50 protein-coding genes and 3 pseudogenes (1 of these 53 cut by a window edge) are annotated in these 56218 nt (G+C 63.5%); 20 read left to right on the top strand and 33 right to left on the bottom strand.

Annotation, left to right across the window (positions count from 1 at the left end; genetic code table 11):
- The 4 genes from AB3X89_RS12215 to AB3X89_RS12200 all read right to left on the bottom strand — a co-directional run.
- Nucleotides 1–149, bottom strand: the 5' end (the start) of a protein-coding gene (locus AB3X89_RS12215) for a serine hydrolase domain-containing protein (RefSeq protein ID WP_368583497.1). The gene continues 1051 nt to the left of window position 1, outside the view; the window shows 149 of its 1200 coding nt (coding positions 1–149); its start codon is at nt 147–149; its stop codon lies off the left edge, out of view.
- 143 nt (nt 150–292) lie between these two features.
- Nucleotides 293–496: a hypothetical protein gene (locus AB3X89_RS12210; RefSeq protein WP_368583496.1), complete on the bottom strand. Its 204-nt coding sequence runs from the start codon at nt 494–496 to the stop codon at nt 293–295.
- A 516-nt stretch (nt 497–1012) separates the two neighbouring features.
- Entirely contained in the window at nt 1013–1276 is a 264-nt protein-coding gene (locus tag AB3X89_RS12205; RefSeq protein WP_368583495.1) for a hypothetical protein, read from the bottom strand.
- 99 nt (nt 1277–1375) lie between these two features.
- Nucleotides 1376–2842 carry a sigma-54 interaction domain-containing protein gene (locus AB3X89_RS12200; RefSeq protein ID WP_368583494.1) on the bottom strand — a complete coding sequence of 489 codons (1467 nt, stop codon included), beginning with the start codon at nt 2840–2842 and terminating at the stop codon, nt 1376–1378.
- A 329-nt stretch (nt 2843–3171) separates the two neighbouring features.
- Between AB3X89_RS12200 and AB3X89_RS12195 the strand changes: the two genes are divergently transcribed.
- From AB3X89_RS12195 to AB3X89_RS12180, 4 genes are all read left to right on the top strand, one after another.
- Entirely contained in the window at nt 3172–4572 is a 1401-nt protein-coding gene (locus tag AB3X89_RS12195; protein WP_368583493.1) for a GntP family permease, read from the top strand.
- Between the two features lie 501 nt (nt 4573–5073).
- Nucleotides 5074–5325, top strand: coding sequence for a hypothetical protein (locus AB3X89_RS12190; protein ID WP_008921056.1), 252 nt, complete (start codon nt 5074–5076; stop codon nt 5323–5325).
- Nucleotides 5326–5732: 407 nt separating this feature from the next.
- A complete protein-coding gene (locus AB3X89_RS12185; RefSeq protein ID WP_368583492.1) occupies nt 5733–6725 on the top strand; it encodes a DedA family protein/thiosulfate sulfurtransferase GlpE in 993 nt (330 codons plus the stop codon).
- A 117-nt stretch (nt 6726–6842) separates the two neighbouring features.
- Nucleotides 6843–8573 (top strand): FAD-dependent oxidoreductase, encoded by a 1731-nt coding sequence (locus AB3X89_RS12180; protein ID WP_368583491.1) that lies wholly within the window; start codon nt 6843–6845, stop codon nt 8571–8573.
- 44 nt (nt 8574–8617) lie between these two features.
- Here AB3X89_RS12180 and AB3X89_RS12175 read toward each other — a convergent pair whose 3' ends face one another.
- The 4 genes and pseudogenes from AB3X89_RS12175 to AB3X89_RS12160 all read right to left on the bottom strand — a co-directional run bounded on the left by AB3X89_RS12175 (nt 8618) and on the right by AB3X89_RS12160 (nt 13047).
- Nucleotides 8618–9217, bottom strand: a complete 600-nt coding sequence (locus AB3X89_RS12175; RefSeq protein ID WP_368583490.1) for a LysE family translocator — start codon at nt 9215–9217, stop codon at nt 8618–8620.
- 104 nt (nt 9218–9321) lie between these two features.
- Complete coding sequence (locus AB3X89_RS12170) at nt 9322–9579, bottom strand: hypothetical protein (RefSeq protein WP_176107130.1); 258 nt, start codon at nt 9577–9579, stop codon at nt 9322–9324.
- A 94-nt stretch (nt 9580–9673) separates the two neighbouring features.
- Nucleotides 9674–11810, bottom strand: a pseudogene (locus tag AB3X89_RS12165) (hypothetical protein).
- Nucleotides 11811–12144: 334 nt separating this feature from the next.
- The gene (locus AB3X89_RS12160) at nt 12145–13047 is read right to left on the bottom strand and encodes a DMT family transporter (RefSeq protein WP_368583489.1); all 903 of its coding nucleotides are present in this window, start codon (nt 13045–13047) and stop codon (nt 12145–12147) included.
- Between the two features lie 234 nt (nt 13048–13281).
- Here AB3X89_RS12160 and AB3X89_RS12155 point away from each other — a divergent pair, with 234 nt between their 5' ends.
- Complete coding sequence (locus tag AB3X89_RS12155) at nt 13282–14157, top strand: helix-turn-helix domain-containing protein (RefSeq protein WP_368583488.1); 876 nt, start codon at nt 13282–13284, stop codon at nt 14155–14157.
- Between the two features lie 38 nt (nt 14158–14195).
- Here the strand turns inward: AB3X89_RS12155 and AB3X89_RS12150 are convergent, their stop codons facing one another.
- The 4 genes from AB3X89_RS12150 to AB3X89_RS12135 all read right to left on the bottom strand — a co-directional run bounded on the left by AB3X89_RS12150 (nt 14196) and on the right by AB3X89_RS12135 (nt 20710).
- A complete protein-coding gene (locus AB3X89_RS12150; RefSeq protein WP_368583487.1) occupies nt 14196–17228 on the bottom strand; it encodes an FAD-binding and (Fe-S)-binding domain-containing protein in 3033 nt (1010 codons plus the stop codon).
- A gap of 47 nt (nt 17229–17275) precedes the next feature.
- The gene (locus AB3X89_RS12145) at nt 17276–18025 is read right to left on the bottom strand and encodes a 2-keto-4-pentenoate hydratase (protein ID WP_368583486.1); all 750 of its coding nucleotides are present in this window, start codon (nt 18023–18025) and stop codon (nt 17276–17278) included.
- 3 nt (nt 18026–18028) lie between these two features.
- The gene (locus AB3X89_RS12140; protein ID WP_368583485.1) at nt 18029–19315 is read right to left on the bottom strand and encodes an MFS transporter; all 1287 of its coding nucleotides are present in this window, start codon (nt 19313–19315) and stop codon (nt 18029–18031) included.
- Between the two features lie 174 nt (nt 19316–19489).
- Complete coding sequence (locus AB3X89_RS12135; protein ID WP_368583484.1) at nt 19490–20710, bottom strand: alanine--glyoxylate aminotransferase family protein; 1221 nt, start codon at nt 20708–20710, stop codon at nt 19490–19492.
- 170 nt (nt 20711–20880) lie between these two features.
- Here AB3X89_RS12135 and AB3X89_RS12130 point away from each other — a divergent pair, with 170 nt between their 5' ends.
- A complete protein-coding gene (locus tag AB3X89_RS12130) occupies nt 20881–21612 on the top strand; it encodes a GntR family transcriptional regulator (RefSeq protein WP_368583483.1) in 732 nt (243 codons plus the stop codon).
- A 392-nt stretch (nt 21613–22004) separates the two neighbouring features.
- Here AB3X89_RS12130 and AB3X89_RS12125 read toward each other — a convergent pair whose 3' ends face one another.
- The 6 genes from AB3X89_RS12125 to AB3X89_RS12100 form a co-directional block, all read right to left on the bottom strand.
- Nucleotides 22005–23342 (bottom strand): MFS transporter, encoded by a 1338-nt coding sequence (locus tag AB3X89_RS12125; protein WP_368583482.1) that lies wholly within the window; start codon nt 23340–23342, stop codon nt 22005–22007.
- Between the two features lie 76 nt (nt 23343–23418).
- Entirely contained in the window at nt 23419–24384 is a 966-nt protein-coding gene (locus AB3X89_RS12120; protein WP_368583481.1) for a hydroxymethylglutaryl-CoA lyase, read from the bottom strand.
- Nucleotides 24381–25574, bottom strand: a complete 1194-nt coding sequence (locus AB3X89_RS12115) for a CaiB/BaiF CoA transferase family protein (RefSeq protein ID WP_368583480.1) — start codon at nt 25572–25574, stop codon at nt 24381–24383. Before AB3X89_RS12115 ends, AB3X89_RS12120 begins: the two co-directional genes overlap by 4 nt.
- A gap of 104 nt (nt 25575–25678) precedes the next feature.
- Nucleotides 25679–26668: a LysR family transcriptional regulator gene (locus AB3X89_RS12110; protein ID WP_368583479.1), complete on the bottom strand. Its 990-nt coding sequence runs from the start codon at nt 26666–26668 to the stop codon at nt 25679–25681.
- A 21-nt stretch (nt 26669–26689) separates the two neighbouring features.
- Nucleotides 26690–26953, bottom strand: a complete 264-nt coding sequence (locus AB3X89_RS12105) for a YlcI/YnfO family protein (protein ID WP_368583478.1) — start codon at nt 26951–26953, stop codon at nt 26690–26692.
- 67 nt (nt 26954–27020) lie between these two features.
- Complete coding sequence (locus AB3X89_RS12100) at nt 27021–27662, bottom strand: HD domain-containing protein (protein ID WP_368583477.1); 642 nt, start codon at nt 27660–27662, stop codon at nt 27021–27023.
- A 257-nt stretch (nt 27663–27919) separates the two neighbouring features.
- On the opposite strand from AB3X89_RS12100, the gene AB3X89_RS12095 reads away from it, so the two are divergent.
- The 4 genes from AB3X89_RS12095 to AB3X89_RS12080 all read left to right on the top strand — a co-directional run bounded on the left by AB3X89_RS12095 (nt 27920) and on the right by AB3X89_RS12080 (nt 33513).
- Entirely contained in the window at nt 27920–28882 is a 963-nt protein-coding gene (locus tag AB3X89_RS12095; protein ID WP_368583476.1) for a GlxA family transcriptional regulator, read from the top strand.
- Nucleotides 28883–28935: 53 nt separating this feature from the next.
- Complete coding sequence (locus tag AB3X89_RS12090) at nt 28936–29694, top strand: SDR family oxidoreductase (protein WP_368583475.1); 759 nt, start codon at nt 28936–28938, stop codon at nt 29692–29694.
- Nucleotides 29695–30604: 910 nt separating this feature from the next.
- Nucleotides 30605–30985, top strand: a complete 381-nt coding sequence (locus AB3X89_RS12085) for a BON domain-containing protein (RefSeq protein ID WP_368583474.1) — start codon at nt 30605–30607, stop codon at nt 30983–30985.
- 878 nt (nt 30986–31863) lie between these two features.
- Nucleotides 31864–33513: an NRAMP family divalent metal transporter gene (locus AB3X89_RS12080; protein WP_368583473.1), complete on the top strand. Its 1650-nt coding sequence runs from the start codon at nt 31864–31866 to the stop codon at nt 33511–33513.
- A gap of 119 nt (nt 33514–33632) precedes the next feature.
- Here the strand turns inward: AB3X89_RS12080 and hpaC are convergent, their stop codons facing one another.
- Nucleotides 33633–34169: a 4-hydroxyphenylacetate 3-monooxygenase, reductase component gene (hpaC, locus tag AB3X89_RS12075; protein WP_368583472.1), complete on the bottom strand. Its 537-nt coding sequence runs from the start codon at nt 34167–34169 to the stop codon at nt 33633–33635.
- A 221-nt stretch (nt 34170–34390) separates the two neighbouring features.
- Between hpaC and AB3X89_RS12070 the strand changes: the two are divergent.
- Nucleotides 34391–34555 (top strand): annotated as a pseudogene (locus tag AB3X89_RS12070) (DNA-binding response regulator); the annotation flags it as partial.
- Here the strand turns inward: AB3X89_RS12070 and AB3X89_RS12065 are convergent.
- The 4 genes and pseudogenes from AB3X89_RS12065 to AB3X89_RS12050 all read right to left on the bottom strand — a co-directional run.
- A pseudogene (locus AB3X89_RS12065) lies at nt 34555–35072 on the bottom strand (MFS transporter); the annotation flags it as partial. The pseudogenes AB3X89_RS12070 and AB3X89_RS12065 overlap by 1 nt on opposite strands.
- A gap of 658 nt (nt 35073–35730) precedes the next feature.
- Nucleotides 35731–36246, bottom strand: a complete 516-nt coding sequence (locus AB3X89_RS12060; RefSeq protein ID WP_152852699.1) for a hypothetical protein — start codon at nt 36244–36246, stop codon at nt 35731–35733.
- A 247-nt stretch (nt 36247–36493) separates the two neighbouring features.
- A complete protein-coding gene (locus AB3X89_RS12055) occupies nt 36494–36973 on the bottom strand; it encodes a DUF1348 family protein (RefSeq protein WP_368583471.1) in 480 nt (159 codons plus the stop codon).
- Between the two features lie 9 nt (nt 36974–36982).
- Nucleotides 36983–37654, bottom strand: a complete 672-nt coding sequence (locus AB3X89_RS12050) for a TetR/AcrR family transcriptional regulator (protein ID WP_368583470.1) — start codon at nt 37652–37654, stop codon at nt 36983–36985.
- A 122-nt stretch (nt 37655–37776) separates the two neighbouring features.
- On the opposite strand from AB3X89_RS12050, the gene AB3X89_RS12045 reads away from it, so the two are divergent.
- Complete coding sequence (locus AB3X89_RS12045) at nt 37777–38427, top strand: YceI family protein (protein WP_368583469.1); 651 nt, start codon at nt 37777–37779, stop codon at nt 38425–38427.
- Between the two features lie 41 nt (nt 38428–38468).
- Here the strand turns inward: AB3X89_RS12045 and tdh are convergent, their stop codons facing one another.
- Together tdh and AB3X89_RS12035 are read right to left on the bottom strand one after the other, a co-directional pair.
- A complete protein-coding gene (gene tdh, locus AB3X89_RS12040; RefSeq protein ID WP_176378814.1) occupies nt 38469–39500 on the bottom strand; it encodes an L-threonine 3-dehydrogenase in 1032 nt (343 codons plus the stop codon).
- 28 nt (nt 39501–39528) lie between these two features.
- Nucleotides 39529–40734: a glycine C-acetyltransferase gene (locus AB3X89_RS12035; protein WP_368583468.1), complete on the bottom strand. Its 1206-nt coding sequence runs from the start codon at nt 40732–40734 to the stop codon at nt 39529–39531.
- Nucleotides 40735–40883: 149 nt separating this feature from the next.
- Between AB3X89_RS12035 and AB3X89_RS12030 the strand changes: the two genes are divergently transcribed.
- From AB3X89_RS12030 to AB3X89_RS12020, 3 genes are all read left to right on the top strand, one after another.
- Nucleotides 40884–41519 carry a helix-turn-helix domain-containing protein gene (locus tag AB3X89_RS12030; protein WP_368583467.1) on the top strand — a complete coding sequence of 212 codons (636 nt, stop codon included), beginning with the start codon at nt 40884–40886 and terminating at the stop codon, nt 41517–41519.
- Between the two features lie 67 nt (nt 41520–41586).
- Nucleotides 41587–41985 carry a DUF2471 family protein gene (locus tag AB3X89_RS12025; RefSeq protein WP_368583466.1) on the top strand — a complete coding sequence of 133 codons (399 nt, stop codon included), beginning with the start codon at nt 41587–41589 and terminating at the stop codon, nt 41983–41985.
- A gap of 115 nt (nt 41986–42100) precedes the next feature.
- On the top strand, nt 42101–43183 hold the full coding sequence (locus AB3X89_RS12020; protein ID WP_368583465.1) for a tyrosine-type recombinase/integrase: 1083 nt from the start codon (nt 42101–42103) through the stop codon (nt 43181–43183).
- A 70-nt stretch (nt 43184–43253) separates the two neighbouring features.
- On the opposite strand, the gene AB3X89_RS12015 is transcribed toward AB3X89_RS12020, so the two are convergent.
- Nucleotides 43254–44483 (bottom strand): DNA-binding protein, encoded by a 1230-nt coding sequence (locus AB3X89_RS12015; RefSeq protein WP_368583464.1) that lies wholly within the window; start codon nt 44481–44483, stop codon nt 43254–43256.
- 2023 nt (nt 44484–46506) lie between these two features.
- Between AB3X89_RS12015 and AB3X89_RS12010 the strand changes: the two genes are divergently transcribed.
- Nucleotides 46507–47856, top strand: a complete 1350-nt coding sequence (locus AB3X89_RS12010; protein WP_368583463.1) for a replication initiation protein — start codon at nt 46507–46509, stop codon at nt 47854–47856.
- Nucleotides 47857–47914: 58 nt separating this feature from the next.
- Here AB3X89_RS12010 and AB3X89_RS12005 read toward each other — a convergent pair whose 3' ends face one another.
- Together AB3X89_RS12005 and parA are read right to left on the bottom strand one after the other, a co-directional pair.
- Nucleotides 47915–48970, bottom strand: a complete 1056-nt coding sequence (locus AB3X89_RS12005; RefSeq protein ID WP_368583462.1) for a ParB/RepB/Spo0J family partition protein — start codon at nt 48968–48970, stop codon at nt 47915–47917.
- Between the two features lie 24 nt (nt 48971–48994).
- Nucleotides 48995–49657 (bottom strand): ParA family partition ATPase, encoded by a 663-nt coding sequence (gene parA, locus AB3X89_RS12000; RefSeq protein WP_013092840.1) that lies wholly within the window; start codon nt 49655–49657, stop codon nt 48995–48997.
- A gap of 721 nt (nt 49658–50378) precedes the next feature.
- On the opposite strand from parA, the gene arsC reads away from it, so the two are divergent.
- Nucleotides 50379–50738, top strand: a complete 360-nt coding sequence (gene arsC, locus AB3X89_RS11995; protein ID WP_368583461.1) for an arsenate reductase (glutaredoxin) — start codon at nt 50379–50381, stop codon at nt 50736–50738.
- Nucleotides 50739–50792: 54 nt separating this feature from the next.
- On the opposite strand, the gene AB3X89_RS11990 is transcribed toward arsC, so the two are convergent.
- A complete protein-coding gene (locus AB3X89_RS11990; RefSeq protein ID WP_368583460.1) occupies nt 50793–51776 on the bottom strand; it encodes a sulfonate ABC transporter substrate-binding protein in 984 nt (327 codons plus the stop codon).
- Between the two features lie 282 nt (nt 51777–52058).
- On the opposite strand from AB3X89_RS11990, the gene AB3X89_RS11985 reads away from it, so the two are divergent.
- Nucleotides 52059–52349 (top strand): DUF1272 domain-containing protein, encoded by a 291-nt coding sequence (locus tag AB3X89_RS11985; RefSeq protein ID WP_368583459.1) that lies wholly within the window; start codon nt 52059–52061, stop codon nt 52347–52349.
- Between the two features lie 22 nt (nt 52350–52371).
- On the opposite strand, the gene AB3X89_RS11980 is transcribed toward AB3X89_RS11985, so the two are convergent.
- Both AB3X89_RS11980 and AB3X89_RS11975 read right to left on the bottom strand, forming a co-directional pair.
- Nucleotides 52372–52578, bottom strand: coding sequence for a zf-HC2 domain-containing protein (locus tag AB3X89_RS11980; RefSeq protein ID WP_368583458.1), 207 nt, complete (start codon nt 52576–52578; stop codon nt 52372–52374).
- On the bottom strand, nt 52565–53173 hold the full coding sequence (locus AB3X89_RS11975; protein WP_368583457.1) for an RNA polymerase factor sigma-70: 609 nt from the start codon (nt 53171–53173) through the stop codon (nt 52565–52567). The genes AB3X89_RS11980 and AB3X89_RS11975 overlap by 14 nt, the downstream gene beginning before the upstream one ends.
- Before the next feature lie 452 nt (nt 53174–53625).
- On the opposite strand from AB3X89_RS11975, the gene AB3X89_RS11970 reads away from it, so the two are divergent.
- Complete coding sequence (locus AB3X89_RS11970) at nt 53626–53760, top strand: hypothetical protein (RefSeq protein WP_368583456.1); 135 nt, start codon at nt 53626–53628, stop codon at nt 53758–53760.
- Between the two features lie 81 nt (nt 53761–53841).
- Here the strand turns inward: AB3X89_RS11970 and AB3X89_RS11965 are convergent, their stop codons facing one another.
- Complete coding sequence (locus tag AB3X89_RS11965) at nt 53842–53964, bottom strand: hypothetical protein (protein ID WP_368583455.1); 123 nt, start codon at nt 53962–53964, stop codon at nt 53842–53844.
- A gap of 404 nt (nt 53965–54368) precedes the next feature.
- Here AB3X89_RS11965 and AB3X89_RS11960 point away from each other — a divergent pair, with 404 nt between their 5' ends.
- Nucleotides 54369–54926 carry an NADPH-dependent FMN reductase gene (locus AB3X89_RS11960; RefSeq protein ID WP_368583518.1) on the top strand — a complete coding sequence of 186 codons (558 nt, stop codon included), beginning with the start codon at nt 54369–54371 and terminating at the stop codon, nt 54924–54926.
- A 104-nt stretch (nt 54927–55030) separates the two neighbouring features.
- Here AB3X89_RS11960 and AB3X89_RS11955 read toward each other — a convergent pair whose 3' ends face one another.
- Complete coding sequence (locus AB3X89_RS11955) at nt 55031–56203, bottom strand: hypothetical protein (RefSeq protein WP_368583454.1); 1173 nt, start codon at nt 56201–56203, stop codon at nt 55031–55033.
- Nucleotides 56204–56218 lie beyond the last annotated feature (15 nt).

Below are 56218 nucleotides of genomic sequence, written 5' to 3'. Positions count from 1 at the left end.
TCGCGTAGGCCTATCGGTTCCAAGTAGCCAATTTCGCCGCGCCGCCATACGAGCGACACCACCCCCGCCACTTCGCCGCGCTCCACGTAGCCCTGCAGCGTGGTGGTCAACTTCGCGAGCCGGGTCGCGGCAAGCCCTGCTATCTGCATGTTCGTCCTGTGTCGGTAATAAGAAAGCGTGCATGCGCCCATATCACTTTGGCGATCAACCGAAAGATATAGCTGGTCCGGTGAAAGCGCACACGACGGCTTTCCTGATTGCCGATTCCGATTGGCGGACTCAGTGACGACACTCAGGCTTTCTGCCGTTTTTCCAATGCGCAAAGCGCGGCATCGAGGCGTTTGACGCGGGTTGCCTGTGCCGGCACGATAACCGCGCCGGAAACGTGCTGGAGGCGGCTTCGCCAATAAGACAACGGAATGCGGTCTTCTGCGGAAATATGGGAAATGATCTGTTCGAGATGCTCGATATCTTTTTCGAGTTGCTGATGATTCATTGCTTTCCCCGGATTCTATTGAATTAGTGTTGAAGCAAAAAAATCGAAAGCATAAGTCGCGTTGGCCCGCGCGACCCGAACTAATGCCCGCCAGTAGCGGGAAAATCTTCCTTTTCGTTTTCTGCGCCGGAAAAAAAACGGCAGTTTCTTCTCGCCGGGGTTAAATTCCCAACGGTTTAAAAAGAATACTGCTGTCAAATTTCACGTTCCGTTGCCTGCCGCACTGAACTTAGTTGGACACCCCGAAGCTAAAGATAAATGGTGATCGGCCGCAAAGGATAATCGGTGTGCGGCGACTCGACGTTGTAAAAATGCCGCGCGCGGCTTACTTAACCCAATTCGCATCCAATCGTGGATCGGACGCACATTAGGCGCATCAATTTATGACAACCATGTGGTAACCGCGAGCGTATCGGGACTTGGCAGGAAATTACCGGCAACGGGTGAACAAACCAATGCCGCCTCCGAATCGAACTGCCGCGCTCGCCGGTGTTGTACCGGCACGGCTTCCGGTGCTTACTTCGCGGACGCGCGGCACGCGTAGATCAGGCTCAACGTGCCGCTCTGGCTCGACTGCCGCACGACGTCGAACGCGCCATTGCAACTGGCGGCCGCCTGTTGCGAGCACGAGTCGGAACCCACCGGGCATTGCACCAGCGTGGTTGAGCGGCCGTCCGGGAGGAACAGCGGCGCGCTGCTGCTACACCCGCCAAGCGCGACGATCGCGCCCACGGCCAGCATGACGCTCGAGCGGCGCGCGAAGAAGAAAAGGCGTTTCATGGAGACCCCGGTCACGTCTTGTTTTTCGATCTCGCGATTGTGCCACGCTGCCTTCGTGCTGCGTCAGTTCGTGCCGCGCGGCCGGGCAGGTGCGGCGCGTCAAACGTCGATGCCGTGCGCGGCGATCTTTTTGTACAGCGTCGCGCGGCCCATGCCGATCTGTTTCGCAGTGTCGATGACGCGGCCGCCGTTCGCGCGCAACGCGTCGCACAGAAAGCGCTTTTCGAACGCGGCCATCGCGTCGCTCCACGAAGTGGGTTCGGCGGTGGCCGCAACTTCCACGCCGGCGGCCGCGACAGACGGGGTCCGCGCCGGCGCCGCTGCGCCGCCCTGCCCCGAGCCGATGAACGGCGCAAGCACGCGCGCATCGATGCGTTCGCTGTCGGACAGCATCACCGCGCGCTCCAACGTGTTGCGCAGCTCGCGCACGTTGCCGGGCCAGTCGTACGCGCACAGCAGACGCAATGCGTCGTCGTGCAATTCGAAGTGGCTGCCGCCGCCCGCCTGCGCGGCCAGATCCTCGAGCATCGCGTAGGCGAGCGCCTCGATGTCGGACGGACGCTCGCGCAGCGCGGGCGCAAGGATCGTCAGCACGTTGAGCCGGTAGTAAAGGTCCGCGCGAAAACGTCCGGCCGCGACGAGCGCGGGCAGATCGGCCGAGGTCGCCGCGATGATCCGCACATCCGCGCTCACGACGCGGTTCGAGCCGAGCGGCTCGAACTCCTTGTCCTGCAGCACGCGCAGCAGCTTGCCCTGCAATGGCAGCGGCATGTCGCCGATTTCGTCGAGAAACAGCGTGCCGCCGTTGGCGAGCTCGAACTTGCCGACCCGCCCCTTGCGATCCGCACCGGTATATGCGCCGGGCGCGGCGCCGAAGAATTCGACTTCGAGCAGCGTGTCGGGAATCGCGGCGACGTTGACGCTGACGAGCGGCTTATGCGCGCGCGCCGAGCCGCCGTGAATCGCATGCGCGAGCAGTTCCTTGCCGGTGCCGGTTTCGCCGAGCAGCAGCACCGGCGCTTCGAGTTGCGCCGCGCGCCGCGCCTGGCGCTTCACTTCGAGCGACGCCGGGCTCGTGCCGACGAAGCTGCCGAACGTATAGCGCGCGCGGCGCGCCTGCACGAGCGACTCGCGGGTCGCGATCAGCTCCTGCTGCAGCCGCGAGTACTGTGAAAACAGCGGCGACAGCGCTTTCAGCTCATCGAACAGCGCGAAGCCGACCGCGCCGATCGTCGCGCCGGCATCGTCCTTCAGCGGCAGACGCGTGACGACCAGCGGCTCGCGATCCGTCTCCATGATGTCGAGCAGGATCGGCTTGCCGGTGTTGACGACCTCGCGCATCAGACTGTTCGGGATCACCGCTTCGCAATCGCGGCCGATCGCCTGTTGCGGGTCCGAAAAGCCGAAGCGCGCCGCATACCGTTTATTGATCCAGACAACGCGCGCTTGCCCGTCTACGATGAAGGTGCCTTCACTGAAGTTTTCGAACGTGCGAAACAGCGATTCCATCGCCCGACGAAGCACGTCGTCGTAGGTGGCGGGCAGGCCCGTCCAGTCGGTCATCATGCTGTCGTTGTCTCCGCTTATCGTTTTGCTTGCAATCGATCTCAATTGCTAGACAAATTTATCTCCAAATAGAGACAGGCGACAGGCCTTATGCATCATGACTTACCCTGGTTTCCGGTGATCTTGATCGGATTGGAGTCCCGTTTCGGAGACACCCGAGTACAATCCGCCCACGATGCCTTGGGCCACCGCTGCACGCCCGCGCCAGGCGCCACAGCGCTTCAGCGGACAAACGCCGGGCATGGCATGGAATCTGCATTTCGACCGCGCCGCGCCGTCGCTCGATCAGGACGGCAAAAAAGGTAGAACAACCAGGCTATGGAGACTCAATGACCTTTCTCATCGTTATCGCCGCGCTGGCGTTTCTGATGTTGGCCGCGTATCGCGGCTACAGCGTAATCCTGTTCGCGCCGATCGCGGCGCTCGCCGCCGTCCTGCTCACCGAGCCCGCCGCCGTCGCGCCGGTCTTCACAAGCATCTTCATGGACAAGATGGTCGGCTTCGTGAAGCTGTATTTCCCGGTGTTTCTGCTCGGCGCCGTGTTCGGCAAGGTGATCGAGCTGTCGGGCTTCTCCGAGTCGATCGTCGCGGCCGCAATCCGCTATATCGGCCGCTCGCGCGCGAACGCGGTGATCGTCGCGGTGTGTGCGCTGCTCACCTACGGCGGCGTATCGCTGTTCGTCGTCGTGTTCGCGGTCTATCCGTTCGCGGCCGAGCTGTATCGCCAGAGCAATATTCCGAAGCGACTGATGCCCGGTGCGATCGCGCTCGGCGCGTTCTCATTCACGATGGACTCGCTTCCGGGTACGCCGCAGATCCAGAACATCATCCCGACGACGTTCTTCAAGACCACCTCGTGGGCCGCGCCGACGCTCGGCGTGATCGGCTCGCTGTTCATCATCGTGGTCGGTCTGACGTATCTGGAATGGCGCCGCCGCAGCGCGATGGCGACCGGCGAGGGTTACGGCACCGAACTCGTCAACGAGCCGGAGCGCGTCGAATCGAAAGAGCTGCCGCATCCGCTGCTGGCGATCGCGCCGCTCATCGTGGTCGGCGTCGCGAACTTCTTCCTGACGCGCTGGATTCCGACCTGGTACGGCCCGTCCTTCACGGTCACGCCGGAGATCCTGCCGGGCCTGCATGCACCGGTCGAAACGAGCGTCAAGGCTCTGGTGGGGATTTGGGCCGTGCTGGGCGCGCTGCTGCTCGGCATCATCATGGTCATCGTGACGGCGTTCGGCCGGGTGAGCCACCGCTTTGCGGTCGGCACCAAGGCAGCGGTGGCGGGCGCGCTGCTGGCGTCGCTCAATACCGCGTCGGAATACGGCTTCGGCGGTGTGATCGCGGCGCTGCCGGGCTTTCTCGTCGTCAGCAATGCGCTGAAAAGCATTCCGAATCCGCTCGTCAACGCGGCGGTGTCGGTCAGCACGCTGGCGGGTATCACGGGTTCGGCATCGGGCGGTATGAGCATTGCGCTCGCCGCGATGTCCGATACGTTCATCAAGGGCGCGCAGGCCGCGAATATTCCGCTCGAAGTGCTGCACCGGGTGGTCGCGATGGCGAGCGGCGGCATGGATACGCTGCCGCACAACGGCGCGGTGATTACGCTGCTCGCGGTGACGGGTCTCACGCACCGGCAGTCATATCGCGACATCTTCGCGGTCACGGTGATCAAGACTCTCGCGGTGTTCTTCGTAATCCTGGTGTATTACACGACCGGCCTCGTGTGAACGTCGAATCGGAAACCAGCACTTTGATCTGATAGATCCGCATTAGTCCCACCTCGACAGCCCGCCGACGAAGCACGAGGATGGAGTCGTCAGCGCCCAATGTTGCAAGGGCAGGCTGACCCGAGTAACAACGGCGTTTAACGGCCCGTCCCTATCCGGACGGGCTATTTTTTTCAGCGCGCGATTCGTGCGCGAAAGGTGAGGAAATCCGGGAGCGACGCCAACCACAGCGAGAGTCCCACCGGACGCCGCCTAGCCCGCGCCCGCGTCACCCGCATGACAAAAGCCGAACCCAAGCCGCGCCGCCGCGGGGCATGAAAAATGCAGCCGTCGCAACGAGGAGTCGCGTTAAACTGGTTGCTCGCTCCGCAATCGCGAATGCGCTAAAACCGGGGCGAGATAGAGACAAAGGCAGACGCAACACGGCACGACGAGGCGGCAGACGGCACGCCATCCGCCCCGTACAATGGTTCCATCACCAACGCAACAAGGACAACTTCGATGCGCATTACCGGGTCCTCCGGGTCAATGGCCCTGCTCACCGAATACGACGACGCAACGGCGCGCGAACTCCGCTCGCTGCGCCTCGAATCGACCGAAGACGGCAAAGGCATCCTGCTGATCGAGGTCGATGAGCGCAAGCCGGGCATACATCGTGAAGTGCGCTACGAAATCACGCCCGCGGAGCTGATCGCCGCGATCCGCGCGCATGGCGCCGAGTTGCCGGGCGAACAGCACAACCATCGTCAGTGAAGCAGGCGCGCGGCGTATTACCGTCGCGTGACTCGTCAGTCTCCCTGCGCCGATGGCGTCGCGCTTCGACGCGTCAGCGCGGAATTGTTCGCATTGGGTGTGCCCGCGCGCGCCGCCGTGCTTCCGTTTGTTCCGCTCGAACCGCCAATCCCCGCTTTCCTACGGGTTTTTGCAAGCGCTTTCGCGCGTCTCGTTGAGCATGCTTACCCGGCCTTCAATCACTTGTTAGAAGCGGTCGCCCCGCTTGTGTAGCGGGACATGCGGCCATATATGCAGGCCTGATCGCAGCCAGAACACGGGCCGATTTCCAGGTCGGTTGCACGTCTTGAAAATACGTCCATAATCCTTGCATTCCCCTTTGCGTTCCTTACCGCGCTGCGCCCGCAAGGGCCGCGGATGTTAAACCGATGCTACATGACCTCGTCGCGCAATATGGACCTGCGCTCGTCTTCGCAAATGTGCTGGCCGCCGCGCTCGGGCTGCCGGTGCCCGCCATGCCGTCGCTCGTGCTGTTCGGCGCGATGGCCGCGATGCACCCCGGCTCCGTCGGCTCGCAGTTGCTGCCGGTCCTCGTGCTGTCGATCTTCGCGACGCTGATCGGCGACAGCGTGTGGTACGTCGCGGGCCGCATCTACGGCGGCAATACGCTGAAGACGATCTGCCGGCTGTCGCTGTCGCGCGACACCTGCGTGAAAAAGACCGAGCGCTTCTTCGGCCGCTGGGGCGTGCGCGTGCTCGCGGTCGCGAAATTCGTGCCGGGGCTGTCGATCGTATCGATCCCGATGGCCGGCGCGATGGGCACGCGCTACCGCACCTTCCTCACCTACGACGGCGTCGGCGCCGCGCTGTGGTCCGGCACCGGGCTGATCCTCGGTGCGTTGTTCGCGCGGCAGATCGATATGCTGTTCGCGATCGCCGGGCGGCTTGGGCGCACGGCGGCGGTGGTCGTCGTCGCGTTGCTGGCGCTGTACGCGGCGTACCGGTGGATCCGCCGCCGTCAGTTGATCGCGAAGCTCGCGTCCGCGCGCATCGAGGTCGACGAACTCGCGAAGCTGTACAAGGCTAATCAGGCGCCGGTCGTGTTCGACATCCGTTCGCAGGAGAAGCGCAAGCTCGATCCGTTCGTGATTCCAGGCGCGCAATTCGCCGACGAACGGCAACTCGACGGCATCGTCGCCAGCTATCCCCGCGATCAGAAGCTCGTGATCTACTGCTCCTGCCCGAACGAGATTTCCGCGGCATGGATGGCCAAGCAGCTCACCGAAGCCGGTTTCTCCGACGTGCTGCCGCTGCGCGGCGGCATGGAAGCCTGGCGCGACTCGGGCAAGCCGGTGGACTCGCTGCCCGAAATGCCGCCGCCCGAAGTCACGGTCGACGATATCGCGCCCAAAGCCGTCTAGCTGGAATTCGCGACGGCATCGTCCGTCTGCGCGCGCGGCACGGCTCGTCCGGCCATGCGAGCGCGCATTGCGTTGCCTTGCGTTCAATCGTGCGATGAACATCGAAGGAGCGGTTCAATGCTTTCGACTCAGGACGTTTCGACTCAAGAGGTGGAAGGACAGCAGGGAGTCGTCGCCGACGCGCCGTTTTCGTCGCTGTCGACGCGTTTGCATCAGATGTTTCCGGAGCTCACTTGCGCCGAGATCGACAGGCTGCGCCGCTTCGGCGAGATCGGTCGCTGGAAGTCCGGCGAGTTGCTGTTCGAGACCGGCCGCACCGGCCCCGGCATGTTCGTGGTGCTCGAAGGACGCGTGAAGGTCTATCAGCGTGACGGCATCGGCCGCGAGCACGTGATCAGCGAGCGCGGCGCCGGGCATTTCCTGGCCGAGGTCGGGCAGCTGTCGGGCAAGCCCTCGCTGGTGAACGGCCTCGCGACCAGCGCCGTCGAAGCGCTGCTGATTCCGCCCGACCGGCTGCGCGCGCTGATCGTCGCCGAAGCGGAACTCGGCGAGCGCATCATGCGCGCGCTGATTCTGCGGCGCGTGTCGCTGATCGAAAAGGGCGCGGGCGGGCCGATCCTCGTCGGCAACAGCAATGACCCGCGGCTCGTGATGTTGCAAGGCTTTCTGTCGCGCAACGGCCATCCGCATTCGGTGATCGACGAACGCGACGAAGACGCGCTGCGGCTGATCGAGCAGTTCGCCGCGCAGCGCGAGGACCTGCCGCTCGTGATCTGCCCGGACGGCACGGTGCTGCGTCATCCGAGCATGCCGGAGCTTGCCACGCGCTTAGGTCTGCTGCCCGATCTCGACGACACCTACGTGTACGACGTCGCGATCGTCGGCGCGGGACCGGCGGGACTTGCCGCAGCGGTGTACGCAGCCTCCGAAGGGCTGTCGGTGATCGTGCTCGACAGCCGCGCGCCGGGCGGCCAGGCGGGCGCGAGCTCGCGCATCGAAAACTACCTCGGCTTTCCGACCGGCATCTCGGGCCAGGCGCTTGCCGGCCGCGCGTTCGTGCAGGCGCAGAAGTTCGGCGCGCACGTTGCAATTCCGGTCAGCGTGCAGGCGCTGCATTGCGGGCAGTCGCCTTATCGGCTCGAAACGAAATGCGGCGGCCACATCAGCGCGCGGACGATCGTGATCGCGAGCGGCGCCGTGTACCGGCACCCGGCGCTCGACGGGCTCGAGCGCTTCGACGGACGCGGCGTCTACTACTGGGCGTCGCCGGTCGAGGCGAAGCTGTGCAAGCGCCAGGAGGTCGTGCTGGTGGGCGGCGGCAATTCGGCCGGCCAGGCGATCGTCTATCTGGCGACGCACGCAGCCAAGGTTCACGTGCTGATCCGCCGCAGCGGTTTCGAGGCGACGATGTCACGCTATCTGATCGACCGGATCCGCTCGCTGCCGAACGTGTTCGTGCATCCGGGTTCGGAAGTCGGCCGGCTCGAAGGCGATGAGGACGGGCTCGTGTCGGTCACGCTGAAGCGGCCGCTGCCCGACGGCGTCGATCACTTCGACACGCGGCATCTGTTCCTCTTCACCGGCGCGGACCCGAACACCGAATGGCTGCGCACCTGCGGCGTGCAGCTCGACGCGAAAGGCTTCGTGCTGACGGGCATCAGCGCGGACGGCTCGGCCACCGCGTGCGATCTCGGGACTACGGTCGAAGGGGTCTATGCGATCGGCGATGCGCGCGCCGGGTCGACGAAACGCGTGGCCGCGGCGGTCGGCGAAGGCGCGGCCGTTGTCGCGCAGATTCACCAGCTGCTGGCGCAGATGAGCGGGGAAGAGATGGCGCTCGGTGCGTGAGTCTCGATGCGGTCTTTAGCGCATCGTCTTTGCCGCATCCGTCTTCAGTGCAACGCGGCACACGCGAGCGACACTGAAAACACGCCGAGCACGATCGACGCGCCGCGCTGCACCTTCGCCGGTTCGAGCCAGCGGAGCCGGCCGCTACCGAGTGCGGCGCCGAACGCGATCCACGCGAGCGCGATCGGCGCGGCAAGGCACGCGAACATCCCCATCGCGAGCAGATAAGCGGGCAGATGCATGAACGCGGCGGCCGGAAAGATCGTGCCGCCGAACAGCAGCCCTTTCGGATTGAGCAAGGTCGCGACGAACAGCGCGCGCACGTTGCCAGCGCGTTGCGTCGAGCCCGGCAGTGCCACCGCCGCGCGCCACATATCGAGCGCAAGCCACGCGATATACACGCTCGCGGCCACGCGCAGCAGCGACGGCAGCCACGGCCACGCTTGCGCCGCGTGCGCGAAGAAGCGCCCCCACGCGGAGATCGACACCAGATAGCCCGCCAGTTCGGCGGCGATCAGCGGCAGCGCGCGGCGCAAACCGGCGCGCAAACCGGCCGCCGCCAGTAGCGTGTTGGTGGGGCCGGGCGTCACCAGTACCACGATGATGCCGGTGGCCAGCAACGCGATCTCGGTTGCAGAGAGCATAAAAAAGCGCACGGTGAGTTACACAGTGCGCTGTTGTAGCACAGACAGCACGATGGCTGCGCCGAAGCGAACCCGCCGGTTCAGCGGTCCACTCGGCTCATCGCTCAGCGCTCCAGCTTCGCGCGCAACTCGCGCGCGGCCTCCAGCAGCCCTTCATACCCCGAACGCGCGTGCTCCGGCAAATCGGGATCGCCGACCAGCGCGCCGAGCGTTTCGATCAGACTGTACACAATGCCTTTCGCCGCGCCCGACGCAATGCCACCTGACGACATCTGCTGATCGACGTGACTGAGCGCCGCGTCGAGCTGCTCGATCTCCGGACGATCGTCGGAGGGCGGCTTGGGAGGAACGTCTTGCGTCATGATCGAACACCACTCCTTTGAGTGCATCGGTAAAGTTGTTATATACCGATCATGCGCCGCCGTCTATTCGTGTTCGGCGCGACGGCGACCCACGTCAAGGCGTCCAGCGATACATCAGCAGCTTCGCGCGCGCGTCGTCTTCGACCAGCACCACGTACTCGCCGTTATCGCGCTGCACCGCGCTGATGCCGAGATACACGTCGACCCAGCCGCTCTTACCGCCGACGTTCGCGCCCGGCGTCATATAACCGACGGCCGTGCCGTTGCGCGCGTCGTAGACGTCGATGCGATCGGTGTACAACTCCGCGACGAAGACATAGTTGCCCGCCACCGCGACGCCGACCGTGGTGGTCTGCGGATCGCTTTGCGTGTTCCACGGCAGCGAGACCGTGTAAGTCAGGGCCGGCGTGCCGCTGCTCCAGTTGTCGTAGCGCGCAAGCACCGGGCCCGCTTCCTTCCAGTGCGTCGGGTCCCACGGAATCGCGCTCGTGAAGCCGGACAGATACATCGTGTCGGTCGCTGCGACATAGACGAGCCGCGCGAGCCGCGTGAACGGCGCGGGCATCGCGAACAGCTTCGCACTTGCGTACGTGTAGATCGGATTGCCTGCGGAGTCGAGACCTTGCAGCGGCATCTCGCGCACGCCGCTCAATGGCGTGGCGAGCCACACGTTGCCGGAATCGTCGACCCACCAGAAGCCGTTGCCGACCGTGCTGCCGGTCGACGGATTGCCGCTGATCTCGCTCGCATCGACGGTGCCATTGCCATTGCTATCGCGCCACAACCATTCGCCGTAAGTTGGTTGCGCGGCGGGCCAGCTGCCCGGCAGCGGATTCTGCGCGAGCATCCCTGACGGAATCGCAATCTCGCCATGCGCGGCATCGAAGCGATAGACGTTCAGATAGTGCGCGCCGGGATCGAGCGTATAGAGAAAACGCTGGCCATTGAATCTGCGCACCATCGGTTCGCCGCGCACGCCGCGCGGCTGGTGAAACGCGGGGTCGTCGGGGTAATCGAAGCGATCGAGCGTGAACGCCGCGTATGACCATTCGTGGCCGGCCGGCTGCCGGTAATCGAGCGTGAAGCGCTTCGAGCCCGTGTAGATCGAAGCGGGCGTGGCCGGATCGAACGCGCCGCTATCGACGAAAGTCAGGCCGTAGAGCCGCCAGTTGAGCACGCGCGTGCCGTACACGTAGCTCTCCAGCACCGCGCCTTGCCCTACCGATGCCGAGCCCAGCGCGCGCGGTCCTTCGCCGTTTTGCGCGACGTACAGATTGCCGGCCGCGTCGACGCCGATGCCGGTGATGCCGTTGAAACGCGTATCACCCGGCACGCCGCGCGCCGGATGGAAGATGCCGTTGCGCGTGCCAATCGACGCGCCGGCCTGCATCTGGCCGCCCGCGCCTTTGTTGAATACGAGAATCTGCTGCGAAGCGCCGTTGTCGGCGACCAGCAGCTGGCCGGATGGCGTGACCGTGAGGTCGGTTGGCACGCTGCCAGCGGGCAGCGCCAATGGACCGGCGAGCGCGGTGCCGTCGGCGCGGTAGTGCAGGACGCTCAGGCTGCCGGTGCCGAAGCCGCTGATGATCCACAGCGTCGAGTCGGTGTCGATCGCGATGCGCGCGGGCGATGCGACGCTCCACGAACGCAGCGGCTGCATCGATTGCGCGTCGTACACGACGATCCGGTTGCCGTACGTGTCGGCCACATAGAGTTCGCTGTCGTTCGCGGCGAGGCCGCGAATGCCCGCGTCGATGCCGGTCTGCACCGTTTGTACCGGAAAACGGCGCGCCGGCCGCGAGATTCGCGAGCGTGCGCCGCGTGATGCCGTACCAGGTCTGATTGGCCGGCGGATAGTCGGCGCCGACCAGCGCATTGTTCTCGTTGCCGATCGACATCGCCGCGTACAGGTACGTGTGATTCACCGCCACCGCGTCGCCGCCGGCCGCGCCCCAGCCGTGCGTCGAACCGGCGACCGCGAGCTTGTCCCCCGCGCGATAGGCGGCAATTTCGCTGCCGCTTTCGTCCCACGGCGCATTCGTATAAACGCTGCCATTGGCATCGACGCTAATGGCCTGAATATCCTGCTGTATCCATTTGCCGTCGCCAAATCCGAAACTATTACCGACCCATGATGTCGTGTAATTCAATTTGGATTGCGCGGAGACATTCGGCGAGATCAGGCTATGGATTAGAACCACGGCCAGGCCAAGGCGGGGGAAAATCTTCACGGCGGTCGATCCTTGCTAGGCGCGAAGCACGCACGGCAGGCAGGCTGACCGGCGTGCTTCGCCTGTACGCGCATCATTGCTGGTAGCGTTACGATGTGCGCACATCAGAGTTGGCGTTTTATCCTCTCATATAAAAATAGCAAACTTATTAATAAAAAAAAGATAATTGAATGTCACCCAATCCAATTCATTCCATTTGCATCGATTTACGATTCAAACCAAATCTTTCGTTCACGAAGCCGGTAAAAACCGGTTCCCGTAAATCCTCACCGGTCAGAGATTCAGGCGCTTGTTCTGCTCCTGTAAATCCTCACCTTGAGCGCGATGCACATCATCATGTTCGCGCCGCCCGGCGACGCACGAAGATCCGCCGCGTCAGATCGAACGCGACCAGGTTGCCGGCCAGGACGAGCAGCAGACCGACCACCGCGAGCACTGACCAGCGGTAACCCTCGAACAGCGTCGACGCCGCAAGCGCGACGATCGGAAACAGCACCGTGCAGTAGGCGGCGCGCTCCGGGCCCATGCGGCCCACCAGCATCAGGTACGCCGTAAAGCCGATCACCGAGCCGAACACCGCGAGATAGGCGAGCGCGCCGAGATAGCGCGCCGACGGTTCCACCGCGAACGAATAGCCGGCGAACAGACTACCGAGCGTCAGGACGGCCGCGCCGATCAGCATCGCCCAGCTATTGGTCGCGAACGGATGCAGGCCCATCGACTGCATGCGGCTCGACAGCAGGTTGCCGGCCGAGAAGCACAGCGTGCCGAGAAACGCGACGCCGAGCCCGAGCCACGCGGTGTGATCGCCGAGATGCCCGGCCATCTGCTGCACGAACAAACAGACGATGCCGACGAGTCCGAGCAATGCGCCCGCAATCGCGCTCGGCTGCAGCGGCCGGCCCATGAACAGCCGCCCGTTGATCGAGTTCAGCAGCGGCGCGGTCGAGAACACCACCGCGACGAGCCCGCTCGGCACGATCTGTTCGGCGTAGTAGAAGCACAGGAAATTGAGGCAGAACAACGCGAGGCCCTGTGCGGCGAGGTAGCGCCAGGCGTCGCGCGGCGGCCAGATCGGCCGGCGCATGATGCGCAGCAGCGCGAACAGCAGCAGCGCGGCGATCCAGAAACGCCAGGCAATCGATACCGGCGGCGGCACCGCGCCGAGTTGCCATTTGATCGCGATCCAGGTGGTGCCCCAGATCAGCACGGTGACGGCATAAAGCAAAAGATTCATGGTCGGGCCTCGGACTGCAATGACAAGCTGCCATAACGCGCAGCATTGACGATAGCCCGACTATGCAGCCGCGCCGCCGCCCGCAATTGTCCAAAATTGCGCACTTTTTCGTGGCAATGAGCGGCCAGACTGGCCGCGCCGTATACTGGCCGCTCAACCCGACGCATCACCGGAAATCCTCCGCTCGCCGCCGTGACCGCCAGCCCGTCCGCTCCCGTGATATCCACCGCCGGCATGCCTTTTGGCCTGCAGTCGGTCTGTCACACGCTCGCCAGTGCGAACGCGCATCTGGATCGCTTCGCGTGGCTCGGCGACGGACTCGCGATCGCACTCTGGACCCGCGACACGAAGGAAGCCGAGACCATCTATGAGCGGCCCGGCCATCACACGCTGTCGTGCTATCTGGACGGCGGCTATCGCACCGAGCGCCAGAAAATGCCGGGCCACTACGGCGCGCCGTCGCGGCTGTGCGCACTGCCCGGCGATCACGAATCGCGCTGGTGGGTGCGCGGCCATATGCACTTCATGCACCTGTACTTCCTGCCCGAGCACTTCACGCGACGCGCGGTACAGGAGCTCGACCGCGAGCCGCGCGAATTGACGCTCGCCGATCGGACCTATTTCGAGGACCCGCGCATTGCGAGTCTGTGCCAGTCGCTCGTCAACGAGGAGTGGGAAAGTCCCGACGGTCTGCTGCGCACTAACGAAACCGCGCACGAAGTGCTGAGCCTGCTGTTGCGCGGACAAGGCGTGCGGCGCGCGAACATGGCGCTGAAGGGCGGGCTGTCGGCCGCGACGCGGCGCCGCCTGCGCGACTATATCGACAGTCGTCTCGCGCAGCCGTTGACGCTCGGTGAGCTGTCGGGTGTCGCGGCGCTATCGGAGTTTCATCTTGCGCGGATGTTTCGGGAGTCGTTCGGGTTGCCGCCGGCCGCGTGGATCGCGCGGCAACGGCTCGATCGCGCGCGCACGCTGCTGCGCACGACGACGTTGCCGCTCGCGCAAATCGCCGAGCAATGCGGCTATGCGAACGCGAGTCACTTTAGCCACCGGTTTCGCGAGGGTGTCGGGGTGACGCCGAGCGGATTTCGGCAGGCTATCGGCGTTTGAGTCTCGCGTTCGGGTTTCGCTTTCCAGTTAGCTCCGCGTCATTGCAGCGCCATCGCCAGCACGCGCGCGACGTGAATCGCGTCCACGCCCGCTCCATCGTGAATCTGATGCCGGCAGCTGGTGCCATCGGCGACCATCACCGTGGCGGCGTCGAGCTTGCGGACCGCGGGCAGCAGCGACAGCTCCGCCATCGCCTGCGAAGTCGCGTAGTGCTCGGCTTCATAGCCGAAGCTGCCGGCCATACCGCAGCACGACGATTCGACCGTCGATACCTTCAATTCGGGAATCCACTTCAGCACGGTCTGCACCGGCGTGAATGCGTCGAACGCCTTCTGATGGCAGTGGCCGTGCACGAGCGCCTGCTGCATCGGCAGCGGTTTCAATTTGAGCTGCAAACGCCCAGCGTTTTCTTCGCGCACGAGGAATTCCTCGAATAGAAACGCGTGCTGCGCGAGGCGCCGCGCTTCGTCGCCGAAACCGTACTGCAGAAATTCATCGCGCAACGACAGCAGACACGATGGCTCCAGCCCTACCACCGGCACGCCGCGTTCGATGTACGGCCGGAACAGATCGAGCATGCGCCGCGCTTCCTGTTTCGCTTCATCGACGAGACCCGCCGCGAGAAACGTGCGGCCGCAACACACAGGACGCTCGCCCGGGCGTGCATTGAAGTGAACCGTGTAGCCCGCCGCTTGGAGCACCTGTTGCGCAGCACGTGCGTTGTCGGGCTCAATGTGGTTGTTGAAGGTATCGACGAACAGCAGCACTTCTTTCAGCGTGGACGGCTGCGCGGCCTCGCGTGCAGGCCTCGCGGACACCGCATCGGCCAGAAACGCCTTCTTGAACCGCGGCAAACTCCGCTCGGCGGCGAACCCGACCGCGCGCTTGAACCACGCCGACAGCACCGGCACGTTGTCCGCGAGCGCCACCAGTCCCGGCATGCGGCTCGCAGCGCCCGCATAGCGGGGCATGAACGCGACCAGCCTATCGCGCAGCCGCACGCCATGCGTCCTCGCCCGCGCCGCCCGCGCCTCGAGCTTGAACTTCGCCATATCGACGCCGGTCGGGCAATCGCGCTTGCAGCCCTTGCACGATACGCACAGGTCGAGCGTTTCCTTGACGTCATCGCTCGCGAGTCCGCTTTCGCCGAGCTGGCCCGAAATCGCGAGCCGCAACGTGTTGGCTCGCCCGCGCGTCAGATGCTGCTCGTCCTTCGTCACGCGATAACTCGGGCACATCGTGCCCGCGTCGAACTTGCGACAGTGGCCGTTGTTGTTGCACATCTCGACCGCTTTCGCGAGACCGCCGCTCAGGTCGTCACCGCTGCCCGGCGCGCTTTCTTCTCCCGTCAGCCGATCGCGCTTCACGTTCCACATCGACCAGTCGAGCACTGTTTCGATACGCTGTTCGCGATAGCCCGGCGCAAAGCGGAAATTGCGCGCGTCGTCCATCTTCGGCGGACGCACGATCTTGTCTGGATTGAAGCGATTGTCGGGATCGAACAGCGCCTTGATCTCGCTGAACGCCTCGTTAAGCCGCGGCCCGTATTGCCACGCGACCCATTCGCCGCGGCACAGACCGTCGCCATGCTCGCCGGAATACGCGCCCTTGTACTCGCGCACCAGCGCGGCCGCTTCCTCGGCGATCGCCCGCATCTTCGTTGCGCCGTCGCGGCGCATGTCGAGAATCGGCCGCACGTGCAGCGTGCCGACGCTCGCATGCGCGTACCAGGTGCCCTCGGTGCCGTGGCGATGAAACACATCGGTGAGGCGGCTCGTATAGTCGGCCAGATGTTCGAGCGGCACCGCGCAGTCCTCGATGAAGGACACCGGCTTGCCATCGCCCTTCATGCTCATCATGATGTTGAGACCGGCCTTGCGCACTTCCCACAGCGCTTTTTGCGCATTCGCGTCCGGCATCTCGACGACCGCATCGGGCAAGCCCAGCTCGCCCATCAACTCGGTCAACTGCTTCAGCGACGCGAGCTGCGCGTCGCGATCCTCGCCCGCGAACTCGACGAGCAAAATCGCCTGCGGCTCACCGACCAGCGCCTTCTCGATCACCGGACGAAACGCGGGATTGCTCAACGCGAGATCGATCATCGTGCGATCGACCAGTTCGACCGCGACCGGCTTAAGTTTGACGATGTGCTGCGTGAGCGCCATCGACTGCCGGAAGGTCGGAAAGTTGACCACGCCGAGCGCCTTGTGCGCGGGCAGCGGCGCGAGCTTCAGCGTGATCTGCCGGCTGAATGCGAGCGTGCCCTCGGAGCCGACCAGCAGATGTGCGAGGTTCGCGCTGCCGTCATCGGTATAGGCGCGCGGACTCTGGCAGTCGAACAGATCGATGTTGTAGCCCGCCACTCGGCGCAGCACCTTCGGCACGCGCGCGACGATTTCATCACGCTCGCGCTGCGCGATCCGCGCGACGCCCGCGACGATCTGCTGCAAGCGCTCGCCTTGCGGCGCCTCGCGCAGCGACGCGAAGCGCGCTTCGCTGCCGTCGGCGAGAATCGCGTCGATCGCGTCGACGTTGTGCACCATATTGCCGTACTCGATCGAGCGCGAGCCGCACGAGTTGTTGCCGGCCATGCCGCCGATCGTGCATTGCGCAGAAGTCGATACATCGACCGGGAACCACAGTCCATGCGGCTTTAGCCACGCGTTGAGATGATCGAGCACGACGCCGGGCTCGACCGTCACGGTGCGCGCGTCGGCATCGAACGCGACGATGTTGTTGAGCCACTTGCTCGTATCGACCACCAGCGCTTCGCCGACCGTCTGCCCGCACTGGCTCGTGCCCGCGCCGCGCGCGAGCAGCGGTACTTTCTCGCTGCGCGCAATCTCGAGCGCGATGCGCAGATCGTCCTGATCGCGCGGCACTACGACGCCGACCGGGGTGATCTGATAGATCGATGCATCGGTCGCGTAGCGGCCGCGGCTCGCGAGATCGAACAGCACATCGCCGCGCAGCGCTTTGCGCAGATGCTGCGCGAGCGGACTCGTGGCACGCGCGGCGGAGGGGACCAGATGGATCGGCTTGACGAGCAAGCCCGCAGTGGGATTCGTCATTTCGTCGGCCTGTGAGGAGCGCGCGTGAGCCGCGCGGCTCGAATTACCTAGTACAGCGTCAGATGCACCGGCGCGAGCCCTTCGATATGCCCGCTCACGTTGCCCGCCTCGCGCGGAAAGAACATGCCGGTGTACGAACCGGCGGTGATCACCATCTCCGGAGTCACCGCGATACCGCGCGCACTCGCGTGATTGACGAGCCACGTCAACAGCCGCCGCGGATCGCCGGCTGGATTCGCGGGCGTCGTTGCGACGACATTGCGTCCGTTGAACTCAAATTGCAGCGACGGCGCCAAGTACGGGAAATCGTCGCGATACCGCGTGAATTCGCCGACGATCAGCGCACCGTGATTCTGCAGGTCCGCGAGCTGCGCTAGTTTGTCGATGGCGGGCCACGCGGCATAGCGGCTCGCGACGATCTCGATGGTCGCGCCGATCGAGCCGATACCCGCGAGCACTTCGTCTTCGCCGTACGGCGTCGCGGAAGGCTCGAAACGCCGGCCGAAACGGAACGCGACTTCGAGTTCGAGCCCGAGCGGAGCGAAACCTTCGCGCGACAGACGCACACCGTCGGCGTGCAGATCGATGTCGGGCAATGGCGCTCCTTGAATCGGCGCGCTCGCCGACTTCGCGCCGATCTTCCAGCCGCCGATTCGCGCGCCGCACGCGCTCAGGATTTCGTGCTGGATTGCGTAGGCCGCGTCGGCATCGGACGGCAACTGTTCCGGCGGCAACGTGTCGAGCACCGTACGACTGCGACGCGCATCGGCAAGAAGCTGGCTGAGTGATGAAGTCATGTTTTACGCGCCCATCCGGCTGGAAACCTGCGCCTTCTCCGACGCGCTGAGTTCGAAGCGGCTCTCCGGCTGCATGCGGAACGCGAGCACGACGCCGATGGCCATCAGCAACATGCTGCCGACGAACGGCAGATCCCAGTTGCCGAAGTGGTCGATCAGAAAGCCGCCCATCACCGGCGAGATGATCGCGGCCAGCGCCGAGCCCGTGTTCATCATGCCGCTGGCGGTGCCGGAGAATTCCGGCGCGATATCCATCGGAATCGCCCACATCGGGCCGATCGTCATCTCGGCGAAGAAGAAGCCCGACGCGAGACAGGCGATCGACAGCGTCAGGTCATGCGTGAACATCAACGGAATCAGCGACAGCAGACAGAACAGCATGCACCCCGACACCATCCAGCTGCGCGCGCGCTTGAGGCTGCCGGTGCGCTTGAAGATCGCATCGGTGACGAGGCCGCCGAGCGTATCGCCGATCACGCCGGCAAAGAACACGACCGACGCGAAGATCGCCGACTTCTGCAATTGCAGATGATGGTTGTGTAGGAAGTACAGCGGAATCCAGCTCAGGAACAGCCACAGCGTCCAGCCGTAGCAGAAGTAGACGATCGTGACCGGCGCCATGCGGCGAAACAGCTTGCCCCACGGCAGGCCTGCGACTTTCGGCTTCACTGCGGGCAGCACCGCGAGTTCCTCGGGCGTGATGCGCGGATGATCTTTCGGATGCTCGGTGAACGTGATCGCCCACAGGGCGACCCACACCAGGCTCAGCGCGCCGCAGATATAGAACGATTCGCGCCAGCCCCAGGTGGTCATTACCAGCACGATGAGGGCCGGCGCGACCGCATTGCCGACTCGCGACGCCGCGTGCGTGATGCCCTGCGCGAAGCCGCGTTTTTCTTTCGCGACCCAGCGCGACATCGCCGATGTTGCCGCCGGGAACGTCGCGCCTTCACCGAAACCGAGCACGAGCCGCGCGGCAAGCAACGAAGCGAGGCCGCCCGCGAGGCCCGTGAACACCGTCGCGAGACCCCAGATTGCACCGCAAAACAGCAGCGTGCGCCGCGCGCCGAAGCGATCGCTGACCCAGCCGCCGATCACCTGAAACAGCAGATACGGATACGCGAAAGCCGAGAACACGAGGCCGACCTGCGTATGCGTGAGATTGAATTCCTTGCCGAAACCCGCGGCCGCGGTGCTGACGTTCACGCGATCGAGGTACGTGATGAAGTACATGATGCAGAGCATCACTAGAACGATACTGGTCGCACTGGTCAAACGAAACCGTTTCATCCTCTCTCTCCGTGGCATGTGTCGACGGCGCGCTTGAAGTGGCGCGCTGCGTCGTCGCCCGTCGGCCGCGACAGCCGTTATGGACGCATTGCATGTTGTGATGGCAGCGTTCTGCGCGCGGCCCGATGAGAAATGCGCTCCCTGGTGTTGCGGGTTGTTTCCTGCTGGTGGCGCTTATGCCGCGGCCTTCAACCCCGGCGTCTTCGGTGCGTGGCTCAACCACTCCATAGCGGCAGGCATGCCGCTTTCCTTAAGGGATACGCCAGCAAGCCGCAGACCCATTTCGCAGCCGGCCAGGGTCGCGAGCAGCGTCAGATCGTTGCAATCGCCCAGATGGCCGATACGGAACATGCGGCCCTTCATCTTGCCGAGGCCCGTGCCGAGCGACATATCGAAGCGCTCGTAGATCAGCTTGCGCACAGCGTCGGCATCGACGCCGTCGGGCATCATCACGCCCGTGAGCACCGGGCTATACACGGCGGGATCGGCGCACTGGATTTCGAGCCCCCACGCACGCACCGCGCGGCGCGTCGCTTCGGCGAGCCGCTCGTGACGCGCGAACACGTTGTCGAGCCCTTCGCCGAGAATCATCTCGATCGCTTCGTGCAGGCCATACAGCAGGTTCGTGTTCGGTGTGTAGGGCCAGTAGCCGGTCTTGTTCATTTCGACGATTTCCGACCAGTCCCAGAAGCTGCGCGGCAGCTTCGCGTGCTGGTTGGCGGCCATCGCCTTCGGCGAGATCGCGTTGAAGCTGATGCCCGGCGGCAGCATCAAGCCCTTTTGCGAGCCCGACACGGTCACGTCGACACCCCATTCGTCGTGGCGGTAGTCAGCGCACGCGAGACCGGAGATCGTATCGACGAGCAGCAGCGCCGGATGGCCCGCGGCGTCGATCGCTCGGCGCACGGCGGCGATGTCGGACGTGACGCCGGTCGAAGTTTCGTTGTGCACGACGCAGACCGCCTTGATCGCATGCTGCGGGTCGGCGCGCAGACGCTCTTCGATCATTTGCGGCTGCACGCCGCGCCGCCAGCCTTCGATGCCTGGCAGACCCAGGAACTCGGGCTTCAGGCCGAGCTTCTCGGCCATCTTTTTCCATAGCGTCGCGAAGTGGCCGGTCTCGAACATCAGCACGTGATCGCCGGGGCTCAGCGTATTCGACAGCGCCGCTTCCCATGCGCCCGTGCCGGACGCCGGATAGATGACGACCGGCTGCTGCGTCTTGAAGATCTTCTTGATGCCGTCGAGCACCTTCAGACCCAGTTCGCCGAACTCGGGGCCGCGGTGGTCGATGGTCGGATAGCTCATCGCGCGGAGGATGCGATCGGGCACCGGACTCGGCCCCGGAATCTGCAGGAAGTGACGGCCAGCGGGATGAAAATCTAGCTTCAGCATCGGGTTCCTCCAATTTGAATTTTGCATTCAAAAAACTGTATCAGAAGAATCGTGACGCTCCCAAGGCGAAATATGCTCGTTGAGGCCCGTGTTTACCCGCGTTTGCGCTCGATTAACTAATCGATATGGTTCCGATAAAATCCCACATCATGTGAGCTGAGGGTTTTTGTATGCAAAATTCGGATGTCGACGCGGGAGTGACCGCAGCCCCGCTGATGCCGAAGGTCGAGCGTCAGCGCCTGCATGACACGGTGGTAGAGCACATCCGCCGCTTTATCGTCGAGGGCGTGCTGGCGCCCGGCAAGAAACTGAACGAGCGCGAGTTGTGCGAAACGCTCGGCATTTCCCGCACGCCGCTGCGCGAAGCGCTGAAGGTGCTGGCCGCCGAGGGCTTGATCGAAATTTCGCCGAACCGGGGCGCGTCGGTGTCGAAAATGTCGGAGGCGGAAGTGCGCGAAACCTTCGAATTGATGAGCGGCCTCGAAGCGTTCTCGGGCGAACTCGCAGCGGAGCGCATCACGGCGGCCGAACTCGCCGAGATCAAGGCACTGCATTACGCGATGCTCGCGTGCCGCGCGCAGAACGATCTGCCGGGCTACTACAGCCGCAACCAGGCGATTCACGACAAGATCAACGAAGCGGCGAGAAATTCAGCGCTGCGGCAGACGTATGTGTCGATCAACCGGCGGCTGCAGGCGCTGCGCTTTCGCTCGAACTATCAGACGCCGAAGTGGGACCGCGCGATTCACGACCACGATGAAATGCTGAAGGCGCTCGAGGCTCGCGACGGCAAGAAGCTCAGCGCGATTTTGCGGCAGCATCTGCTCGATAAGCGGGATGCGGTTTTGCAGGTGCCGGTGCAGGATGAAGTGGTCGCTTCGGCCTCCGTGTTGAAGGCGTGATGCGGACGACTGATGCCGAGTCACGCTTCACGGCACCCTGTCGGCAAACAAAACTTGTCCACCTAAATTGTTGGCAAGCCTGTGGACAACCTTCGCACAGCGAGCCTAAGTGCTTGAAGCGTGAGAACTATCCGCGCGCGGTGCACGCGTAGGCAGCGAGCGTCGCTACGGAGTCCGTGATAGCGGCGAGCGCGCTTGGCAAGGATGCCGTATCAGTCGGACCAACCTCGAAGACCAGTTGTCCACATAATTTGGGAACAAGCTTGTGGACAACCTGCGCACAGGCCTGCCAAGTGATTGATGCGGCAGGCCTATCGTTCGCGGATGCGGGAGCGGGCAGCGGCGCGGCAGGTCGCCTGATGCAAGCGAACGACCGCGCCCTGCACATAGATTTACTGCGTCGTTTCACGGCTGCGCAGCGACTCCGGCAGCCCATACAGCACGATCAACGCGCACACCACGCTCATCGCACCGATCACATACAGCGCCGGCGTCGTGCTGCCGGTCAGATCCTTCACACGGCCCACCATCACCGGGCTCACGATCCCGCCGAGTTGTCCGAGCGTGTTGATCAACGCGATACCGCCCGCGGCGCCCGCGCCCGCGCCCGTCAGCAGCTTGGGCGGCAGCGCCCAGAATGCCGGAATCGATGCGACCACGCCCGCGCCCATCACCGCAAGCGCGACCACCAGCAAGGCGGTCTGTTTGTCGAAGTAGCCCGCGGCGAAGAAGCCGAGCGCCGACATCAACAGCAGCCCGAACACGAACTTGCGCCGCTCGCCGGTCGCGTCCGACAGGCGCCCGACCACCACCATGCAGATCGCGCCGCACACATAAGGCACCGCCGTCAGCAGGCCGACCACGGTGGGATTCTTCGTACCCGCCACGTGAATCAGATGCGGAGCCCAGAAATTCAGACCGTACGACGCGATCTGAATCAGGAAGTACACGAGCCCGAGGGTCAGGAAGCCCGGCGTTTTCAGCGCGCCCAGCAGCGAATGGCCGGTCGGCGCCGGGCGGCTTTGCTGCGCGATCTGCCCGGCGAGCAAGCTCTTCTCCGCCGACGACAGCCAGCCCGCATCGTCGATGCGATCCTTCAGCAGCTTCAGCACCAGCAGGCCGAGCGCCACACACGGCAAGCCGCCGAGCAGGAACAGCCAGTGCCAGCCTGGCATGCCGAGCACGCCGTCCATATGGCCGATCACGAGCCCCGCGAGCGGCGCACCGACCAGCCCCGAGAACGCCGACGCGAGAAACAGCATCGACGTGATGCGGCCGCGATATTCGGTCGGAAACCACAGCGTCAGGTAGTACAGCACGCCGGGCGCGAAGCCCGCCTCCATCGCGCCGATCACGAAGCGCAGCCCGTAGAACTGCCATTCGTTGTTGACGAACACCATCGCCGCGGTCGCGAGTCCCCACGAAATCATGATCCGCGCGATCCAGCGTCGCGCGCCGACCTTGTACAGGAACAGATTGCTGGGCACCTCGAACAGCACGTAGCCGATCACGAACAGACTCGCGCCGAGACCGTACGCGGTATCGGACAAGCCCAGATCGCTTTGCAACTGGAACTTCGCGAAGCTGATATTGATGCGGTCGAAGAACGCGAACAGATAGCAGATCATGATGAGCGGCATCAGCCGCCACGCGACTTTGCGGACGATCGCCGCGAGATCGTCCGCGCCATGTTCGCGGGTAGTGCCCGCCACTGCGCCCAGGTCACTCATGCTTGTCTCCAATGCCGGATTCGGCGGTGCCGTCCGGTCGTTTGATCGGTTGAGGGGTTGTTTGTCGGGGTTCGGTTCAGATCTGCCGAACGTAGTCGGGCGCCGGATGCAAATCGCAATTGCGGCCTGCCTTGGCGACTTGCCCCGGCACGTCGTGGCCGAGCAATGCAGGCAAGCCGCGCGACAGCGCGAGCAGCTTCGGCAGATCGATCCCGGTCGGAATGCCCATTTCGTCGCACAGGTTCACGAGGTCTTCGGTGCAGATGTTGCCTGAGGCGCCCGGCGCGAACGGGCAGCCGCCGAGGCCGCCGAGCGCCGCATCGAAGCGGCGCGCGCCGGATTCATACGCGGCAAGCACGTTGGCGAGACCGAGACCGCGCGTGTTATGGAAGTGCAGCGTGAGCGCCGTGGCCGGCAGGGTTTCGAGCACTCGCGCGACGAGCCGCGCGACTTGACGCGGGTTCGCCATGCCGGTCGTATCGGCGAGCGTGATGCCTTCGATGCCCATCTCGCGATATGCGTCGACGATGCCGATCACGCGGTCTTCGTCGATGCGGCCTTCGAACGGACAGCCGAACGCGGTCGCCACTGTCGCATTGAGCCGCACGCCCGCGGCCAGCGCGCGACGCACGATATCGTCGAACGCCGCGAGCGACGACTCGCAGCTCATGCGCATGTTCGCGCGGTTATGCGTCTGGCTCGCCGACATCACGAGGTTCAGTTCGTCGGCGCGCGCGGACAACGCGCGCTCGGCGCCCCTCAGGTTCGGCACCAGCGCGACGTAGATCACGCCGGGTTGCCGCTCGATCTGCTGGAACACCGCCTCGCCGTCGCGCAACGCCGGAATCGCCTTCGGCGACACGAACGAGCCCGCTTCGATACGCGTGAATCCGCATGTGGATAGCCCGTTGATCAGCGCGATCTTGTCGGCGGTTTCGACCCAGGTGGGTTCGATCTGCAGGCCATCGCGCGGGGCGACTTCCTGCACGATCAGTCGGTCGAATGACGCGCCCTCGCGCGTGGAAAAGATCATGGAATTCATTGCACCGCTCCCTCGCGACGAAGCCGCTCGATGTCTTCGCTCGCGAATCCAAGCTCGCTGAGCACGCTGCTGGTGTGTTCACCGAGCGTCGGTCCTTGCCAGCGCACTTCGCCCGGCGTGTCCGACAGCTTCGGCACGATGCCCGGCATCTTCACCGACGCGCCGCCCGGCAATTGCGCCTGCAGCAACATGTCGCGCGCCTGGTAATGCGGATCGGCGACGATGTCGGCCACCGAATAGATGCGGCCCGCCGGCACTGCGGCGCGTTCGAGCGCGGCCAGCACGTCTTCGGTCGCGTGATGCGAGGTCCACTCGGTGATCGCCTGATCGAGCATCGCGACCTGCTTCACGCGGCCGTCGTTGTGCGCGAGCGCGGGATCGTCCGCGAGATCGGCGCGGCCGATCAGATGCATCAGCCGCTTGAAGATCGGATCGCTGTTGCCCGCGATCACGACATAGCCGTCGTCCTCGGTGCGATAGGTGTTCGAAGGGGCGATGCCCGGCAGCGCGCCGCCGCTGCGCTCGCGCACATGGCCGAGCAGGTCGTATTCGGGCACGAGGCTTTCCATCAGATTGAACACGCTCTCGACCAGCGACACGTCGACCACCTGGCCTTCGCCCTGCCCCGTCTTCACGCGCAGCAGCGACATCAGCGCGCCGATCACGCCGTGCAGCGACGCGAGTGAATCGCCGAGACTCACGCCGACGCGCGCCGGTGCGCCGTCCACTTCACCGGTCGTGTAACGGATGCCGCCCATCGCTTCGCCGATCGCACCGAAGCCTGGCCGGTCACGATACGGGCCGGACTGGCCGTAGCCGGAAATGCGCACCATCGTCAGTTTCGGGTTCAGCGCGTGCAGCACGTCCCAGCCGAGGCCGAGCTTTTCGAGCGCACCGGGACGCAGATTTTCGATGACGACGTCGGCATCGGCGGCAAGGCGCTTGACGATCTCGACGCCATCGGCCGATTTCAGATTCACGCAGACGGACTTCTTGTTGCGCGACTGCAGATACCACCACAGCGACGTGCCTTCATGCAGCTTGCGCCATTTCCGAAGGGGGTCGCCGGTTTCGGGCGCTTCGATCTTGATCACATCGGCGCCGAACTCGGCCATCAGTCGCGCTGCGAACGGCGCGGCAATGAGCGTGCCGATCTCGACGACGCGAATACCCTGCAGTGGTCCACCCATGTTGCTGTCTCCGAACTCGTTTCGTATTGGGAGACAGCTTAGAAGCGGCGTGGTGGCGGCGTCCAACCGCAATTCGCCAACGATCGTTCGCGAACGGCGAACGCTCAGCGGCGGCTGCGGGAGCGGCGCGGTGGTTCGGTGGTGATCGGAGCGGGTTCGGGTTGAGCGTCCGCTGCCGTTTCGCGCGCTTCGACCGTGCGCAGATGATCGAACAGCAGCCGGCTCACCGGCGACAACGCATCGACGTCACGCACGACGAGCACGAGGCTGCGCTCGGCCCAATCGTCGTCGAGCGCCGTGCCGACGAGGCCGAGCGGGCGGCCCATCAGCTGATACACCTTCTGCGGCAGCACACCGACGCCCATGCCGGCTTGCACCATCCGACAGACCGCATCGAAACCCGGCACGTGGATGCGCAGCCGTAGCGGCTTGCCGGCCTGACGCGCGGCGAGGTGCGTACGCGCGTTGATCGAGCTCGCCGAATGCAGGCCGACGTGATCGCCATCGAGCGTTTCGGCGAACGCGATGCTCGCGCGTGCCGCGAGCGGATGATCGTCGCGCATCACGATCACGAGCGAATCGCGCCGGTAGTGTTCGACGTGCAGCTCGCGCGTATCGGCGTCGCCGGAACAGATGCCGAGATCGGCGAGGCTTTCGTCGACGGCCTTGACGACGCCGCCGCTCGGCCGCTCCTCGAGATCGACCTTCACGCGCTCGTGCAGCGACTGGAACGCGCGCAGATCTTCGGGCAGAAATTCGACGATCGCCGACAGGTTCGCCATCATCCGCACATAGCCGAGCACGCCGCTAGCATGGCCGGCCAGTTCGATGCCGATGCTCTCGATGTCGCGCAGCACCCGGCGCGCGTGATGCAGCAGCGTTTCGCCGGCCGGCGTCAGCGTCATGCCGCGCGCGTTGCGCTGGAACAGCGACGCGCCGACCGCCTGTTCGAGTTCGACCAGCCGCTTGCTGGCGGCGGACACTGCGATCGCCTCGCGCTCAGCGGCACGCGTTAGCGTGCCCTCTTCGAACACGGCGAGAAAGAGCTGCAGCGTGGTGAGGTCGAGTTTGCGAAGAAGGTTTTTGATGACCATGGGGCGGCGACGGAAGTTCGATCAGTGATAATGATCCTCTAGCTGATGGCGCACCGCCAGCACGGTCACGGTTTGGCTGTCGTCGCCTTCGCGCGGGACCTGGGCTTTTGCTTCGCCGAGCCGCCTTTCGAGGCCGGCGAGCACGTCGTCGGCCGACACGTAGTCTCCGGTTTGCTTCGCTTCAGCAGGCGAACTGGCCAGGCTTTCGCCTTCCTGCAGCACGTCCTCGGCCGCGGCCCGCAGTTCGGGCTCGACCCGCACCGACGGGAAAGTAGCGCTTTTCATCGTTCACTCCATGCATCGCATCTGCGATGCATCATTGCGCTACCTCATTTCTGCCGCAAGCAGGCGTTCACGACTTCCACGCCGAACCCAGAATCATCGTGCAGAAATTCTCGCGATGATAATGCGGGTCTTTCAGCGAGAGCACGTCGGCCTTCACGTTGCCGAACGTCGTGTGCGGCTTGTGGATCGTGCCGTGCGTGAACGCATCGATGATGCCTTCCTTGAAGTGCGGGCCGCGAGGATGCGCGTGCGTGACTTCCTCGCGCTGCTGCTCGCTGAATTCGTCGTAGGCGAGGCCAAGCACATCCATTTCGACGCCCGCGGTGACGAGCGCGATCACCGGCTTCATATGCTGCGGGATGCCTGGCGTCGTGTGTAGCGCAATCGCGGTCCATACCTGCTCGATATCGTCTTCGCCGATCCGATGCCGCCGCAGGAAATCGCGCGCCGCGTTCGCGCTGTCCACTTCGAAGCGCTCGTGCTCGCTGCTATGCGGCGCGACGAGCCCCATGTCGTGAAACATTGCGCCGATGTACAGCAGCTCGGGGTCGTACTTCAACTGCTTGCGCTGCCCGGCCAGCGCGCCGAACAGAAACACGCGCCGCGAATGGTGATAGAGAAGCTCCGTTTCCGTGTCGCGGACGAGTTCGGTGGCTTCGCGCGCCATCATGCTGTCGGGAATCCGGATACCTGCGATCGTCGTAGCCATGCGACGTACTCCTTCGAATGCGAAAGTGAAAGTGATCAACGGGACGCGCGGCGCGGCTTCAAAGCGCGTTTTGGTATGCTGGTCCGCGCCGTGATGTGGATGCCTGTCGCCTGGGTGTGAGACCGCGCGTCCGACCAACCCAGTATTGGCTAGCGCGACGCCGCGAACAATCGCCGCGAGCCGTTGAACACTGCCAAACGCACAGCGTTGACTGCCGCGGCATGTCCTTCACATTCCCCGTCAAAGGAAGTCATTCGATGCCCACCGTCGCGATCGCGATTTTTCCAGGTGTGCAGGCACTCGACGTCGCGGGTCCCGTCGACGTGTTCTCTGAAGCGAACGGCTTCGTCGCGCCCGCGCAGCACTACGAGGTCAAGCTGCTGGCCGCCGACGCGGCGCCGTTGCGCGCGTCGAACGGCATGACGCTGGTGGCGGACGCGACCTTCGAGCAGGCGCGCGAACCGTTCGATCTCGCGCTCGTCGCCGGCGGCCCCGCTCTGCCGCACAACGAAGTGCCCGACGCGCGCCTGCTCGACTGGCTCGCTGACGTCGCGACGCGTTGCGACCGCTACGGCTCGATCTGCACCGGCGCATTCGCGCTCGGTCACGCGGGCCTGCTCGATGGACGGCATGTGACCACGCACTGGCAGCACGCGGCGCAACTCGCCGCGCAGTTTCCTCGCGCGCGGGTCGAGTTCGATCGCATTTATCTGCGCGACGGGCCGCTGGTCACGTCGGCGGGGGTGACGGCCGGCATCGATCTGTCGCTCGCGCTAGTGGCCGAGGATCATGGTCCGCATGCCGCGCTCGCGGTCGCCAAACGGCTCGTCGTGTTCGCGCAGCGGCAAGGCGGCCAGTCGCAATTCAGCCCCTATCTGACCGCGCCCGCCGACGACACCTCGCCCGCCGCGAAAGTCCAGGCGCACGTGATGGCGCGAATCCATGACAGCTTCACCGTCAAGCAACTCGCCAGCGTCGCGGGCATGAGCGCGCGTAACTTCGCGCGCGTGTTCGTGCAGGAAACCGGCGTAACGCCGCATGAATTCGTCGAACGCGCGCGCGTCGATGCGGCGCGCAAGCTGCTCGAAAGCAGCGCCGCGGCGCTGAAGACGATCGCCTACGATTGCGGCTTCGGCACCGCCGACCGCATGCGCATCGTGTTTACGAAGCGGCTTGGCGTGACGCCGATGCAGTATCGCGAGCGCTTTCGGTCGGCCTGAATACGGCGTGAGAAAATCGTCGATTCTGCAAGACAACGCTCACAAGGAACGACATGACCTCCTCTTCTCCAATTCGCGCGATCGTCACTGGCCATACGCGCGGCCTGGGCGCGGCGCTCGCTGAACAACTGCTCGCCCGCAACGTCACGGTGCTGGGTCTGTCGCGCTCGCGCAATGCGGCGCTAAAGGCGCGCTTTGCCGCGCAGCTCGAAGAGATCGAGCTGCCGCTCGCCGAACCTGCGCGAGTCGGGCAATGGATCGCCACCGACGCGCTGAGCAACTTCGTGCGCGGCGCGCAGACGGTGCTGCTGATCAACAATGCGGGCACGGTGGAACCGATTGGGCCCATCGAAGGGCAGAACGCGGCGGACGTCGCGGACGCGGTGAGCCTGAACGTCGCGACGCCGCTGATGCTCGCGAGCGCGCTCGCCGCCGCGGCCGCCGACGCAACAGATCGGCGCATCGTGCACATTTCGAGCGGCGCGGCGCGCAACGCGTATCCGGGCTGGAGCATCTACTGCGCGACCAAGGCCGCGCTCGATCATCACGCGCGCGCCGTCGCGCTCGACGCGACTCGCGCGCTGCGCATCTGCAGCCTCGCGCCGGGCGTGATCGATACGGACATGCAGGCGCAAATTCGCGGGAGCGGCGAAGAGCAATTCCCGATGCGCCAGCGCTTCGAAGACCTGAAGCGCAACGGCCAACTGTCGACGCCCGAGCAATCCGCGGCGCGGTTGATCGACTACGCGCTTAGCGATGCTTTCGGGCAGACGCCGGTCGCGGACATCCGCGATATCGCGAAATCGGCCTGAACGGGTGATCGCTGGCGAGTGCTGCCGCTCCCGAAAAGCCTCACCTTTGGCACGAAGTGGCGGTGAATCGGCGTCAGGTAGCGTCGCCAGTGCTCCCGAAAAGCCTCACCTTCGCGGTGAAAAGAGGGCTCGAGGAGGCATTTCAGCGCGCGCGGAGCGGCTCTTGCACGCCGCTCGCGAAAATCCTCACCTTTAATCGAACGCAGCCGGTTCGCGTCGCCGATGCGGGCCGCGTAAGCGGCAGATCGCCTGGACATTCAACGACTTACGTTACACAGCCGGCGAGCGGTCGACGCGATGGATGCAATGATTGGCGACTGCATGAAGCGGCTTTTGTACGCCGATAAGGCATGGGGCCGACAGATACGGCATCGACGGGTCCCGAATATCCTCACCTATCGCTGACAGGCAAAACGCGCGCATTGCCGCACGCCGCTTGCCGCGCGGTTTATTTCGCTTCTGGCACGGCCGGTTAGTTGCAAAAGACCCGCCCGCGGGCCACTCCCGAAAGTTCTCACCTTTCGCGTGCCGCACGCGCCGCCATCATTCGATCAGGCGCAACCAGTAACCGACGGGCGCCCTCGCCGGCTTCCTGCGATACGGCCTCACCGCATTGCGCGTCTGACGGGAACCATGTTTCCAAAGAAAACATTCGCAACTTGCCGCACCGTCGAGGCGACTCCCGAATACCCTCACCCTTAGTTTTGAAGTGCGCGTACAGGTGCGCATACTCTCACCTCGGCCGCTCCCGAATCTTCTCACCTATCGATATCGACGCGGCGCCGCAGAATATAATCGGAGCCGACGGTCGATTACTCGTCGCGAGGCGCCAGTGCGTTGCGTCGCCTCTTCCACGCTGGCAACACGCGGCTCGAACGGCAGTTCCTGACAAAGCGGCAAAGGAGGAAGAATGAAAACAAACGGCGCGAGAAAAATCCTCGGCGCAATGTTCGCGGTGGCCATCGCGACTTGCGCGACCTATGCGAACGCTCAGACGCGCGAGATGCCGAACAATGCGTCGATGCAAAGCCAGCCGGCCCCAGCGGCTTCGAACCGGAACGCTAACCGGTCCGACAGCGCGATCGTCCGCGACGTCCGCCGCGCGTTCACGCGTACCACGAATCTCAATTCGGCGAACATCCGTGTCGAATCGCGACACGGCATCGTTACGCTGAGCGGCACCGTGCCGCGGCAATCGCAAATCGGGCAAGCCGGCAACGCGGCGCGATCGGTTCGCGGCGTCAGAAGCGTGCATAACCCGCTGACCGTGCGACGGCGCGCCAATCAGTAAGCATGTGTAGCGGCATCGGCCGGATGGATCGATGCCGCCTGTTCGACCTTTCCCCCTCTATCGGCCTCGACCCGCAAGTCGTTCACGGTGCGCGTCGTTGTGCGCCGCACATTTTCTCCGCTCTGCTTAAGAAACAGGTTGACCTCGGCGGAAAGCGAACCCTAGAATTCAAGAATCATCATCAATGGGGCTCACGCCTTGGACACCTGCAGTAGCCGACTTTCGAACAGTTTCGCTGCCTGACCGGCAGGACGTCCGCGCTCTCTTCATCAGCCGCCGTCTTGCCAGCAGGCAGACGGTGCGCGCCGCAGTCTCTTCCCGTGCACCTAACGTAACGTCGTATCCGCATGACAGGAACGCCGCGTTCAAACGCGTCCCTGCGTTGGTACGGCGCCGCATCGCGAGCCTCGTGCTTGCGGTCGCGTTTGCGCGCGCGTCAACGCAGTGCGCGTGAACGCGTGGATAAACACGTGTGTAGCAACGTGCGTAGCGAACGTATCAATCGCTCATACACGCCTCACACCAACAAGGAGTCGCCATGCCCGGCAGTGACAGTTATCCCTTATGCCGCTTCCCTGTTCTATTAACTGAGGAAAGCAAGTAGACCTCCACCGCCGCGCCCGGACATACGCGGCCTCCGTGTCTGCTGGCTTTCCACCAGCGCGTCGAAACCGGCGCACGGAGATACCCAATGCAATTCGGCCTGCTTCTTTCGAAGTTCCCGCGCGTACAGGAATCGCGCGCGTTTTACGACGCTCTGCTCGTGTTGCACCCGCGCGAATCGCGTCCGTTTATCGCCTTCTGCCGTCGCGTGATGTCGCGCGTGGCATAGCGTTTCGCGATCCGGCCTCCGACAAATACAACCAGGAGAGAACGACATGTCTACTCCGACGAACTTTTCCTCCGCGCGCAGCGCCGTGCTCGATTCGGCACACGTAGGCGATATCAAGGGCGCGCTCGGCACGATCGCTCACCATGACATCGCGCCGCGCACCAGTTGGTGGGCGCGCCTGCGCACGCTGCTCGCGATCCTCGGCCCCGGTCTGATCGTGATGGTCGGCGACAACGACGCGGGCGCATTCGGCATCTACACGCAGGCAGGCCAGAACTACGGCACCACATTGCTGTGGACCATGCTGTTGCTGGTTCCAGTGCTGTTCGTCAATCAGGAGATGGTGCTACGGCTCGGCGCGGTCACGGGCGTGGGCCACGCGCGGCTTATTTTCGAGCGCTTCGGCAAGTTCTGGGGCGCGTTCAGCGTCGTCGATCTGTTCCTGCTGAACGCGCTGACCATCGTGACGGAATTCATCGGCATCACGTTCGTGCTCGACTTCTTCGGCGTCTCGAAGATCGCGGGCGTGTGCATCGCCGCGGCGCTGACGATGGCCGCCGTCAGCACCGGCGACTTCCGCCGCTTCGAACGTTTCGCGGTCGCGCTGTGCGTGTTGAGCCTGCTGCTGGTGCCGGTGCTCGTGTCGATTCATCCGCCGGTCGGCCAGATCGCGCGCGACTTCTTCATTCCGAACTGGCCCGCGCATTCGAAGCTGTCCGACGTGATGCTGCTCGTGATCGGCATCGTCGGAACGACGGTCGCTCCGTGGCAGCTGTTCTTTCAGCAGAGCTACGTGGTCGACAAGCGCATCACCCCGCGCTTCATGAACTATGAGAAAGCCGACCTGTGGATCGGCATCGTGTTCGTGCTGATCGGCGCGGTCGCGATGATCTCGTTCTGCGCGGCGCTGTTCGAAGGCCGCCCCGGGTTCGGCAACTTCACGGACGCGGGCGGTGTGATCGCCGGTCTCGAGAGATACGCGGGACGGACCTCGGCGGTGCTGTTCGCGATCGCGCTGTTCGACGCGTGCGTGATCGGCGCGGCGGCCGTGTCGCTATCGACCGCCTATGCGATCGGCGACGTGTTCAAGATCCGCCATTCGCTGCACCGTAGCGTGTCGGACGCGAAGGGCTTCTACGTCGTGTATTTCGCGATCGTCGCAGCCGCCGCGGCATTGGTGCTGATTCCGGGCAGTCCGCTCGGTCTCCTGACCGAAGCGGTGCAAACGCTCGCCGGCGTGCTGCTGCCGAGCGCGACCGTGTTCCTGCTGCTGCTGTGCAACGACCGCGCGGTGCTCGGTCCGTGGGCCAACTCGAAGAAGCTCAACCTGTTTACCGGCTCGGTGATCTGGGTGCTCGTGATGCTGTCGATCATCCTGACCGCGTCGGTAATATATCCGGACATCGCGGCGGAAACGATCATCGAAGTACTGGCGGGCGGCACGTTGCTCGCTGTCGTCGGGTATGCGGCGAGCATCGGACTTCGCAAACTCCGCGGCGAATCCGCCGCGGCCGAGCCGGCTCCGGGCTATACGAAAGAAGCGCGCAACTCGTGGCGTATGCCGCCGCTCGACGAACTGCCGCCGCCGCGTCTGACGCTCGCCAAACGCGTATGGATGGGCGTGCTGCGCGGCTATCTGTTGCTCGCGATCGCGCTCGTGATCGTCAAGGTTGTGCAGATGGCGTTGCTGAAGTAGTGCGAATGGTGAGTAGTTCCAGGAGGTCCGGGCAATGGTGAGGTTTTACGGGAGCCACGTCCGGAGCGACAACTCAAGAGCTGCCGGAGCCTGAGCGGTCCGGCAGCGCTTCGAAAAACTCATTGCCCCTTCCACGCCCTCGGCACCCGGTGAAAATCTCGGTCGAAGTAAATCAGACTGTCGCCATCGGCACGCACGCGGATCTGCGTGGTCTTCACGAACATCACCGAGTGCCAGCCGACTTCCTTCGCTTCGACGATCTTCCCCTGCAAGCTCGCGAGCGCGCCGCGCAGCACCGGCACGTCGTTTTCGCCCTGATCCCACACGGGAAGCTTGAAGCGATCCTCCATCGAAAGACTGGTCATGCCCGCAAAGTGACGCGCGATACTTTCGAGGCTCGCGGGCAGCACGTTGATACACACATCACGGTTTCCGACGAACACCGCGTGCATCGCGCTCGAGCGGTTCAGGCAGATCAGCAGCGTCGGCGGCGTATCGGTGACCGAGCACACCGCGCTCGCCGGGATGCCGCAGCAGCCGTGAGCACCCGCCGTGGTAATCACGTTGACCGCCGCGCCGAGGTGCGCCATCGCCTGTCTGAACTGCTGGCGGTTTTGATCGATCCCGGCATCAGCCTGTATTGCTTGGCTCGACATGTTGAAGTCACCTGTGTTCGTTTGCCAGTCATCGCAGGATGAATCGGTAGTGTTGGCGAGGTTTTGCGGCCGCTTGTCGGCCCGTTATCATGAAAGCCCTCTGACGATCATTCCCGCGTGCGATTTCCACGCACACGCCTGCCCATTCCAATGCCGCGAAGCGACCGCCCTCCCGTCACCGATGCCGCCCCATCGTCTATATCGTCGACGACGACAACGGCATGCGCACCTCGCTCGCGTGGCTGCTCGAATCGGTCGGCATCCAGTCGCAGGGCTTCGTCAGCGCGGCGGATTTCCTGCGCGCCTTCGACGTCAACGTGCCCGGCTGTCTCGTGCTCGACGTCCGCATGCCGGAGGTGAGCGGCTTCGACGTGCAGGAAAAACTGCCGCCGCCCACGCCGAGTTGGCTCCACGCCGCGAAATAGCCGCGTTTTTCGGGCGGAGCGTTCTCGCTGATCATCAGCACGCCACCGCCCCATTCGCCGCCCGATGCAATGCCTTGCAGCAGGCGCAATCCCGCGAGCGCCGCGGGAGCGGCCAGGCCGATGTGCTCATAGGTCGGCAACAGCCCGATGCCGAAGGTCGCAAAGCCCATGATCAGCAGCGTCCAGACGAGCGACGCACGGCGTCCATAGCGATCGCCGATATGCCCAAACACGATGCCGCCCAGCGGACGCGCGACGAAACCGATCGCAAATGCGGCAAACGCCCCGATTGTGCCGATCAGCGGGTCCGCGTGGGCGGGAAAGAACAGTTGCCCGAGTACGAGCGCGGCCGCGGTGCCGTACACAAAAAGTCGTACCACTCCATCGCGTTGCCGGCCACCGACGCAATGATGATTTTCCTGAGTGCGCGATCCGACTCTGCCGTGGCGGGCCCGGCCGCGATCGGGGAGGAAGACATGTCTGCTCGCATCTGAATTGGGGGGTTGCGGCCTTTCAGAAAAGGCTTCGCACGCTATGCAGTGTCAAGGCGGCAGATGGTCGCGTCAAATTAGCCGAAAAGCAGGGCAGGTATCAGTGCAGCTAAATTGCCCGGCGTGTCCCGGCATCACGTCGGGACGACATGGCTGCACGATTTGAGCGGCGATAAACGCGGTCGCGCGACCGGTGAGGAGTTCCAGGAGGTCGCACTACGGTGAGGATTTACGGGAACGATGGGCGGGATGTGCGACAGCTCACGCGGTGTGCGTCGGAACGGCGATGGGGAAGAGGCGCGTCGAAGCGCGCACAACGTGCTTCGCTGGCTTCAGCGTTGTGGCGAATAACGGCGTTTCGGAGCAGCCAGCGCGGAGCGCGTCAGCGCCCAGTGCGAGAAATGTAGGCTGGAATGCAGGGCAAAAAGTCGAAGCGAGCCTGCCAAGGTGAGATCTTCCAGGATGGTGAGGATTTCCAGGAGTCAGGAGAACGACGCGGGTTCGCAAAGGTGAGGAATTCCAGGAGATCGTCGCTGCATTCCCGGCCTCGCGCCCGCCGCAATGGCTCAATCCGGATGAAGCGGGAGCGTTTGGCTCCCGAAAAACCTCACCTTAGAGCCATCGCCCTCATTGCTTACCACTCCGTCAGAACTTCACCTTCACCTGAAAACCAATCGTAAAGGGCAGATTATCAGAGGGGATCGGTGGAACGACGATGAAGTTTGCACCGACGCGCTTGTATTCGAGCATCACGATCGGCGCGACCACCGGGCCGATCGTGTGATTGCTGCCGAGACCCCAGTTGCCGTAGTTATAGCCGGAGATGATCCCGCCGATCGCCGCGATCCGCACGATGCCCCAATGCGCGAACTCCGGCGCCCACACGGCGCCGCCATAGTAGGACGGCCGACGCAGCGAGTTGCGAAAGCCCCCGGCCGTGAGCGCCCACTGGTTGTTCAGCCAGCATTCGACGCCAAGCCCGGGGTTGAACTGCTCGAAGTGCGTATCGGGATCGGGATTGATGTGATACGAGCCGAGCATTGCGTCGACCCATACACCCCCGTCACACCAGCTCGCGTGTGCCGTGGAGACCGCCGCGAAGCTTGCGAAAAGCGCCACCGCGGCGCGCCGGATATTCTTGTTCATCTGCCTGAAGTGCATTTCTTCTCCGTCACCGGTCGAGCGCCGGTGTCATCGTGTTCTGGCGATCCGCGTGCCGCCCGACGCGCACTGTACCTGAAGGCGCGCCCAATGTTTAGGACTCGCTCGGCCCGGCCGGGCACGCGACGTGCCCCGCAGCAGGAACCGCCACGATAACGGAGAACCGATGGCGTCCTGATGAACACGCGGTGAAGAAGTTCGCGGCGCGCAGCGCGCGCGCCGTCGGCGATGAACGTGCTCGGAACCTCTACAGACCGAGATCGGACAGGCTGGGGTGATCGTCGGGCCGCCGGCCGAGCGGCCAGCGATACAACCGGTCGGCTTCGCGGATCGGCAGGTCATTGATGCTTGCGTGACGACGCGCCATCAGACCATGCTCGTTGAACTCCCAGTTCTCGTTGCCGTATGAGCGGAACCAGTTGTTCGAATCGTCATGCCATTCGTACGCGAAGCGCACCGCGATGCGGTTGTCGGTGAACGACCACAGTTCCTTGATCAGCCGATAGTCGAGCTCCTTCGCCCACTTGCGGCGCAGAAAGCCGACGATCTCCGCGCGGCCATGCACGAATTCGGCGCGGTTACGCCACACGCTATCCGCCGTGTACGCGAGCGAGACGCTCTCGGGTTCGCGCGTGTTCCACGCGTCTTCCGCGGCGCGCACTTTCTGGATCGCGGTGTCGCGCGTGAACGGCGGCAGCGGCGGGCGGGTTTCGATCGTATCGGCCATGATGGTTCCTCAGTCAGGTTGTGCGGTGCGCCGGGATGGCGGCCGTTTGAATGCGGCGGATTTGGCTGCCGCGTCGAGCAAGGTCTTGCCGATCGCCTGCGCGTCGAGCGCCGCAGCGGCTTCGCCGCCGACGAGCGCCACCGCGATCGCGCCGTCGAGCAGCACGAGCCATTGCCGCGCGAGGGGTGCTGCGCGCCGCGCGTCGATTTGCGCTTGCGCCGCGAACGCGTCGCATTCGGCGCGCACGAAATCGAGCAGACGTGCTTTGTGTTTGCGCGCGACGACGCGGATCGGATCGTCAGCCGATTCGATTTCGCCGGCCGCGTTCAGAAACGCGCAGCCATGAAAATCAGCCGATGCGAACCACTCGCGCAGCACGTCGAACATGCCGAGCAGGCGTTTGCGCGCCCCCTTGCCGCGCTGTTGCGTGCCGGCGATGAACCAGTTCATCCAGCGTTCATCGCGCCGTTCGAGCGCGGCCGTGATCAGCGCGTCTTTCGATTCGAAATGCGTGTAGAAGCTTTTGCGCGCGGTGCCGGACTGCCGCACGATCGCATCGACGCCTGTCGCATGGATGCCGCCGGCGTAAATGAGCGCCTCGGCCGCATCGAGCAGGCGTTCGCGCGCCGTGCCGGGCTGGGCCGCGTCGTTTTGGGCAGTCGGATTCGTATCGTGTGTCATCGGCAAAAGGTAGAACGATCATTCTCCGTCGTCAAGTTTTTCTTCGCGCTTCCGCGCGAAGGGTACGCTTGCTGCTATCTTGATGGAGATCGCTTGACCACTGCTCAACCGGAAGCGCTTCGATGAAACCATCCTCCGTTCGCACCGCATGGCTACGCGCGCTTCTCGGCGCAACGCTGCTGGGCGCGATGGCCTGCACGCCGATCCAGGTCCTCACGCATTCGGTCAGTCAGAACGAGGCGCGCGTGCCGCCAGGGCGCTACGACGTCGATCAGGACCATACGAGCATCACGTTCGATATCGACCACTTCAAATACACGCGCTTTACGATGCGTTTCAATCGCAAGCAGGGGGAACTCGACTGGAACGACGGCGGACTGGACCGCAGTTCGGCGTCGGTCGCGATCGACGCCGCGAGCATCGACACGAACGTGCCGCTGCTCGACAAGATGGTGAAAAGCGACAGCATGCTCGACGTCGCGCGCTATCCGCAGATCCGCTTTGCGAGCACCCGTTTCGAGCGCACCGGCGAAGCTCGCGGCACGCTGAGCGGCGACCTGACGATCCGCGGCGTCACGCAGCCGGTCACGCTCGACGTCACGTTCAACGGCTTCGCGCCCGATCCGCTGACCAAGAAAGACACGCTCGGTTTTTCCGCCGACGGTCATTTCAGCCGCGCGAAGTTCGGTCTGACGACCTGGTATCCGGCCGTCGGCGACGATGTTCACGTGCGCATCCAGGCCGAGTTCGTGAAAACGCCCGCAGGCGCGTAAGCGCGCTGCGGGCGTTGTCGTTCAGACGGTGAGGCGCCGGCTCAGGCAGCGGTCCAGTCAAGAATCACCTTGCCGCTCTCGCCGGAGAGCATCGTCGCGAAGGCTTCCTGATAGTCGTCGACCTTGAAATGGTGCGTGAGGATCGGCGAAAGATCGAGGCCGCTTTGCAGCATTGCGACCATCTTGTACCAGGTCTCGAACATCTCTCGCCCATAGATGCCCTTGATTTCGAGGCCCTTGAAGATCACCTGGGTCCAGTCGATCGCGGTTTGCGCGGGCGGAATGCCGAGCAGCGCGATCTTGCCGCCGTGGTTCATCGCTTCGAGCATGTCGGTAAACGCGCTCGGCACGCCCGACATTTCGAGGCCGACGTCGAAGCCCTCGGCCATGTGCAGATCGTGCATCACGTCGCGCAACGATTCGCGCGACACGTTCACCGCGCGCGTCGCGCCCATCTTGCGCGCGAGGTCGAGGCGATAGTCGTTGACGTCGGTGATCACGACGTTGCGCGCGCCGACGTGCTTCGCGATCGCGACCGCCATGATGCCGATCGGCCCCGCGCCGGTAATCAGCACGTCCTCGCCGACGAGGTTGAACGACAGCGCCGTATGCGTCGCGTTGCCGAACGGATCGAAGATCGCGGCCAGATCGTCGGAGATTTCGGGCGGAATCTTGAACGCGTTGAAGGCCGGAATCACCAGGTATTCGGCGAACGCGCCCTCGCGATTCACACCGACGCCGATGGTGTTGCGGCACAAATGCCGGCGCCCCGCGCGACAGTTGCGGCAGAATCCGCAGGTGATGTGTCCTTCGCCCGACACGCGATCGCCGATCGCAAAGCCGCGCACTTCCTGCCCCATCTCGACGATTTCGCCGACGTATTCATGGCCGACGTGCATCGGCACCGGAATCGTCTTTTGCGCCCAGTCGTCCCACTTCCAGATATGAATGTCGGTGCCGCAAATCGCGGTGCGCGTGATCCGGATCATCACGTCGTTATGGCCGACTTCGGGCTTCTTCACGTCGGTCAGCGTGAGGCCCGGCCCCCGTTCGAGTTTTGCCAATGCTTTCATCTGCTTCTCCGTTCCAATCACGCGGCGACTATGCCTGGATCACGCCGAGTTCGCGGCCGACTCGCGCGAATGCGTCGACAGCGCGATCGATCTGCTCCGGCGTATGCGCGGCGCTCATCTGCGTGCGGATGCGCGCGCGGCCTCGCGGCACCACCGGAAACGAAAAACCGATCACGTAGACGCCTTGCTTGAGCAGCGCATCGGCCATTTTTCCGGCGAGCTGCGCGTCGCCGAGCATCACCGGAATGATCGGATGTTCGCCCGGTACGAGCGTGAAGCCGAGCGCGCTCATCGCGCGGCGGAAATGCGCGCCGTTTTCGCGCACGCGTGCGCGCAGTTGCGCGCCTTCATCACTGGCGAGCAATTCGAGTACCTTGAGCGACGCCGCGGCGATGCTCGGCGTTAGCGTGTTCGAAAACAGGTATGGGCGCGAGCGCTGCCGCAGCAGTTCGACGATCTCCTTGCGCGCCGCGACATAGCCGCCCGATGCGCCGCCGAGCGCCTTGCCGAGCGTGCCGGTAATGATGTCGACGCGCGCCAGCACCCCGCAATGCTCGGGCGTGCCGCGGCCGTGTTCGCCAATGAAGCCGACCGCGTGCGAATCGTCGACCATCACCAGCGCGCCGTACCGGTCGGCCAGGTCGCAGATGCCGGCGAGGTTCGCGATGATGCCGTCCATCGAGAACACGCCGTCGGTCGCGATCAGCTTGAAGCGCGCGCCCGCCGCATCGGCTTCCTGCAGACGCGCTTCGAGATCGGCGAGGTCGTTGTTCCGGTAGCGAAAGCGCTTCGCCTTCGACAGCCGCACGCCGTCGATGATGCTCGCGTGATTCAGCTCGTCGCTGATGATCGCGTCGTTTTCGTCGAGCAGCGTTTCGAACAGGCCGCCGTTTGCGTCGAAGCAGCTCGAATAGAGAATGCAGTCGTCGGTTTGCAGGAACGCGGCGAGCGCCGCCTCGAGTTGCTTGTGCACGGTTTGCGTGCCGCAGATGAAGCGCACCGACGCCATGCCGAAGCCGTCGTTATCGAGGCCCTGCTTGGCGGCTTCGATCAGCCGCGCGTCGTCGGCGAGCCCTAGATAGTTGTTCGCGCAGAAGTTCAGCACATCGCTGCCGTCGGCGAGACGTACGTCGGCCGACTGCGGGCTCGCGATCACGCGCTCGCTCTTGTAGAAGCCGTCGGCGCGGATCTGGTCGAGGGTGCCGCGCAGATGGGCAAGGTATTGGTCACGCATGAACGGGACTCCTGAGGGTGACGGCGCCCGCGTTCGCATGGGAGCGCGAAGGGCGGCCTGTTATAGTCGGTTGTCAGCTTTATCGGATTTTTTCGTTTTTCCGAACTAAAATCCGGTATATCGAACAACTCTAAACGATAGGTCAGGAAATGGCAAGTTCGGGTACACGCCGCGCCGCGGCCACTGCGGCGCCCACCTCCGGTAGCGCGGCAATAACGCCGAATGCGGCGATTGCGGCGCCCCCGCGCGTCGGCGAGCAGATTCAGCGGCTGCGCGCCGAGCGGCGCATGACGCTCGACGATCTGTCGCGCGCGGCCGGCGTGTCGAAATCGATGCTGTCGGAAATCGAGCGCGACAAGGCCAATCCGACGATCGCGGTTGCCTGGCGGCTGACCAACGCGCTCGGCGTGAGCCTGGATTCGCTGTTTGCGCCGCCGAAGTCGCCAGAGGCGATCGCCGTTTCGGGACCGCACGATATTCCTACGCTAAGCGGTCATGAAGCGAAATACCAGTTGCGTGTGTGGGGCCCCATCGAGCTGGCCGGCAAATTCGAGTGGTACGAGCTGACGCTGCAGCCTGGCGGGGCGCTGGTGTCGAACGCGCACGAGCCTGGCACGCGCGAGCATTTGACCGTGCTGCACGGCTCGATCGAAATCGACGCGGCCGGCGCGACGAAGCGGCTCAAGGTCGCGGACACCGCGCGCTATGTCGCGGATGAACCGCACGCGATCCGCAACGTCGGCAAGAGCGAGGCGAAAGCGCTGCTGGTGGTGATTCACGGCTAGGCCGTTCGGCCAGGTTGCGCCTGATACTGTATGTTTGTACAGTATCACGTGTCGATTGGAGCCGAGAATGAACAACCTGAAAACCGACCCTACCGATCAAACGCTCGCCGCACTGCGCTACCAGACCGCCGCGCGCGATCTCGAACATATCGTGCGCAGCATCGCTGGGCGCTACATCGTCAAACAGGTGCCGCTCACGTGGCGTCTGCTCCATGCCATCGAAGCCGAGGCGCTGGCCGATCTCGGTTTTGCCAGCCGGCACGACGCGCTGATGCTCGGGCTGTTCCAGCGCCCGTCCGATCTGCCTTATCCCGAAACGGATGACGGCGTGGATTTCGGTACGTCCAATGCATTGCCCGCCGTTTTTGCGTTTGCCGTCAATGCGTACGAGGAAGCCGCGCGCCGGGCGGCGCTGCCACGGCCGGTCGATGCGCCTTTGAAGCGCGCCAGGGCGTGGGGCGGCTGATGGTGGCGCCAGGTCGGGATGGCTCGGATTGTGATCCGTTCCTCGAAGTCGGCCGTGCTGCGGTGGGCGCCTACAATACGCGGACCGAACGGTGCAACTAACCGAAGGAATGCCCATGTCACCTCCCCATCTGTCCGACCCCGTTCCCCGTCCCGCGCCGTCTACCGATCTGTTCGATCAGCAACGCGAAGACTGGCGTCGCGACCCGCAGGTCGCGTTCGATGCGTGGCTCGCGAAGCAGCATTTCCGTCGCTCTTCGGCGTTGGTCTATCAGGCGCAGTGGGGGCAGTTTCTCGATTGGCTCGACGCGCGGCAACAAAACCTCGCGACGGTCGACACGCCCGCGATCGCCGAATTCGTCGCCAGCCTCGAGATTCGCAAAACGCAACGGGTCCGCTATTTACGGCTTATTGAGCGGGTGCTCGACCACGTGCGCGAGATCGAATCGGCGTCGATCAACCCGGCGCGTTTCATTGCTCAGGATGGGCAAGCCGCGTGGCGCAATGCTCGCGACAACGAGCCGACCGGGTTTCTCACGCATGCGGAACGCACTGCGTTGATCGCGCGATTGTTCGCGCCGTTGCCGGCCTTGTCGACCGCGCAGCGCTGGAGAGAGCGACGCGACCGCGCACTGATCGCCGTGTTTCTGGGCGGAGGACTGAAGACGGGCGAAGCGGGAGCACTTACGGTTAGTTGCGTGAGAGAGGGCTCGCCGTGGGTCACGATCGAGTCGCCGAATCCGATGCTGACGCGGCGCACACGTCTCGCGCCGTTCGCAACGGCGATTCTCGACGCCTGGCTCGCCGAACGTCGGGTAACGGAGTTGGCCGGCAACCTCGTGTTTCCCGCGTCGCCTTCCGGCAGGCCGATGCACAAGGCCACGATGCTGCGCGCGGTGGATGCGCTCGTCGACGCAGCGGGAATTGCCGCCTCGCGCCAATCGCGCGCGAGTCCGCAAACCTTGCGCAACACGTTTGCGGCAGACTTTTTCGAAAGCGGAGTGGAGGCCGAACAGGTCGGTCAATGGCTCGGCTTCGTGCAGGCGGTGTCCGCGAACCGGCTGTATCGCGCGTGGCAAACTTGGATGGATCAGCAGGATTCGCCCGCGGCACAGGAGCCCGATCCGGCGGCGGCGCCGTTGGCCGAGCCCCGGCGTGACGGGCGTTTTACGAGGAAAACGGGAGCCGGCGATCCCTGAAAGACCTCACCGTGACGCTCCCGAATTTCCTCACCTTTGACGTTTTTTCCGTTGGATTGGCCGTTTCTGGTTAACGGATCGTCTGCAAGGAGCGGGACGACGGCGCGGTGGACGCATCGTTCGACAGAAACTGGTTTACCGCCGCGAGCCGCGATTCGCCGAGGCCGGAAGAGTGCTCGCATTCCGGGCACAACAATTCGAAACGGTGATCGACCTGCGACAGCTCCGGCTCACCTTCCTCGCATTTCGGGCATCGCGCGGGCAGCGTCACGTGGCCGTCGGCCGCGGTGCCGATCATGCTTAACTCTTTGCTCGTGAGCCGCCCCTCGGTGACCAGTGAGCAAAGCAGCACGGCGATGGCCGGATCGATGCCCTGCTGGCCACGCAAGGCGGCGACTTCTTTGGTCAGCGCATCGACTTCGTCCGACTGCTCGCGCAGCTGCGCGTCGAGCCGGTCGCCGCGCGCCTTGGCGGCGGCAATCTGCTGAATGAACTCGAATTCCTTGCGGCTCGCGTCGCGCACGCCGGACTGATACGTCGCGGCCATGCTGCGAAGCGAATCGAGTTCGACCAGCATCGGCTTGACGCGCCGCTCCGCCTCGGCGACCGCATCCTTGATCTGCTGCGCATAGTGCTCGGTGCTTTGCCGCAATTCGACGTGCAACGCGTCGATCCGGTCGCGCAACGCCGCATTGGTGGCCTGCTCGTTTTCGAGCCGTTGCCGCAGCGCCTCGTTTTCCTGGTCGAGCCGGCGCGTGGTTGCCTGCATGCCTTCGAGATGAACGCTGCCGTGCGTCGTCGCGCTCGATAACTGGGCTTCGAGCGCGCGAACCCGCTCCCATGCGGCTTCGGCGCGCGCTTCGCTGCGCCTGATGGATTCGTCGGCCGCATCCCGACGAATCTCGGCGTCGCGTACGCGAAGTTCGGCCGCGCTGATCTGCGCGCGGATCTCTTCACGTTCGGCATCGAGCGACGCTTTGGCCTGCACGACCGCTTCTTCGAATAGCGCGCCCAGCAGTTCGCCGGCGCGATCTTCGAGTGCCTTCGGTATCGCGCCTGCGCCAACTTTGACCCGCGAAACGTGGCGGATGCGCTCCCAGAAATGATCGATGTCTTTCGGGATGTCGCTCGCGCTACCGGTTTGCGTGAGATCGCGCACGGCCGCCATCGATGGCCGGATGCCGAGATCGAAAAAGAGCCGTTTGCAGGCATGCAGTGACAGATCCTGGCGGCGCACGCCCTGCGCACGCATTGATTCAAGCTCATTGCGAATGGATTGCCGCTCCTGATCCAGATTCATGTTTACCTCGATGTGGCTCGAATTGGATGGATCATAACAATTTACGTAGTGTTTGCTACCGATTTATCAGTGGCGAACGGATTGGCGTTTACAGACGGAGTTTTTCAGGCAAATCGCGAAAGTAAACACGTCGGTGCCATTTTTTTCCGTGAAACAAAACGAAGAATAGCCAATAAGCCATTGTATTAGAAGCGCTTTGTTTGATTCTACGGGGATCACGCGGTGTTTCACGATAGATCTCCAATGGCTGTGGGTTGTAGGCCCCGTGTTTCACGGGACTCGCGGGGTGCATGGCTTGAGAGTAATAAAAGTAAACACCTTTGAACCCTTGTTAAAAACGTTAACGCCGCGGCAAACCCTTGTCTGGCGGGGCTTTCAGCCCGGCAAGGTGAAGCTTTGCGGGAGACTTGGTGAGAGTCTGCGGGAAACTCGAGTGATGAGGTTCGGGGAGTTCGGTGAGCGGGTCCGGGACGGAACGTGAGCGGGTTCAGGAAACACCGTATACGTGGGGTTCGGGCAAAGGTGAGGTTTTGCGGGACTTCATGGCCGCGAAGCACCCGACAGCCCTCATAAGTACTCGTTCGGTTGGAGCGACACCGAGGTGAGGGTTTTCGGGAAGCTCGCGAGCGGGGTTTTTCCGGACTTTTCTAACGTGGTTAACCGCTTTGGTGAGCCGTGGCGGGAGAAAACGCGAAACGGAGGTGAGATTTTTCGGGGCTCGCTGGCCAATTTTGCTTTGTTTTTGAGCATCCAGACGGCTGAGGTGAGGATTTACGGGAGCGAAGATGGATTGTCATGCGTCGACTACCCGAGAGACTGCCTGGCTGGAATCGCTCGCGATTCGAAAGGTGAGGGGATTCAGGGCGCCGGCTGATAAGCCAGCTCTGCGAGCTGGTTTGGGCGGCGATTTCCCCAAAGGTGAGACTTTTCGGGACGCTCTGGCCAGGGTTCTCGGCGTTAAGGTGAGGAAATTCGGGACCAAAATGAAGGCTGTGGGCCGGAGATGCCCGCCGGATGGCGATTCGCGGGAGTGGGTGAACCAGGTCTCTGACCACAAAGGTGAGGTTTTTCGGGAAGCTCGTGGAAGGCGGTGAAAAGTGCTGCGGTGCGAAAAAGCCGGCTTAAGGTGAGATTTTACGGGGTACCCATCCCTCGAACGTTCGGAGGCGTTGGCGCAAGTCATTGAAATTATGGGAATTTTTCCTTTTCCGCAGCAAAGGTGAGGGTTTTCAGGAGGTCTCAGTACACGGGCGTTTGGGCCTCCAGAAACCACAAAGGTGAGGCTTTTCAGGAGGTCACATTGGGGAAATGCGGTACTGGCGCGGCCCAAACGCGTATCGTGTTGTCCCGTGCCGCGGTGCTACGGTGAGAGTTTTCGGGAGCACCAGAGTGGTGAGGATTTGCGTGCGGCTCGACCTCCCCTTTTACGGCAGCTCGGACGAAGCTCAAAGTCGCAAACGGTGGTTAGCGGCGGCAGGGTTCTCGGCGGTGATGGGTGAGTCGTCAGTAGAGGCGCCACGCAGTCGTACGTCGCGCCCGGCGATAGCAAGCCTGATGCACTGTCAGTAAGGCTCACGAAGCGCTTGGCGCTGGTCTGCACCGCGCTTCGAGTCCGATACCGGGCACGGATTACATCAATTGATCCGGATTTTGCGTCGCCCGGCAGCCCGCGAGAATCGACGAAACCGTCGCAAGGCCGCACGACGAAGTCCTCGGCTGCCCAGACATCGTCCGTTTACATGACGTCCCGAAAAAACCAGCGAAAATTTTTGAGGTGAGAAGATTCGGGATCAAGTGCTCCCCGTTCCGGTATGCAGCGAAACGGGCCCGATTCGCAAACGCCGCGACCGGCAAGGATAGTCCGATCCTGGTGACACGCAGCTGAGGTGAGGGTTTTCGGGACTTGCTCGAGGTGAGGTGCGCTTCGTAAACTCGCTTCACCGGCAATGGTGAGATGCACGCTATAGACGCGTATCACCACAGCCGGTATGCTCTCGCGAAATCCCCTCCCTCACCCCGACGCATGGCCACGAAGCGCGCGAAAAAGACCGATGTTGTCAGCCCGAGCTCGGCTGAGCTGCGCAAAGCCGTCGAGGCAATCGCGATCCAGCCCAAGAGCGGCAAGATCACGTTGCTCACGCGCAAGCTCTTTAACGTGTTGCTCGCGGTGGCCCAGCAAGCGGATGAATCGGGCGACACTTATCGGGCGCTGCTGTCCGACATCGTCGCCAATTCCGCCTTCGATTCCAATGACACCGCGCTCGTCAAGGAACACCTGCGCCGGATGGTGTCGGTGCAGGTCGAGTGGAGCACCGGCACCTCGAGTCAGAAGCCCGGCCGCAAATGGGGTATTTCGACGCTGATCGCGGACGCGGAAATTCTCGAAGATCCGACCACGCGTCGCGTCTGGGTCGAGTTTTCGTTCGCGCCGAAGATCAAGAAGAAACTGCTCGATCCCGTTCAGTATGCGCGGCTGAGTCTGCAGTTCCAGAGCCAGTTGCGCAGCAGCGCGGGCCTCGCGCTCTACGAGATCTGCGTGCGCTACCTGACCAACCCGAGCCATCTGACGATGCGCGAGACCTGGGAATGGTGGCGGCCGATTCTATCGGGCACGCCGGATACCGAAGCCGGCGACGAGGCGAAGCGCGAGTACAAGTATTTCAAGCGCGACTATCTGCGCCCGGCCATCGCCGAGGTCAACGCGGTCACGAACATTTTTGTCGAGCTGATCGAGCATCGCGAGGGTCGGCGCGTCGCCGAAATCCAGTTCCGCGTGACCGAGCGCAAGCAGCCGATGCTCGCGCTCGACGAACATCCGAACGTGTTCGACAGCACGTTGGTCGACCGGATGGTGAAGATCGGCATTCCGCTGAAGGAAGCGCAGACGCTTTACGCGGACAGCGAAGAGAACCGGATCCGCGCCGCGTTGCAGATGACCGAGCAGCGGATGCGCAGTACGTCGCTGCCGCCGGTGCGTAGCGCGCCGGCGCTGTTCAAGGATGCGTTGAAGAAGGGCTATGCGCCGCCGGTCGAGGCGCTGCCGGCAAGTGGCGGCACCAGCAAGTCGGTGGCGTCGCCGGCCGACGATCTGAAGGCGCGTCTGCTCGGCGAATACTCGGCTTACCGTCGCAAGCAGGCCTACGAGTTGTACAACGAACAGGGCGAGTCGGAGCGCGATATCGCGCGGCAGTCGTTCGAGGAAGAAGAATTGCCGGGGCTCGGCACGCACATGCGCGACGACTGGCGGCGTCGCGGGCTCGATTCGAAGATCGTGGAAACGGCGTTCTTCGACTGGCTCGCGCGCAGGACCTGGGGCGAACCTACCGATGGCGATCTGCTCGCCTTCACCCTTAACCAGTCGCGCGCGGCCTGATGGGTCGAAACGGCCTTTGAAAGGAAAGGGGCGGTGCGGGCGCACCGCCTCTCACGTCTTACTTCAGCATCTTCTCAATCTGCCGCAGGATGTCGTCACGCTTTTCACGCGTGAGGCCTTTCAGGCGCAACTCGAGTCGGTCGTCCCCATATGACTTCAGATCGCCGACCGACACACCACCAAGCTTGATTTCCAGACGTTGCGCATAGCGCTGCCGGCCCGCCGGTTTGGCGCTTTCCTGCGCGGTCGCGCGCCCTTTGACGATGTCGGCGACCTGTCGTGTGCTCAGATCGTCGGAAAGGATCCGGTTGATCAGTCGCAGCGTCGCGTCCGCGCCGCGAGCGGTGTGATAGCGGCCGACCTGATACGCCATGTTCGAGCCGAAGCGGTCAGGGCGCGCGACCATCTCCTGCATCACGGTTTCCGGCAGCTTGGCGATGGACAGCGCGACTGCCACCGTCGATTCGTCGAGCCCGAGATGTTCGGCCAGTTCCTTCTGGCTCTGGAAATGGCGCTCGTCGAGAAAGCGTCGCCACACGATCGCGTTGTCGAACACGGTCTGCGAGTCACGCTGCACGTTGAGGTCGTAGCCGAGCTTGTAGCTCTGGATGCCGATTGGCAGATCGATGACGATCGCCTTCACCGACTCCTTGTTCGCTTCTTTCAGCGCGCGCACGCGTCGGCCGCCGTCACTGACGAAGTAGGTGCCAGGGTTGTCGTAGTCGGGAATGACGTGAATCGCCTGCTGCTGTCCCTGCTTCGCCAGATTGACGGCAAGCTCCGCAATCGACGACTTCACATAGAAATACCGTGGATTGAACGGGCTCGGCTTGATGGTCTTGAGCGCCAGTTCGATGACCTGGCCGGGACGATAACCGTGCTCGAGCCGCCATGCGCGGTAGGCCGCCGATTCGTTATCCGGATCAGGGATCTCGGCATCCTGCAGACGCGACGGTACGACGGCCGGAATCGGACGCCCGGCGATCGTGGAGTTTTTCGCGTCATTTTTAACCAAGCCGTCGATCGCATTCAGACGGTCGAGCGCTGTGCGCTTTTCGCTGCTGGTCGTGTCAGGACGTGCTTGAAAGCCTTTGGCGAATTGGGACGGTTTCATTCAGGGTCCTTTATGCGCATAAATTCACGGGAGCAAGGCGGCGATCTCGTTGGCGCACGCCCGTACTTCGAGCGCGGCGAGCTTGGCGCCGCGATCGTTCATCTGAAGCACCGTTTGCCCCAACGCCATTGCCTGCTTGTAGGCTTCGCGCGTGGGAATCTGGGTCTTGAGGAGAGGGAAGCCGAGTTCTTCGAGCGCGCGCTTCAGTTCGCGCGTCAGCATCCGTTTCTCTTCTGTCTTGTTGAGCAGGAACACGGCACGCAGGTCTTCGTTCATGACCTGCGCCTGCTGAACCAGTTTGACGAGGCCGATGCTCGACCAGTAGTCGGCGGGGGACGACGAAGTTGGGATCACCGCGACGCTCGCTGCAAGCAGTACGACGCCGGAGACTTTTTCGGTAATGGAGGGCGGGCAGTCGACGACGATGATGTCGTAGTCAGCCACGAACTTCTTGATCTCGCGATGGATCTGGCTGCCTGCTTCGGACAGGTTGACGACGGCGAATGGAATACCGATGTCGCCGTCGGACGCAGCGCTCGCCCAGTGGATCAGAGTGTTTTGGCCATCCGCGTCGACGACGAGAACGCGTTTGCCTTTCTCGTGAAATGCAGCGCCGAGATGCATCGCGATGGTGCTCTTCCCGACCCCGCCCTTCTGCTGTGTTACCGCGATGATTTCTGCCGCCAAATTTCACCTCCTCTTTTTAGACGCAAATGGATTTTACCTGGTTGAATTGCTATTTCAAATGATTTGAGTAAGCGAAATTCGGAAATAGGCCATTCGGCAGAGGGTTTATGCGCATAAAGAGGCATCAAGGGTGTGCTCGAGGGCTTACGGCTCTATAAGAGCGCGGACTGAGGCTAAGCGTTGCTGATCGCTATCCCTCGGAGGGGACGGGAGGAAAGGAATGAGCGCTCAAGTACTGCGTGCTCAGTCGCGGGCGACTGGTCGCGTGATTCTCGAGTTGATCTCGCTGAGAAGGAACGCGCGCATCAGAGCGACCAAGGGGCCGCAGACTTTATGCGCATAAAGCTCGCGTGGAAATTGGCCTGCAGGGGAGCATTCGCCATGGATTCGTCCGACGCCGCTCCTCCCCGAACTTGGCAGGAGCGGCCAACGTGCCGCAGGCGGTTCATCAGCAATGGCATATAGGTCGTCGTTTGTATCGCGCCCGCGTAAGCGGGTCAGAGGAGTGACGAGAGCTCACGCTGCAAGCGTTAAACGATACCGACTCACCCCGGAAGAGCGCATCGGTTTATGCGCATAAACCGACCCACCCCATCGTTCGTTCGAACAACGCGCATGCCGCGCAATCATCCCCCGCCACGCCACCAAGTCACCCGCTAAAATTCCCGAACCCGTCTAACCGTCACAGCAACCTTCAACGGCGCAAGCCCTGAACCAAGCCATGATCACCATCTACCACAACCCACGCTGCTCCAAATCGCGCGCCACCTGCGAACTCGTCGCGAACACCTACAACTCCGCAAATGAAGCGACGGAAATCGTCGAATATCTGAAGAGGCCGCTGACCGTCGCAGAGCTCAAGAATCTCAATGCTCAACTTGGCTGTCCGGTCCGCGAAATGATCCGCGACACCGAGGCCGAATATAAAGAACTCAATCTCGCCGACCCGTCGCTGACTGACGCCCAGCTCTATGAAGCATTGGCGAAGCATCCGATTCTGTTGCAACGACCGATCGTCGTGAGAAACGGGCGTGCCGTGATCGGCCGCCCGCCCGAAAATGTCGCCGCGCTTTTCCCCTGATCGCGCGAGCTTCAAAGTCAACCGACGTGCGCAATGCGACCTCGAACTGCTGAGCTAGGCTTTGCCCGACAGCGCGGCATCCTTGGTCACGATTTTCGTCGGGATCAGGCGCAGTTCGGTGAACGTGTCCGCAATGCGTTGTTGTTCCGCAAGCACGTTCGCGTCGACGGGCTTATAGATGTGCGCGTAATGGCGCAAGCCTGATTCAATCACGCTCGCGTCGAGCCCTTGAATCGGCGCGAGTTGTGCGGCGGCCTCGCTGTAATGGCCGCGCACCCACTCCCCTTCCTTGCCGACTTCATCGATCACGATCGCAAGAACGTCGCCGTTCTGTTGCGCGAAGGGTCGCGCGCTCAGAAAGAACTGGTGGTGACTAACGATACCTTCGGCATCGGCAAGCAGCCGCGCGTTCGTCTGCCTTTTGGCGGCTTCGAGAAACGGATCCCAGATAGCCCACGCATCGACCGCACCGCGCTCGAAGGCCGCGCGTGCATCGGCGGGCGGCAAATACACCGGTTGGATCTCGCTGAACTTCACGCCGTTTTTTTGCAACGCGGCGACGAGAAACCAGTGCACATCGGAGCCCTTGTTCAGTGCAACCTTCTTTCCCTTCAGATCGGCCAAGGTTCTGATCGGCGCGTCCGGATGCACGAGAATGCCTTCGGCGTGCGGCGTCGGAATTTCATACGCGGTATAGACGAAATTGGCGCCGGCGGCTTGCGCGAACACGGGCGGCGCTTCGCCCACATAGCCGAAGTCGATCGCGCCGACGTTCAGCCCCTCCAGCAGTTGCGGCCCCGCCGGAAACTCCGTCCATTTGACCGTGATGCCGAGTGGCGCGAGCCGCTTTTCGAGTGTGCCGTGCGCCTTCAGCAATACCAGGGTGCTCGCGGCTTTCTGATATCCGATGCGAAGTTCTTTCGCATGTTCATCGGCGGCAAATGCGGTGGTGGAGAAGACCGGCAACGCGGCGGCGGCCAGCGTTGCACCTACGCCGGCGAGAAACGTACGGCGCGTCAGCAGCGGATCACGGGACATGAGAATACTCGTCGAAAGAGAATTTGACGGACACCAAGGCTGGTCCGATTGGCTCCGACGATAATTCGTCCGCCCGCCTGGACGAACCGATAAATTCGCATAAGCAAATCATTCGGCAGTAGCGAAGCATTGTCTAACGCCGAGTGCGCGCCCCATCCCCTCCCGCTACAATCGACCGGCATTACAGCGGCAGCGGCCGGCAACGCGCGGCTGCATCCATCCTCTCGCGACGCCAGGCAGGAAAACCGCGCCCCGCGTTGCCAACGACAGGAGCACCCCGTCATGCTTGAATTGCGACCGACCTGCGAAGGCTGCGGCAAGTCACTTCCGCCGAACGCGCCCGACGCGATGATTTGCACCTACGAGTGCACGTTCTGCGAGGTCTGCGCGCTGACCAAGCTGCGCAACGTGTGTCCGAATTGCGGCGGCAATTTCGCGCCTCGGCCAATCCGCACCCGTGCGCAACTCGCGAAACATCCCGCGCGTGCCGATGCGCATCCCGTCGGCGTCGACGAAGCGTCGCACGCCCGCTTTTTCGAACGCTATCGCGACGTACCGCCCGGCGAGCGCTGAACCGCGAAGGCAAAGCGGCAAATCACTCGTCGCCGCTCACCGCTCCATCGGCGCTCGCGATTCCGCTCGCCACATGCGCGGCGACCCGCAGCAGGCGGATATGTTTGCGATAGTTCCGGCACCCGCTGCAGGTCGGCAGATGCAGGCGGATCGCGAGCCATTCGCCAGTCGACAGCGAGCGGTCGAGCGCGTCGGATAGCAGCCGCGTGATGTCTTTACACTTCCCCATTCGCGTCCTCGCTGGATAGGCCCTTTTCGCTCAGGCACGTGCGCAGCCGCAGCCGCGCGCGATAGATCAGCACGCTGCAATGATTCGCGTTGATTTGCAGCTCGGCACAGATCGCCGCGATGTCGAGGTCGAGAAACTCCCGCATCATGAACACGCGTCCGATGTGCTCGGGCAAATGCTCGAGGCACATTTCGAACAGCGTCCAGAACTGCTGCTGGCGCAGTGCGGTTTCCGGTGTCGGCCATGGACGCGGTTTGGTCTCGCGCGACCAGTGGCCGTTGTCCTTGAAAAGCTCGCGATCGAGTAACGCTTCGCCATCGATCTCCGCTTCGAGCGACGACAGATTGACCGTCCTCTGGCGCGCCCGCAGCGTGTCGACGAGCTTGTGGCGCAGGATGCCGAACACCCAGGTCTTGTGCTCCGACTGTGCGGCGAAACGCGCGGCCTGCATCCACGCGGCGGTCAGCGCTTCCTGCACGGCGTCCTCGGCGGCTGCGGCATCGCGCAATTGCAGACGGGCGAAGCGCACGAGGTCGCGCCGCAATTGCGCGAGATAGATGGGATCGTCGAGCGATGGGCCGCCTGGCTGCGTCACGGCGTGCCCCGTCGCTGCGCTGCCGGCTGTGGGTGTTGCCTTGAAACGTCGTGATTCATGAGCGGATGGTCGTGCTCGCGCGATTTGCGGATGCGTGCGCCATTCTCTCTCACGTTCGTGCCCTAACGAAGCGGTATTGAACATATACCCCTCGGCAATCGATGTCCCAAAGGAACTTGGTCGCGCGGCGCGGCGGCTTATGACAGCGGCAATTAATTGTTGCAAGAAATGATAAGTCGAGCCTCCGCGCCAGCAAGCTTGGACTCGGACTATCGCTCAATCAACGCGTCGCGGTCGATCACCAGTTCCGCGCGCTCAGGCAGTAGCGATTATTTCAGTTTATAAAAAAATATCTTCTCATCTTCGCTGTTTGTGGACGCGGACCCGCTCGCTATTCTTCACGCCATCGATCGCATCAGATCGCGCAACGATACGCAAACGAGGTCCCGACCATGAAACGCATTTTCTCCGCCCTGATCGCTTCGGCCGCACTGTTCGCAGCCGCTTCGAGCGTCGCTCATGCCGACGCTCCGGCTTCGACCTGCAACGGCCCGAAGTCGTACTGCAACGTATTTTTCGGCAACTGATCGCACGTCGACATACGCAACACGCAAGCAAAAGAAAAGGGCGCCGGCAACGGCGCCCTTTTTGCATTCAGCGATCAACCCCTAGCGGCTCGGCGCCTTGCCTCCGCCATCGAGCCCGGCGCCCGTACGCCACACCTGTTTGCCTTGTTCCGACAGCTCGCCGCAGCTATGCGTGGCATCGGCTTCGACGCCGTCGACGGCCATCTTGCCACCCGCCGGCTCCTGCGCGCGCTGCCGCGCTTTCTTGCGCGCGCTGCCGCGCTTTCTTGCGCGCGGCGACCGCTTCGTCGTGGGATTTTCCTGCGTAGTCGAGACTCATGATCCGGTCCTCCAGAAGGTCGGTGGTGTCCATTTGCCTCAGATCGCCCTGGCCCGAAGGCATGCTTGATTGACAAGGCAAAAGTTCTACTTATCCACAAGGTTATTCAGCGATTCTGTGGATAACTTTTCGAGTTGCGAGGTTATCCACCGAAAGGTGCCGCAAGAACCCTTCCCGATCCGTTATCGCCTCGCCAAATCCGCCAGTGGCCAGGCGTTTCACGCGGCTTTTGCCTATCATGAACAGTCCTACTCTCTGCGCGTCGAGCGCACTAACCGAGGAAGCGAACATGGCCTATCACATTGCAGTGGTCGTCGGCAGCCTGCGGCGGGATTCGTTCAATCGCCAACTGGCTCAGGCGGTGATTTCTCTCGCTCCAGCCGATTTCACCTTCGAATACATCGATATCGGCTCCCTGCCGCTGTACTCACAGGACTACGACGCCGACTATCCGGAAGCCGGCAAGAAGCTCAAGGAGCGCGTGCAAGCCGCGGACGGTCTGCTGTTCGTGACGCCCGAATACAACCGCTCGATGCCGGGCGTGCTGAAAAACGCGCTCGACTGGGGCTCGCGGCCGTGGGGCACGAACTCGTGGGGCAACAAGCCGGGCGCGGTGATCGGCACCTCGGTCGGCGCCACCGGTACGGCGCTCGCGCAACAGCATCTGCGCAACGTGCTCGCCTATCTCGACGTCGCGACGATGGGGCAGCCAGAGGTGTTCATCAAGCACGATCCGTCGGTGATCAACGAAAAAGGCGAGATCGTCAACGAAGGCACGCGCAAGTTCCTGCAATCGTTCATGGACCGCTACGTCACGTGGATTAAGCGGCATGGGGCGGTGGCGTAATCGAGACTTAGCGGCGCTGACCGCGCCCTGACCATCCGCCGAAGCAACGAGGACACGGCGCGCGCCGCGCGAGGCGGCCGCGCCCGTCTCGCCCGCGGCATCACCTATACGTGGTGATGCCCGGTCACCCGCTCCCACCCATGCCGCACCGCGAGCTTGAAGCGCTCCCACGTGCTCTCCGGAGACGTGGTTTCCCAATGGCGGCGAGCTTCGGGCTCGATCTCTTCCCACGGACGATCGCGGAAGCGCGCGTCGCGACCGATCTCCGCGCCGTAGCGATAGGCCGGCACGTAGTCTTCGTAGCGCGCGTTCGCGGCTGCGTACTGCTCGTCGTAGTGCGTGCGGAAGTCTTCTTCATACTCCAGATATTCGTTCGGCATCTGCGCGCCGGGACCGGTGCCCGGCTGTCCGCCTTCCGGGACGATGTCGGACGGCTGGGGCTGCATCACCGCGCCCGAACCCGGCACGGAGCCGGCGGCGATCGCGCTGCGTCCCACATCGCCGGTGAGAGGATCGGCGATGGGTTCGTTGACCGGATCGCTCGTCGGCCGATCGCTGATCGGCGGCGGCGCGAACGGCTCGGCGGCCGCGCCGATGTCCGCCGGCGGCATGGCGGTCAGCGGATCGGGGCGCGGAGGAGCAGGAGGAGGCACGGTGTCGGGCGCGCTCGTACCGGTTGCCGAAGTGGCGCTCGTGGCGCCGGCGATTCCGGTCGATTCGCTGATGCCCGCCGCACCCGTTGCGCCGCTACTCGAACTCACACTTGCCCCCGGTGTTGCCCTGGTGTCCCGCATGCCCGGCGTCGCACCCGCCTCGGTGGTCACGCTCGAGGTACGCGGCGTACCCGGCATCACCGCGCCGATGCCCAGCTCATCGAGCACCGAGTGGTCGCGGCTGGAGGCGACTGGGGTGTCCGCCTCGGGCAGGCGGTCGCCGATATCGGTCGCGCCGAGCCGCACGAGCGTGTTGCGCGCCAATTCCGCATGCGACTGGCTCGCGGCATGAACGCACACGAGCACCGCTCCACGCCGCATCGCCTCGGCATAACGGGCGGTGTCCGACGGACGCGGCCCAGTCGAGAACAGGCTGGCGAGAAAGCGCTCGATATTCGCGAGTACGCCCGCGTTGGCGACTTCGCTGGTGGCCGAGCCAACTGATGGTTCGGCGTTCGCCTGCAACTCGATCTTCTCGCGCGCAAAACCGGTTTGCACGAGCGTGTCGCGGGCGGTTTCAGCCTGCACGTAAGTGTCGAATAAACCAATCACGAGATGTTGCATGGTTGTCTCCCGACA

Origin of the sequence: Paraburkholderia sp. BR14320 (genome assembly GCF_040948665.1) — a bacterium.
Classification (GTDB): Bacteria; Pseudomonadota; Gammaproteobacteria; order Burkholderiales; family Burkholderiaceae; genus Paraburkholderia; species Paraburkholderia youngii.
The sequence above is the reverse complement of the archived record's forward strand: the minus strand, read 5'-3'. Positions and strand labels throughout refer to the sequence as shown.

What these genes read in the sequence shown, in the direction of transcription:
- AB3X89_RS12140 (WP_368583485.1), bottom strand. Translation starts at nt 19,315, where the DNA reads ATGAAACGGTTTCGTTTGACCAGTGCGACCAGTATCGTTCTAGTGATG.
- AB3X89_RS12190 (WP_008921056.1), top strand. Translation starts at nt 5,074, where the DNA reads ATGCGCATTACCGGGTCCTCCGGGTCAATGGCCCTGCTCACCGAATAC.
- AB3X89_RS12090 (WP_368583475.1), top strand. Translation starts at nt 28,936, where the DNA reads ATGACCTCCTCTTCTCCAATTCGCGCGATCGTCACTGGCCATACGCGC.
- AB3X89_RS12125 (WP_368583482.1), bottom strand. Translation starts at nt 23,342, where the DNA reads ATGAGTGACCTGGGCGCAGTGGCGGGCACTACCCGCGAACATGGCGCG.
- AB3X89_RS12210 (WP_368583496.1), bottom strand. Translation starts at nt 496, where the DNA reads ATGAATCATCAGCAACTCGAAAAAGATATCGAGCATCTCGAACAGATC.
- AB3X89_RS12120 (WP_368583481.1), bottom strand. Translation starts at nt 24,384, where the DNA reads ATGAATTCCATGATCTTTTCCACGCGCGAGGGCGCGTCATTCGACCGA.
- AB3X89_RS12175 (WP_368583490.1), bottom strand. Translation starts at nt 9,217, where the DNA reads ATGCTCTCTGCAACCGAGATCGCGTTGCTGGCCACCGGCATCATCGTG.
- AB3X89_RS12110 (WP_368583479.1), bottom strand. Translation starts at nt 26,668, where the DNA reads ATGGTCATCAAAAACCTTCTTCGCAAACTCGACCTCACCACGCTGCAG.
- AB3X89_RS11990 (WP_368583460.1), bottom strand. Translation starts at nt 51,776, where the DNA reads ATGTCCCGTGATCCGCTGCTGACGCGCCGTACGTTTCTCGCCGGCGTA.
- AB3X89_RS11960 (WP_368583518.1), top strand. Translation starts at nt 54,369, where the DNA reads ATGGCCTATCACATTGCAGTGGTCGTCGGCAGCCTGCGGCGGGATTCG.
- AB3X89_RS12085 (WP_368583474.1), top strand. Translation starts at nt 30,605, where the DNA reads ATGAAAACAAACGGCGCGAGAAAAATCCTCGGCGCAATGTTCGCGGTG.
- AB3X89_RS12150 (WP_368583487.1), bottom strand. Translation starts at nt 17,228, where the DNA reads ATGACGAATCCCACTGCGGGCTTGCTCGTCAAGCCGATCCATCTGGTC.
- AB3X89_RS12185 (WP_368583492.1), top strand. Translation starts at nt 5,733, where the DNA reads ATGCTACATGACCTCGTCGCGCAATATGGACCTGCGCTCGTCTTCGCA.
- AB3X89_RS12020 (WP_368583465.1), top strand. Translation starts at nt 42,101, where the DNA reads ATGTCACCTCCCCATCTGTCCGACCCCGTTCCCCGTCCCGCGCCGTCT.
- AB3X89_RS12035 (WP_368583468.1), bottom strand. Translation starts at nt 40,734, where the DNA reads ATGCGTGACCAATACCTTGCCCATCTGCGCGGCACCCTCGACCAGATC.
- AB3X89_RS12205 (WP_368583495.1), bottom strand. Translation starts at nt 1,276, where the DNA reads ATGAAACGCCTTTTCTTCTTCGCGCGCCGCTCGAGCGTCATGCTGGCC.
- AB3X89_RS11955 (WP_368583454.1), bottom strand. Translation starts at nt 56,203, where the DNA reads ATGCAACATCTCGTGATTGGTTTATTCGACACTTACGTGCAGGCTGAA.
- AB3X89_RS11985 (WP_368583459.1), top strand. Translation starts at nt 52,059, where the DNA reads ATGCTTGAATTGCGACCGACCTGCGAAGGCTGCGGCAAGTCACTTCCG.
- AB3X89_RS12030 (WP_368583467.1), top strand. Translation starts at nt 40,884, where the DNA reads ATGGCAAGTTCGGGTACACGCCGCGCCGCGGCCACTGCGGCGCCCACC.
- AB3X89_RS11980 (WP_368583458.1), bottom strand. Translation starts at nt 52,578, where the DNA reads ATGGGGAAGTGTAAAGACATCACGCGGCTGCTATCCGACGCGCTCGAC.
- AB3X89_RS12010 (WP_368583463.1), top strand. Translation starts at nt 46,507, where the DNA reads ATGGCCACGAAGCGCGCGAAAAAGACCGATGTTGTCAGCCCGAGCTCG.
- AB3X89_RS12115 (WP_368583480.1), bottom strand. Translation starts at nt 25,574, where the DNA reads ATGGGTGGACCACTGCAGGGTATTCGCGTCGTCGAGATCGGCACGCTC.
- AB3X89_RS12180 (WP_368583491.1), top strand. Translation starts at nt 6,843, where the DNA reads ATGCTTTCGACTCAGGACGTTTCGACTCAAGAGGTGGAAGGACAGCAG.
- AB3X89_RS11965 (WP_368583455.1), bottom strand. Translation starts at nt 53,964, where the DNA reads ATGGCCGTCGACGGCGTCGAAGCCGATGCCACGCATAGCTGCGGCGAG.
- AB3X89_RS12050 (WP_368583470.1), bottom strand. Translation starts at nt 37,654, where the DNA reads ATGACACACGATACGAATCCGACTGCCCAAAACGACGCGGCCCAGCCC.
- AB3X89_RS12045 (WP_368583469.1), top strand. Translation starts at nt 37,777, where the DNA reads ATGAAACCATCCTCCGTTCGCACCGCATGGCTACGCGCGCTTCTCGGC.
- AB3X89_RS12015 (WP_368583464.1), bottom strand. Translation starts at nt 44,483, where the DNA reads ATGAATCTGGATCAGGAGCGGCAATCCATTCGCAATGAGCTTGAATCA.
- AB3X89_RS12130 (WP_368583483.1), top strand. Translation starts at nt 20,881, where the DNA reads ATGCAAAATTCGGATGTCGACGCGGGAGTGACCGCAGCCCCGCTGATG.
- AB3X89_RS12025 (WP_368583466.1), top strand. Translation starts at nt 41,587, where the DNA reads ATGAACAACCTGAAAACCGACCCTACCGATCAAACGCTCGCCGCACTG.
- AB3X89_RS12095 (WP_368583476.1), top strand. Translation starts at nt 27,920, where the DNA reads ATGCCCACCGTCGCGATCGCGATTTTTCCAGGTGTGCAGGCACTCGAC.
- AB3X89_RS12055 (WP_368583471.1), bottom strand. Translation starts at nt 36,973, where the DNA reads ATGGCCGATACGATCGAAACCCGCCCGCCGCTGCCGCCGTTCACGCGC.
- arsC (WP_368583461.1), top strand. Translation starts at nt 50,379, where the DNA reads ATGATCACCATCTACCACAACCCACGCTGCTCCAAATCGCGCGCCACC.
- AB3X89_RS12135 (WP_368583484.1), bottom strand. Translation starts at nt 20,710, where the DNA reads ATGCTGAAGCTAGATTTTCATCCCGCTGGCCGTCACTTCCTGCAGATT.
- AB3X89_RS11970 (WP_368583456.1), top strand. Translation starts at nt 53,626, where the DNA reads ATGAAACGCATTTTCTCCGCCCTGATCGCTTCGGCCGCACTGTTCGCA.
- AB3X89_RS12160 (WP_368583489.1), bottom strand. Translation starts at nt 13,047, where the DNA reads ATGAATCTTTTGCTTTATGCCGTCACCGTGCTGATCTGGGGCACCACC.
- AB3X89_RS12080 (WP_368583473.1), top strand. Translation starts at nt 31,864, where the DNA reads ATGTCTACTCCGACGAACTTTTCCTCCGCGCGCAGCGCCGTGCTCGAT.
- hpaC (WP_368583472.1), bottom strand. Translation starts at nt 34,169, where the DNA reads ATGTCGAGCCAAGCAATACAGGCTGATGCCGGGATCGATCAAAACCGC.
- AB3X89_RS12060 (WP_152852699.1), bottom strand. Translation starts at nt 36,246, where the DNA reads ATGCACTTCAGGCAGATGAACAAGAATATCCGGCGCGCCGCGGTGGCG.
- tdh (WP_176378814.1), bottom strand. Translation starts at nt 39,500, where the DNA reads ATGAAAGCATTGGCAAAACTCGAACGGGGGCCGGGCCTCACGCTGACC.
- AB3X89_RS12200 (WP_368583494.1), bottom strand. Translation starts at nt 2,842, where the DNA reads ATGATGACCGACTGGACGGGCCTGCCCGCCACCTACGACGACGTGCTT.
- AB3X89_RS12155 (WP_368583488.1), top strand. Translation starts at nt 13,282, where the DNA reads ATGCCTTTTGGCCTGCAGTCGGTCTGTCACACGCTCGCCAGTGCGAAC.
- AB3X89_RS12170 (WP_176107130.1), bottom strand. Translation starts at nt 9,579, where the DNA reads ATGACGCAAGACGTTCCTCCCAAGCCGCCCTCCGACGATCGTCCGGAG.
- AB3X89_RS12195 (WP_368583493.1), top strand. Translation starts at nt 3,172, where the DNA reads ATGACCTTTCTCATCGTTATCGCCGCGCTGGCGTTTCTGATGTTGGCC.
- AB3X89_RS12145 (WP_368583486.1), bottom strand. Translation starts at nt 18,025, where the DNA reads ATGACTTCATCACTCAGCCAGCTTCTTGCCGATGCGCGTCGCAGTCGT.
- AB3X89_RS12005 (WP_368583462.1), bottom strand. Translation starts at nt 48,970, where the DNA reads ATGAAACCGTCCCAATTCGCCAAAGGCTTTCAAGCACGTCCTGACACG.
- AB3X89_RS12105 (WP_368583478.1), bottom strand. Translation starts at nt 26,953, where the DNA reads ATGAAAAGCGCTACTTTCCCGTCGGTGCGGGTCGAGCCCGAACTGCGG.
- AB3X89_RS12100 (WP_368583477.1), bottom strand. Translation starts at nt 27,662, where the DNA reads ATGGCTACGACGATCGCAGGTATCCGGATTCCCGACAGCATGATGGCG.